51 protein-coding genes (1 of these 51 running past the window's edge) are annotated in these 57,671 nt (G+C 39.5%); 30 read left to right on the top strand and 21 right to left on the bottom strand.

Annotated elements, in window-relative coordinates; genetic code table 11:
• Positions 1-18, bottom strand: the 5' end (the start) of a protein-coding gene (locus J671_RS15495) for a p-hydroxycinnamoyl CoA hydratase/lyase (protein ID WP_002040868.1). Its footprint begins 822 nt before the window's first position; the window shows 18 of its 840 coding nt (coding positions 1-18); it begins with the start codon at positions 16-18; its stop codon lies beyond the left edge, outside the window.
• 247 nt (positions 19-265) lie between these two features.
• On the opposite strand from J671_RS15495, the gene mhpT reads away from it, so the two are divergent.
• From mhpT to J671_RS15480, 3 genes are all read left to right on the top strand, one after another.
• Complete coding sequence (gene mhpT, locus J671_RS15490) at positions 266-1,498, top strand: 3-(3-hydroxy-phenyl)propionate transporter MhpT (protein ID WP_000411717.1); 1,233 nt, start codon at positions 266-268, stop codon at positions 1,496-1,498.
• Between the two features lie 70 nt (positions 1,499-1,568).
• Positions 1,569-2,027 carry a MarR family winged helix-turn-helix transcriptional regulator gene (locus J671_RS15485; protein ID WP_004888086.1) on the top strand — a complete coding sequence of 153 codons (459 nt, stop codon included), beginning with the start codon at positions 1,569-1,571 and terminating at the stop codon, positions 2,025-2,027.
• Between the two features lie 106 nt (positions 2,028-2,133).
• Positions 2,134-2,826, top strand: a complete 693-nt coding sequence (locus J671_RS15480) for a GntR family transcriptional regulator (protein WP_079377001.1) — start codon at positions 2,134-2,136, stop codon at positions 2,824-2,826.
• 43 nt (positions 2,827-2,869) lie between these two features.
• Here the strand turns inward: J671_RS15480 and J671_RS15475 are convergent, their stop codons facing one another.
• A complete protein-coding gene (locus J671_RS15475) occupies positions 2,870-3,814 on the bottom strand; it encodes a PDR/VanB family oxidoreductase (protein ID WP_004888083.1) in 945 nt (314 codons plus the stop codon).
• Positions 3,815-3,826: 12 nt separating this feature from the next.
• Positions 3,827-4,903, bottom strand: a complete 1,077-nt coding sequence (locus tag J671_RS15470) for an aromatic ring-hydroxylating oxygenase subunit alpha (protein WP_004888080.1) — start codon at positions 4,901-4,903, stop codon at positions 3,827-3,829.
• Between the two features lie 492 nt (positions 4,904-5,395).
• On the opposite strand from J671_RS15470, the gene J671_RS15465 reads away from it, so the two are divergent.
• The 3 genes from J671_RS15465 (at position 5,396) to J671_RS15455 (ending at position 10,505) form a co-directional block, all read left to right on the top strand.
• Positions 5,396-6,742 carry an MFS transporter gene (locus J671_RS15465; RefSeq protein WP_004888078.1) on the top strand — a complete coding sequence of 449 codons (1,347 nt, stop codon included), beginning with the start codon at positions 5,396-5,398 and terminating at the stop codon, positions 6,740-6,742.
• Positions 6,743-6,773: 31 nt separating this feature from the next.
• Positions 6,774-8,054, top strand: a complete 1,281-nt coding sequence (locus tag J671_RS15460; protein WP_004888076.1) for an OprD family outer membrane porin — start codon at positions 6,774-6,776, stop codon at positions 8,052-8,054.
• Positions 8,055-8,306: 252 nt separating this feature from the next.
• Positions 8,307-10,505: an OsmC domain/YcaO domain-containing protein gene (locus tag J671_RS15455; RefSeq protein WP_004888074.1), complete on the top strand. Its 2,199-nt coding sequence runs from the start codon at positions 8,307-8,309 to the stop codon at positions 10,503-10,505.
• A 64-nt stretch (positions 10,506-10,569) separates the two neighbouring features.
• On the opposite strand, the gene J671_RS15450 is transcribed toward J671_RS15455, so the two are convergent.
• From J671_RS15450 to J671_RS15435, 4 genes are all read right to left on the bottom strand, one after another.
• Positions 10,570-12,240 (bottom strand): GMC family oxidoreductase, encoded by a 1,671-nt coding sequence (locus J671_RS15450; protein WP_004888072.1) that lies wholly within the window; start codon positions 12,238-12,240, stop codon positions 10,570-10,572.
• Between the two features lie 28 nt (positions 12,241-12,268).
• Positions 12,269-13,162: an alpha/beta hydrolase gene (locus tag J671_RS15445; protein ID WP_004888070.1), complete on the bottom strand. Its 894-nt coding sequence runs from the start codon at positions 13,160-13,162 to the stop codon at positions 12,269-12,271.
• 72 nt (positions 13,163-13,234) lie between these two features.
• Complete coding sequence (locus J671_RS15440) at positions 13,235-14,089, bottom strand: SDR family NAD(P)-dependent oxidoreductase (RefSeq protein WP_004888069.1); 855 nt, start codon at positions 14,087-14,089, stop codon at positions 13,235-13,237.
• Between the two features lie 44 nt (positions 14,090-14,133).
• The gene (locus J671_RS15435; protein WP_004888067.1) at positions 14,134-15,621 is read right to left on the bottom strand and encodes a flavin-containing monooxygenase; all 1,488 of its coding nucleotides are present in this window, start codon (positions 15,619-15,621) and stop codon (positions 14,134-14,136) included.
• 136 nt (positions 15,622-15,757) lie between these two features.
• On the opposite strand from J671_RS15435, the gene J671_RS15430 reads away from it, so the two are divergent.
• Positions 15,758-16,771, top strand: coding sequence for an AraC family transcriptional regulator (locus J671_RS15430; RefSeq protein WP_004888064.1), 1,014 nt, complete (start codon positions 15,758-15,760; stop codon positions 16,769-16,771).
• Positions 16,772-16,782: 11 nt separating this feature from the next.
• On the opposite strand, the gene J671_RS15425 is transcribed toward J671_RS15430, so the two are convergent.
• The 4 genes from J671_RS15425 to J671_RS15410 all read right to left on the bottom strand — a co-directional run bounded on the left by J671_RS15425 (position 16,783) and on the right by J671_RS15410 (position 21,169).
• Positions 16,783-17,658, bottom strand: a complete 876-nt coding sequence (locus tag J671_RS15425; protein WP_004888062.1) for a class I SAM-dependent methyltransferase — start codon at positions 17,656-17,658, stop codon at positions 16,783-16,785.
• A 111-nt stretch (positions 17,659-17,769) separates the two neighbouring features.
• Positions 17,770-19,293, bottom strand: coding sequence for a flavin-containing monooxygenase (locus tag J671_RS15420; protein WP_004888060.1), 1,524 nt, complete (start codon positions 19,291-19,293; stop codon positions 17,770-17,772).
• Between the two features lie 23 nt (positions 19,294-19,316).
• On the bottom strand, positions 19,317-20,150 hold the full coding sequence (locus J671_RS15415; RefSeq protein ID WP_002156874.1) for an SDR family NAD(P)-dependent oxidoreductase: 834 nt from the start codon (positions 20,148-20,150) through the stop codon (positions 19,317-19,319).
• Between the two features lie 59 nt (positions 20,151-20,209).
• A complete protein-coding gene (locus J671_RS15410; RefSeq protein WP_004888059.1) occupies positions 20,210-21,169 on the bottom strand; it encodes a metal-dependent hydrolase in 960 nt (319 codons plus the stop codon).
• 524 nt (positions 21,170-21,693) lie between these two features.
• On the opposite strand from J671_RS15410, the gene J671_RS15405 reads away from it, so the two are divergent.
• Positions 21,694-22,317, top strand: coding sequence for a TetR/AcrR family transcriptional regulator (locus J671_RS15405; RefSeq protein WP_002156858.1), 624 nt, complete (start codon positions 21,694-21,696; stop codon positions 22,315-22,317).
• 61 nt (positions 22,318-22,378) lie between these two features.
• Here the strand turns inward: J671_RS15405 and J671_RS15400 are convergent, their stop codons facing one another.
• On the bottom strand, positions 22,379-23,101 hold the full coding sequence (locus J671_RS15400; protein ID WP_000459994.1) for a pirin family protein: 723 nt from the start codon (positions 23,099-23,101) through the stop codon (positions 22,379-22,381).
• A gap of 511 nt (positions 23,102-23,612) precedes the next feature.
• Here J671_RS15400 and J671_RS15395 point away from each other — a divergent pair.
• From J671_RS15395 to J671_RS15370, 6 genes are all read left to right on the top strand, one after another.
• Positions 23,613-24,575 (top strand): metal-dependent hydrolase, encoded by a 963-nt coding sequence (locus J671_RS15395; protein ID WP_004709868.1) that lies wholly within the window; start codon positions 23,613-23,615, stop codon positions 24,573-24,575.
• Positions 24,576-24,640: 65 nt separating this feature from the next.
• Positions 24,641-25,471 carry an SDR family NAD(P)-dependent oxidoreductase gene (locus tag J671_RS15390; RefSeq protein ID WP_004709866.1) on the top strand — a complete coding sequence of 277 codons (831 nt, stop codon included), beginning with the start codon at positions 24,641-24,643 and terminating at the stop codon, positions 25,469-25,471.
• 23 nt (positions 25,472-25,494) lie between these two features.
• Complete coding sequence (locus tag J671_RS15385) at positions 25,495-27,045, top strand: flavin-containing monooxygenase (protein ID WP_031982776.1); 1,551 nt, start codon at positions 25,495-25,497, stop codon at positions 27,043-27,045.
• Between the two features lie 350 nt (positions 27,046-27,395).
• Positions 27,396-27,623 (top strand): hypothetical protein, encoded by a 228-nt coding sequence (locus tag J671_RS15380; RefSeq protein ID WP_004709863.1) that lies wholly within the window; start codon positions 27,396-27,398, stop codon positions 27,621-27,623.
• A 322-nt stretch (positions 27,624-27,945) separates the two neighbouring features.
• The gene (locus tag J671_RS15375; RefSeq protein ID WP_004888055.1) at positions 27,946-29,265 is read left to right on the top strand and encodes an NCS2 family permease; all 1,320 of its coding nucleotides are present in this window, start codon (positions 27,946-27,948) and stop codon (positions 29,263-29,265) included.
• Positions 29,266-29,376: 111 nt separating this feature from the next.
• Entirely contained in the window at positions 29,377-30,375 is a 999-nt protein-coding gene (locus J671_RS15370; RefSeq protein ID WP_002156878.1) for an adenosine deaminase, read from the top strand.
• Positions 30,376-30,419: 44 nt separating this feature from the next.
• Here J671_RS15370 and J671_RS15365 read toward each other — a convergent pair whose 3' ends face one another.
• Positions 30,420-30,977: a cytochrome b gene (locus J671_RS15365; protein WP_004888054.1), complete on the bottom strand. Its 558-nt coding sequence runs from the start codon at positions 30,975-30,977 to the stop codon at positions 30,420-30,422.
• 240 nt (positions 30,978-31,217) lie between these two features.
• On the opposite strand from J671_RS15365, the gene J671_RS15360 reads away from it, so the two are divergent.
• Positions 31,218-31,595, top strand: coding sequence for a hypothetical protein (locus tag J671_RS15360; RefSeq protein WP_002156817.1), 378 nt, complete (start codon positions 31,218-31,220; stop codon positions 31,593-31,595).
• A gap of 66 nt (positions 31,596-31,661) precedes the next feature.
• Entirely contained in the window at positions 31,662-32,228 is a 567-nt protein-coding gene (rnhB, locus tag J671_RS15355) for a ribonuclease HII (RefSeq protein ID WP_000495832.1), read from the top strand.
• 69 nt (positions 32,229-32,297) lie between these two features.
• Here the strand turns inward: rnhB and csrA are convergent, their stop codons facing one another.
• The 3 genes from csrA to alaS all read right to left on the bottom strand — a co-directional run bounded on the left by csrA (position 32,298) and on the right by alaS (position 36,781).
• Complete coding sequence (gene csrA, locus J671_RS15350; protein WP_000906487.1) at positions 32,298-32,552, bottom strand: carbon storage regulator CsrA; 255 nt, start codon at positions 32,550-32,552, stop codon at positions 32,298-32,300.
• 246 nt (positions 32,553-32,798) lie between these two features.
• On the bottom strand, positions 32,799-34,079 hold the full coding sequence (locus tag J671_RS15345) for an aspartate kinase (protein ID WP_001185176.1): 1,281 nt from the start codon (positions 34,077-34,079) through the stop codon (positions 32,799-32,801).
• 65 nt (positions 34,080-34,144) lie between these two features.
• Complete coding sequence (gene alaS, locus J671_RS15340) at positions 34,145-36,781, bottom strand: alanine--tRNA ligase (RefSeq protein ID WP_004709855.1); 2,637 nt, start codon at positions 36,779-36,781, stop codon at positions 34,145-34,147.
• 269 nt (positions 36,782-37,050) lie between these two features.
• Between alaS and J671_RS15335 the strand changes: the two genes are divergently transcribed.
• From J671_RS15335 to J671_RS15320, 5 genes are all read left to right on the top strand, one after another.
• Entirely contained in the window at positions 37,051-38,070 is a 1,020-nt protein-coding gene (locus tag J671_RS15335; RefSeq protein ID WP_031982774.1) for a type I glyceraldehyde-3-phosphate dehydrogenase, read from the top strand.
• A 311-nt stretch (positions 38,071-38,381) separates the two neighbouring features.
• Positions 38,382-39,548, top strand: a complete 1,167-nt coding sequence (locus J671_RS15330) for an ATP phosphoribosyltransferase regulatory subunit (RefSeq protein ID WP_004888036.1) — start codon at positions 38,382-38,384, stop codon at positions 39,546-39,548.
• A 63-nt stretch (positions 39,549-39,611) separates the two neighbouring features.
• Positions 39,612-40,931 carry an adenylosuccinate synthase gene (locus J671_RS15325; RefSeq protein WP_002156866.1) on the top strand — a complete coding sequence of 440 codons (1,320 nt, stop codon included), beginning with the start codon at positions 39,612-39,614 and terminating at the stop codon, positions 40,929-40,931.
• Positions 40,932-41,057: 126 nt separating this feature from the next.
• Entirely contained in the window at positions 41,058-41,375 is a 318-nt protein-coding gene (locus tag J671_RS0104620) for a hypothetical protein (protein WP_002156849.1), read from the top strand.
• Positions 41,376-41,491: 116 nt separating this feature from the next.
• Complete coding sequence (locus tag J671_RS15320; protein ID WP_017393664.1) at positions 41,492-42,274, top strand: M48 family metallopeptidase; 783 nt, start codon at positions 41,492-41,494, stop codon at positions 42,272-42,274.
• 58 nt (positions 42,275-42,332) lie between these two features.
• Here the strand turns inward: J671_RS15320 and J671_RS15315 are convergent, their stop codons facing one another.
• Both J671_RS15315 and crp read right to left on the bottom strand, forming a co-directional pair.
• Positions 42,333-43,382 (bottom strand): NADP(H)-dependent aldo-keto reductase, encoded by a 1,050-nt coding sequence (locus J671_RS15315; RefSeq protein WP_004888034.1) that lies wholly within the window; start codon positions 43,380-43,382, stop codon positions 42,333-42,335.
• Positions 43,383-43,542: 160 nt separating this feature from the next.
• Positions 43,543-44,250, bottom strand: a complete 708-nt coding sequence (gene crp, locus J671_RS15310; protein WP_031982773.1) for a cAMP-activated global transcriptional regulator CRP — start codon at positions 44,248-44,250, stop codon at positions 43,543-43,545.
• A gap of 440 nt (positions 44,251-44,690) precedes the next feature.
• On the opposite strand from crp, the gene J671_RS15305 reads away from it, so the two are divergent.
• Positions 44,691-45,113 carry an OsmC family protein gene (locus J671_RS15305; protein ID WP_001195082.1) on the top strand — a complete coding sequence of 141 codons (423 nt, stop codon included), beginning with the start codon at positions 44,691-44,693 and terminating at the stop codon, positions 45,111-45,113.
• A gap of 90 nt (positions 45,114-45,203) precedes the next feature.
• Positions 45,204-45,629 (top strand): GNAT family N-acetyltransferase, encoded by a 426-nt coding sequence (locus J671_RS15300; RefSeq protein ID WP_004888033.1) that lies wholly within the window; start codon positions 45,204-45,206, stop codon positions 45,627-45,629.
• On the opposite strand, the gene J671_RS15295 is transcribed toward J671_RS15300, so the two are convergent.
• Complete coding sequence (locus J671_RS15295) at positions 45,626-46,432, bottom strand: peptidoglycan DD-metalloendopeptidase family protein (protein WP_004888031.1); 807 nt, start codon at positions 46,430-46,432, stop codon at positions 45,626-45,628. The genes J671_RS15300 and J671_RS15295 overlap by 4 nt on opposite strands.
• Positions 46,433-46,731: 299 nt before the next feature.
• Here J671_RS15295 and clpB point away from each other — a divergent pair, with 299 nt between their 5' ends.
• Positions 46,732-49,311, top strand: coding sequence for an ATP-dependent chaperone ClpB (clpB, locus tag J671_RS15290; RefSeq protein WP_002156879.1), 2,580 nt, complete (start codon positions 46,732-46,734; stop codon positions 49,309-49,311).
• A gap of 56 nt (positions 49,312-49,367) precedes the next feature.
• Here clpB and J671_RS15285 read toward each other — a convergent pair whose 3' ends face one another.
• Positions 49,368-49,856 (bottom strand): CinA family protein, encoded by a 489-nt coding sequence (locus tag J671_RS15285; RefSeq protein WP_031982772.1) that lies wholly within the window; start codon positions 49,854-49,856, stop codon positions 49,368-49,370.
• 268 nt (positions 49,857-50,124) lie between these two features.
• Between J671_RS15285 and J671_RS15280 the strand changes: the two genes are divergently transcribed.
• Complete coding sequence (locus J671_RS15280; protein WP_004888026.1) at positions 50,125-50,541, top strand: hypothetical protein; 417 nt, start codon at positions 50,125-50,127, stop codon at positions 50,539-50,541.
• Between the two features lie 24 nt (positions 50,542-50,565).
• Here J671_RS15280 and rlmKL read toward each other — a convergent pair whose 3' ends face one another.
• Positions 50,566-52,770: a bifunctional 23S rRNA (guanine(2069)-N(7))-methyltransferase RlmK/23S rRNA (guanine(2445)-N(2))-methyltransferase RlmL gene (gene rlmKL, locus J671_RS15275; RefSeq protein ID WP_031982770.1), complete on the bottom strand. Its 2,205-nt coding sequence runs from the start codon at positions 52,768-52,770 to the stop codon at positions 50,566-50,568.
• A 228-nt stretch (positions 52,771-52,998) separates the two neighbouring features.
• Here rlmKL and J671_RS15270 point away from each other — a divergent pair, with 228 nt between their 5' ends.
• From J671_RS15270 to J671_RS15250, 5 genes are all read left to right on the top strand, one after another.
• Positions 52,999-53,343, top strand: coding sequence for a hypothetical protein (locus J671_RS15270; protein WP_004709834.1), 345 nt, complete (start codon positions 52,999-53,001; stop codon positions 53,341-53,343).
• 123 nt (positions 53,344-53,466) lie between these two features.
• Positions 53,467-54,483: an aspartate carbamoyltransferase catalytic subunit gene (locus tag J671_RS15265; protein ID WP_004888022.1), complete on the top strand. Its 1,017-nt coding sequence runs from the start codon at positions 53,467-53,469 to the stop codon at positions 54,481-54,483.
• A 12-nt stretch (positions 54,484-54,495) separates the two neighbouring features.
• Positions 54,496-55,731: a dihydroorotase gene (locus tag J671_RS15260; RefSeq protein ID WP_004709832.1), complete on the top strand. Its 1,236-nt coding sequence runs from the start codon at positions 54,496-54,498 to the stop codon at positions 55,729-55,731.
• 213 nt (positions 55,732-55,944) lie between these two features.
• A complete protein-coding gene (locus J671_RS15255) occupies positions 55,945-57,387 on the top strand; it encodes an OmpA family protein (RefSeq protein ID WP_031982769.1) in 1,443 nt (480 codons plus the stop codon).
• 27 nt (positions 57,388-57,414) lie between these two features.
• The coding region (locus J671_RS15250) for an IS5/IS1182 family transposase (RefSeq protein ID WP_005101361.1) at positions 57,415-57,671 on the top strand (257 nt) is incomplete at its 3' end.

Genomic DNA, 57,671 nt, shown 5'->3' with positions numbered 1-57,671 from the left:
TTCATAACTCATCTTCATACTCCTTGAATGATTTTTTGCTGTTCTGGGATTTAATCTAATATCAGTTAAACTTACATTCAAGTCTTTTTTGGAAAATTTCATAAATATTTTATAATTTGTTGTATTTTAAATATTAATTATTTTAAAAATTAATTTTAAATAAAAATGTGTTGATTTTTTAATAAGTTTAACTGATATTTTTGGTGTGTTTAAAAATAATACACAAAGGGCTAAATGGAACGACTAGTCAATAAAGGACAACACAATGGAAAAAATATCAGGACAGCCTTCAAGGGCAAAAATCACATTGCTACTGTGCTTTGCCATAGCAATTTTTGAAGGCTTTGATCTTCAATCAATGGGGGTAGCCGCTCCACGAATGCGGGCTGAGTTTATGTTGGATAATGCCCAGATGGCGTGGGCATTTAGTGCTGCAATTTTGGGAACACTCCCAGGCGCAATATTAGGTGGTCGGTTTGCCGATATTGTCGGGCGTAAGAAAATTCTGATTTTTAGTATCTTACTTTTTGGAATTATGTCTTTGCTAACCGCCTATGCGGCCAATTTTAGTCTGTTACTACTCATTCGTTTTTGTACTGGTTTAGGAATGGGTGGGGCACTACCCATGATGATTACGCTTGCCTCTGAAGCCGTACCTGACCAGCACAAAGGTACTGCGGTTAGTGTGATGTATAGTGGCATTCCTTTTGGTGGCTTACTCACTTCCGTCGTTGCTATGTCGTTGGCAGGCGATGCAGAGTGGCGTCATATTTTCTATATCGGAGGGATTGCACCTATTTTACTAATCCCACTGATTATGCGCTTTTTACCTGAGTCAAATGATTATCTGCAACGTAAAGTTCAAGCACAGCAAACCACGCCATTCTTTGAAGTTTTATTTGCCAAAGAACGTCGTATGTCGACCATTCAGCTTTGGATAAGTTTTTTCTGCACATTGGTGGTGTTGTACTTTTTGTTGAACTGGTTGCCGTTGCTGATGGGTGCGCAAGGCTTATCGAAACTACAGGCGAACTATGTACAGATGGGCTACAACGTTGGTGGAATTTTAGGTTCGGTTCTGATGGGTGTATTGCTTGATAAATTACGCATGAGTTTTGTGATTAAGCTGATTTATCTCGGCATTTTATTTTCGCTGTGTTGTTTAGCAATTTCTCCGACCGTGGCTTTACTTGCACTTTCGGCAGTGGGTTGTGGTTTATTCATTGTGGGTGGACAATCGGCATTGTATGGTTTGGCTGCCATGTATTATCCAACCGAAATGCGTGGAACCGGAGTTGGCGCAGCGGTTGCAATCGGGCGTATTGGTTCATTTGCAGGGCCTTTAATGGCTGGTTTTTTACTCTCACTTGGACAAAGCTCGACCATTGTGATTGGTTCAAGTATTCCAGTGATTTTAATTGCAGCGATCTCTGCATTACTTCTTGTCAAAAAACCTAAACAGCCTGTACATTTAGTACAAAGCTCAGGTGCTCGCTAAGTTTTAACGAAAGTATGGGGTTAGAACCTCATACTTTCACTACAGATTTTCTTATGATGATTGAAAGGTTATGGTACGTTCGAATTTAGTTCAAAAAAAAGTAGAAGATGAGCCTAAGTTAAGTTACATGATTGCTCGTGTTGACCGAATTATTAGTAAACATTTAACAGAACATTTAAAAGAGCTTGAAATTACCTTACCGCAATTTACCGCACTTTCTGTTTTAGCTTCAAAAAGTAATGTATCCAATGCCAAACTTGCTGAGCGTTCTTTCATAAAGCCGCAATCTGCCAATAAAATTTTGCAAGATTTACTGGTGAATGGCTGGATTGAGAAAAAGCCGGATCCGACACATGGCCGACGTATTTTAATTACCTTGACCGAAAGCGGGATTGAAAAGTTAAACAAATGCAATGAAGTGGTTTTAAAAGTCGAAGAAAAAATGCTTGAAGGTATTGATATTAACCTGGCTTATTTAATTCGTAATAATCTCGATATTATGGTCAATAATCTTAAAAATTTTAAATAAGTGTATTTGTTTAGGTTGAGATAAATTGCTAAGTACTGATTCACACAGAAAATTGATTTCATTTTGCAAATGAACTTGCTAGCATCGAAGTGACGTTTTTGATGATGTGTGGCAACGAATGTCTTCAGGACAACAAGTTTTACTAAAACTAAGAAAAATGATTATTTCAGGGGAACTTGAAGGCGGTGCCAGAATTGCCGAGATTCCTACTGCCGAGTTACTTGGTGTTTCGCGCCAGCCTGTTCGTATAGCCTTTCGGTTGCTCGAACAAGAAGGTCTCCTCATTAAAAACCCAACTCGTGGTTACACGGTTCGTGAAATTTCCGGAAAACTGGTGCATGACGCACTTGAAGTGCGAGGGGTACTGGAAGGATTGGCTGCGAAAACTTTGGCAGAACAAGGTTTAAGCGAAGAGCAGAAAAAGACGTTGCAACATTGCATTCAGGAAACTGAAAAACTCTTTAATGAAAAGGACGAGTTTGGTGATGCTGAACTAGAACGTTATCATCATTTTAATGTCATCTTTCATGACACGATTATTGAAGGCGCGCAAAACGTTGCGCTCATCCAAGCGTTGGCTAAAAACAATCAATTGCCGATGGCTTCTGCTCAAGCCATTACTTATGACCAGAACCAAGCTTTGTCAGAATATCGCCGTTTGCACTATGCACATTTGCAGCATTGTTCGATTTTCGATGCATTGGTAAATCGTCAGGCAGGGCGTGCTGAAACATTAATGCGTGAACACAGTAGTGTGGTAATTTTAGGTGAAACCCTAAGAAATATTCTCAGCGCTTAAGGTAAAAGAAGTTCCTTTATTTTTGAATAAAGGAACTGAGGTATTAAAGCTCAATCACAAGATGTTTAGTTTTTGCACGAGAACAGCAGGGCGTAAACTGATCATTTAAAGCATGTTCTTCATCGGTCATAAATAGATCCCGATGATCTGGCGTACCTTCTACAACGCGAGTAATACATGTGCCGCAAATACCTTGCTCACATGAAACAGGAATATCAAAACCATTCGCAATTAATGCTTCTGTTGCAGTCTGCTCTGGTAATACTTCAATTTGGCGGCCCGTACCTTTCACTTCGATAGTAAAAGCTTCATCGTTAGATGCATCTACCTTTTGCGCGACAAAATGCTCTTGATGTAACTGTTCGCTATGCCAACCCGCTTGCTCGGCAGAATTCATGACAAACTGCATAAATCCTGTAGGCCCACACACATATAAGTGTTTATCAGGTGAAGCTTGGCCCAAAACCTCTGCCATATTACATTCGGTGTTAGGTTGGTCTTGAATATGAAAATGGACTTGGTCACTAAAGTGCTCGGTTAAATTGCCATAAAAGGCAATCATTTCATGACTACGAACAAAGTAGTGCAATTCGAAAGGAGTATTGGCCGACTTAAGCCGATACGCCATCGACAAAATAGGGGTAATACCAATACCACCCGCAAATAAAACCGCTTGTTTGGTTTGAGGGTGAATTTCAAATAAATTACGAGGTTCACCAATTTTTAAATGATCGCCTTCACGATATTCGGTGTGAATGCAACGTGAGCCACCGCGTGAATTGGCATCATGTAAAACACCAATCACATAACGATGCTTTTCACTACAGCAATTTGAAAGTGAATATTGACGAGTGAGGCCATTTTTCAGATGCACATCAATATGTGCACCTGCTTCAAAACTCGGCAGCTCCGTACCATTTGCTGCAACCAATTCAAACGCACGAATAGTCGGGGTGAGCTGGTGAATTTTTTGAATAATAACGTCCATGTCCATGCTCCTTTAAATAATCCGAATGTTTGGAAACTTCTGTGTGAATGTTTCAGGAGGTGTTTTATTTTCTTCGGCAAGTAGTCGGTCAATGACCTTACGGGACTGGACACCGCCTGCATCGATATTGAGCATCAGTAATTTGCGATGTGGATTATTTAAAATGTTTTGTTGCTGTTGCTCCAACATTTCTAAATCTTCAGTAAAGATTTTGCCTTGGCCTTCACGAATTTGATCGGTGAGTTCAGCATTATCTGGCTGGAAGTTGCGTGCCATTCCCCAGAAATACCAATGTGATGTTTCAGTTTCCGGCGTAATAAAATCGACCACGATTGAGGAAACTTTTTTGTCACTTGGTGCGTGATAACCACCCTGTCCAGCATGTGCGACACCTACTTCAATGTGAACATTACTTGGCGCAAAGAAGTGGCAACGTTGCCAACGGTCAACAGGTACATCATCTGCCAAATGATTGCCGCGAAGGGCCATTTGCCAAAATGGAGGTGCGATCACATTTTCCATATAGCGTTCGGTTATGACATGGTCACCGTCAACTTTAGTCACAGGCAGGGCTTCATCAATTTCTTTTTGCCCAATACTGCTTGAGTGAACATAGGTTTCGTGGGTTAAATCCATTAGGTTGTCGATCATTAGGCGATAGTCGCACTGAATGTGAAACAGGCCTCCGCCATAGCTCCATTCGGGATGATCTGCCCATTCTAAAGTTGGCAGTTTTGCTTCATCTGCTAAAGCTTTTTCACCTGGCCATACCCAAATAAAGCCGAACTTTTCAACAACTGCATATGCTTTATTACATGGGAAACCGTTTACACGTTGAGCTGGCATTGAAACGGTCTTTCCGTCACAGCCCATAACTAAGCCATGGTAACCACAGACGAGGTTGCCATCTTCGACATATCCCAGTGAGAGTGGGGCACCACGATGCGGACAAAAATCTTCAACAGCTGCAACTTGGTTTTCTTTAGCACGATAAAAAACGATTTTTTCACCACAGATGGTGCGACCTAATGGTTTATCTTGGATTTCTTCTGGACGGCAAGCTACATACCATGCATTTTTAATAAACATTTGTGACGACTCCTTATCACTTATTGGATCCAATTTATAGTAAATAAAAATATTGGTCAATTGATAAACAGGATCTTTTTTTACATTACTTTCCTTGATTGTTTATATCTTTAATATTAATTCAGATTTTTTTTATTTTTTAAAAGTTTTGGTCATTGAAGTTTAATTTGGATCCATATTTATTGGGTTAAAAGAGGGATAAGGAGAAATCCTTTGAGTTGTAAAATTGAAAATAGATAAATTTTTATGGATCCACATTTGTAATTTTAAATAAATTATACTTATATTTTTCAGCTATTTAATTTGATGGTTATTAAATTTTAAAAATATTGTTGATTTTTTGGATCCAAATATTCAGTATAGAAAAAGAGCAGGATGCTCCAAAAAACAAATATTCCTCTAGGTCATGATGGATACGGATATGCATAACCACCCAATCGCTCATATTAGCAATGTCGTGTGTATCTCTTATCCACATTGGGAGATGCATAAATGGAAAGAGATGTTCTAAGTGAGATCAATCAAAATAATATGAGCCGTTATCAATGGTTCATCATTTTGATCTGTATTTGTCTCAATATTATTGATGGCTTTGACGTGATGGTAATGGCATTTACTGCTCCATCAGTGTCAGCAGAATGGTCACTTTCAGGGGCACAAATTGGCTTATTGCTGAGTTCAGGTCTTTTTGGGATGGCTGCCGGTTCAATTTTTCTTGCGCCTTTAGCCGATAAAATCGGTCGCCGTTTACTTATCTTGGTTTGTTTAGTGATTGCAGGTCTTAGCATGTTGTGCTGTGCTTTGGTGCAAAGTCATGGCATGTTGGCAGCACTTCGGTTTATTACCGGAATTGGGGTAGGCGGGATTCTTGCGAGTAGTAATGTCTTGGCAAGTGAGTATGCCAATGCACGCTGGCGCAGTCTCGCAGTGAGCTTAATGTCTACAGGTTATGGCATTGGTGCGACACTAGGCGGAGTACTCTCACTGGCCTTGATTGAGCATTTAGGTTGGCGTTCAATCTTTTTGGCAGGGGGGATCACAACCATAGTGATGTTGCTGATTAGTGCCTGGTTATTACCTGAATCTTTAGATTATTTGTTGGCAAAAAGACCAAAACAGGCATTAGAACGTATTAACGCAACAGTAAATCGTATGGGGTTAACTGCTTTAAAAGCTTTACCTTATTACGGCCAGAATAATCAAAAAAATACAGGTGATATTGGTAAATTATTTTCAGGGCAGCAGGGGTTGCAGACACTTTGTCTTTGGTTTGCATTCTTTTTAGTGATGTTTGGCTTTTACTTTGTCATGAGCTGGACACCAAAAATTCTGATTTCAATGGGAATGTCGCCTGAACAAGGTGTAAGTACCGGCATTTTAATTAGTATTGGCGGTATTTTCGGGGCGGCCATTATTGGTTTATTGGCATCGCGCATGAAAGTCTTTTATGCCTTAAGTCTGTTTTTAGGGCTAACCTCGGCATGTGTTTTCCTATTTGTTGCTGTCTCATCTCAAGTCAGCATTGCACTCATAGTCGGTTTATTACTTGGCACCCTCATTAACGGTTGTGTGGCAGGTTTATATTCTATTTCTCCAACAATTTATGATGCTGAAATCCGTAGTCGCGGCGTGGGTTATGCCATTGGTTTTGGTCGGATTGGGGCAATTTTATCGCCAACGGTCGCAGGCATTTTCTTAGATAAAGGTATTGCACCTGCAACGCTGTATGCCTATTACGGTGTGGTGTTTATTTTGGCTATTTTCCTGATTTTGAGTTTGGGTAGCGCTTTTTACCGCAGTCAAAAAGAGCAAAACTTCTCACTTAAAACAGCACCTTAATCCACTAAAAATTAAATAGTTGAGTTAAAAAATGAAAAAGACACCATTATGGGTGGGGGTATGCTTGTGCCCATTATTTAGTCAAGTTGTGCATGCCGAGTTTATAGCAGACAGTAAAGCTGAGCTGACACTGCGTAATTTTTACTTTGACCGAGACTATAAAAAAGACCCATATCCGTATACCGCAGCTAGAGATTGGGCACAGGGTTTAATTTTTAAAGGACAGTCGGGTTATACCGAAGGGACAGTTGGGTTCGGTGTTGATGTACTTGCAATGGCGGGGTTTAACCTAATGGGAAATCGGGCAGATGACTATGCACGTAGTGGCTTACTCCCAGTGAATACCGATAACTCACGTGATGATTATTATGGAAAAATAGGCATTACAGCGAAGGCTAAATTTAGAAAAAATGAGCTTTTTGTGGGCGATTTGGTTCCACAATTGCCAACCATATTTTCATCACCAGCGCGTTTGTTCCCTCAGACTTATCGCGGTATTCGCTTTGTTTCAAATGAAATTCCAAATCTTCAACTCGAAGGTTTTTATGTCGACGAAGTGCGGCAGCGCGATTCCATTCGTTATACCGATGTTGGAACAGACAATATCAACCATCGATTTGACAAAGCTGCCACCACTGACTCGTTTTATACTTTAGGTGGAAGTTATCAGTTAAAAGACTATCGTTTACGGGCTTACCATGCTGAACTCAAAGATATTTATCAGCAACAATTTTTGGGTTTTAACGGAAAGCAGCCTTTAAATGACCAGCTTAATTTTTTAAGTGACGTGCGGTTTTTTAATAGTGAGGAAACTGGAAGTAAAAAAATAGGAGAGGTTGATAACCGTCATATTAGCGGCCTATTTGGTTTGAACTATCAAAATCATACGGTTTCTTTGGGTTATATGCAGTCATTTGGTTCGACTGGTTTGCCATTTTTGTCGGGAACAGAAAGTCCAGTTGTGCTTGATTTTATGAGTTCGGACTACTCAAATAAAGATGAAAAAGTCTATTCGATTCGTTATGAATATGACTTTAAAAATGCGCGGATGGGGGATGTTTCATTGAATGGACTGCGCTTTATGACCCGTTATGCCAAAGGTGAAGATATTGATTTGCTGCAATATGGTGATCAGCGTTTTAAAGAAGAGTCGATGGAGTTTGATTTGGGCTATAAAATTCCTGAAGGTAAATTAAAAGGCTTAGGAGTGCGGGCCCGCTTTTCTCACTACCGTAATGATATGCCAACGAATATGACCTTCCACTCGGCAAATGAAACGCGTTTGAATGTTGATTACACCTTTAAATTTTAATGGTTAATATTTAACTAAATTCAAGACAAGTTAAAACATTGTGACCATCAATGTTTTAACTTTAGTTATCAACTTCACAAAATCACTCTATAATACCGCCAATCTTATTAAAGCCCATTGAGTTGTTCATTAAACACATGGCTTTAATCTCTCATTTTTTTAAGTCAATTTCTTCGCTGTGATTCGGCTTATTTTTCAATATTTAGAATTTTATGTGTCTGTGCTGACACATAAAAATATTTAGGTGCCAGCATGGAAATCAAGGTTAATTATCTCGACAATCTTCGACAGGAAGCTAAGTTCGATGACTTTACGGTAATTGCCGATCAACCAATTCGCTACAAGGGTGACGGTTCGGCACCGGGCCCATTTGACTACTTTTTAGCATCGTCAGCATTGTGTGCAGCGTACTTTGTAAAAGTGTATTGTGCAGCTCGAGATATCCCAACCGATAATATTCGTTTATCGCAAAATAATATTGTTGATCCTGAAAACCGCTATAAGCAAACCTTTAAAATTCAAATTGAATTACCAGCCGATATTTCAGAAAAAGATCGCCAAGGGATTTTACGTTCGATTGACCGCTGTACTGTTAAAAAAGTCATTCAAACGGTTCCTGAATTTATTATTGAAGAAGTTGAAAGCATTGATGCAGATGCACAAGCATTGTTATTGCCAAGTTTAACTTCAGAAAACCATACCTATATTCAAGGTAAAGATCTACCATTAGAAGAAACCATTGCCAATATGTCTGCTATTTTGGCAAATTTGGGCATGAAGATAGAAATCGCGTCTTGGCGTAATATTGTCCCAAATGTATGGTCGTTACACATTCGTGATGCACAGTCTCCGATGTGCTTTACCAATGGTAAAGGTGCCACTAAAGAAAGTGCTTTGGCATCTGCATTGGGCGAGTTTATTGAGCGTTTAAACTGTAACTTCTTCTATAACGACCAGTTCTGGGGTGAAGATATTGCCAATGCTGAATTTGTGCATTATCCAGATGAAAAATGGTTTAAACCGGGTCCAAATGGTGAATTACCTAAAGAAATCTTAGATGAATATTGTCTTGAGATTTACAACCCAGATGATGAGTTACTTGGCACGCATTTATATGATACCAACTCAGGCAATATAGAGCGTGGCATTTGCTCGCTACCTTTTGTGCGCCAGTCTGACGGTGAAGTTGTATATTTCCCATCAAATTTAATTGAAAACTTGTACTTAAGTAACGGTATGAGTGCAGGCAACACTTTGGCAGAAGCTCAAGTTCAATGTTTGTCTGAAATTTTTGAACGTGCTGTAAAACGTGAAATTTTAGAAGGTGAAATTGCACTTCCAGATGTTCCTGAAGACGTATTAGCAAAATACCCAAGTATTGTGGCTGGTATTAAAGGCTTAGAAGAGCAAGGTTTTCCTGTATTAGTTAAAGATGCATCATTAGGCGGTCAGTTCCCTGTAATGTGTGTAACTTTAATGAACCCGCGTACGGGTGGGGTGTTTGCATCTTTCGGTGCGCATCCAAGTTTTGAAGTTGCGTTGGAACGTAGTCTGACCGAATTACTTCAAGGCCGTAGTTTTGAAGGCTTAAATGATTTACCTCAACCGACTTTCCAAAGTAATGCAGTGACTGAGCCGAATAACTTTGTTGAGCACTTTATTGACTCAAGCGGTTTAGTTTCTTGGCGCTTCTTTAGCTCTAAATCTGACTATGACTTTGTTGAATGGGATTTTTCTGGCGAAGGCGAAGAGTCGAATGCAGAAGAAGCTGCAACTTTGTTCGGTATTCTCGAAGAGATGGGTAAAGAAGTGTATATGGCAGTCTATGAGCACTTAGGTGCGACCGCTTGCCGTATTTTAGTTCCTGATTATTCAGAAATTTATCTTGTTGAAGATCTGATTTGGGACAATACCAATAAGGCACTTGCATTCCGTGAAGATATTTTAAATTTGCATCGTTTGGATGATGAACAGCTTGAGGCGTTGGTTGAGCGCTTAGAGGAATGTGAGCTAGACGATTACACTGAAATTACCACACTCATTGGCATCGAATTTGATGACAATACAGTTTGGGGACAGCTCACAATTTTAGAACTGAAATTGCTCATTTATGTTGCATTACAACAATTTGAAGAAGCAAAAGAGCTTGTCGAAACTTACTTGCAATATAACACCAACACCGTTGAGCGTGGTTTGTTCTATCAATGTATGAACGTGGTACTTGAAGTAATATTAGATGAAGAACTAGAGCTTGAAGACTACCTGACTAACTTCCGCCGTATGTTTGGTGACACACGAATGGATGCGGTATTAGGTTCTGTCGACGGTAGCGTTCGTTTCTATGGTTTAACGCCAACAAGCATGAAACTAGAAGGGCTTGATCGCCATTTACGTCTAATTGAGAGTTATAAAAAATTGCATGCAGCTCGTGCTAAAGCGGTAGCGATGTAATTTAAGAAACTAAATAAAAAAGCCTATTTTTAAATAGGCTTTTTTTATAAAACAACTTGCTAGTTTAGGCAGAGGCTTTCGTGATCTCTATGGTTTCTTCCGTTATTGGATAGTCTGGTTGTTCATCCAAAGTGTGTTTAGCCGGAATATAAGACATTGCACGTTCTGCTAGAGCAGTAATGGTTAAACTTGGGTTTACACCTAAATTGGCACCCAACATAGAGCCATCTACAACATATAAATTTTTATAGTTAAACACACGATTTTTGCCATCGACTACACCTTGTTCTGGGCTAGATGCAATCGCGCAGCCTCCCATACAGTGAGCAGTAAAAGGCACATTAAATAAAATTTCGGTAATGGTCGTTATTGGATGACCATTAAACATTTTGGCGACTTTTTCAGTAAAGGTATTGGCTTGTGGAATATAAACAGGAAGCTTTTTTCCTTCACTCGACAAAACCTTGCCAAAAGGCCAGAACCAATTGCGTTTTAAACGCATGTTAATTGAAGCATCGGCAGTTTGCATTACTAAGAAAATTAAGGTTTGACGTGCAAAACCAACAGGGTTGCTCATACGTAAGAATATAAGTGGATGGCTAATGAGTACCCATAACCAATAAAAAATACGTGTCCAACCTGGTTTACCTTTTGCCATATACGTACACATGAGACCCATAGCATCGGAACCACTTTGGTAGCGTGTCGCTTCAATATGAGTATCATGGTCAATATAGATGCTTGAACCAATTGCAACGCCCTTACTCATATCGACATCTTTATCAAAGAAACGGACTCCTAAGATAGACTCCGCATTGGTACGTACCCGATTACCCAAATCATCAGAAATATTTGGTAGAGAACCAGATTGTTTTAAGCGGAATAGCATTTCTTGGGTGCCCAAAGAAGATGCCGAGAAAATTACGTTACGAACCCGCCAAGTACGACGTTGTTTGTTAAACCATGAGCTTGAGCATTCAGTCGTGACTTCATAACCATCACTACCATCGACTTTGCCATTGAGTGGTTTAACATCAACCACTTTGGTTTCTTCATAAACCTTGGCGCCATTTTTTTCGGCAAAGTACAAATAATTTTTATCTAGAGTATTTTTTGCATTGTGTTTACAACCTGTCATACAGCCACCACATGCTGTACAGGTGCCACGATCTGGTCCTTCACCGTTAAAATAAGGGTCTGGATAAGTCTTTCCACCTTCTTCGCCTTCGGGAGGAAAAAAGGTTGCAACACGAGTCGGTTTAAAGGTATGGCCTACACCTACCGCTTCACCCATTTTCTTTAACATGTGATCGGCAGGGCCAAGTATTTTATTGTCAGTCACTCCAAGCATACGTTCTGCTTCGGCATAGTGCTGCGGCATTTCATTTTTCCAGTCCGCAGCATCTGCCCAAGTGCCTTCATCCCAAATGTGTTCGGGTGGAACGAGCAGGGTATTGGCATAGGTAATTGAGCCACCGCCTACGGCATTACCGCAAATAATAGTGACATGGCGAAAAAAACGCATATTGAAATAACCAAAAAGTTTCATACCCGGACGCCAGATCCAGCGGCGTGTGTTCCAGTTATTTTTAGCAAAATCTTCAGCTTTCCAACGACGCCCCATTTCCATTACAGCAACTGAGTAGCCTTTTTCGGTGAGACGGCAGGCAGAAACACTACCGCCAAAGCCTGAACCAATGATGAGATAATCATAGTCATAATTGTTTGATGCCATGCCAAAGGCTCCTGTCTAGTGATATTTTTTATATTGACTGCATGTGTTTATCAATGAATTGTCCAATGCGCTTAATTGAGTCATCGGATTCTTTTAGTATACCTGCATGGAATTGAAAAACGTGCCCAACTTTGTCATAAATCTTAAATGTGGTCGGAATACCGCATTTCTCGGCTTGTTCTGCAAGACGTTTCGCATCATCTAATAAAACTTCTTCGGTACCAACATGGATCAGAACCGGTGGTAATCCGGTTAAGTCAGCATAAAGTGGGGAGCAGGTCGGATCGGTTGCCGATTTTTGGCCGCAATAGTTTTTTGCACACCAAACTAACCAGTCTTCTGAGAGCATTGCATCTTGAACAGCATGAGTTTTCAGCGTGCTTCCTGAAAGACTTAAGTCAACCCAAGGTGAAAGTAAAACTAATGCCGCTGGTAAAGGTAAACCTGCGTTCCTTAGCGCAATAACTGTACTTAAGCTCAGGCCGCCACCAGCGGAGTCACCAGCAATCACAAGTTTTTTGGGATCTTGTCCTTGAGCAAGTAAAGCCTTATAGACTGCAATGCTATCTTCAATAGCAGCAGGGCTTGGATGTTCTGGGGCTAAACGATATTCAGCTAACCAGACTTGTGCCTGAGCTGCATGTCCGATCTGAGCTGCAAGCTTCGTGTGACTTTTTGAGCTACCCACTACATAGCCACCGCCATGCAAATACAAAATGCCGAGCCCTGATTTGGTCGTTTTAGGCTGAATATGAACTGTCGGTACTTGAGCAATATTTTGCTTTTTAGTTTGATAACCACGTGGCCCAAGCACAATAGCACTGGCCGCATCGCTACAAAAACGTTGTAATTTCACTGGCGTTTTAGGAGATAAAGCTGGGCGTAGTGTGGTACGAATGGTCCATGCGAGAAGTTGCTTCATGATAAGCACTCATACTAAGCAGGTGAGATTAGTCAGCATCTCTGAAAATCAAGAGTATGCTGACCACTATTTTTATTTTGCTGACTTATTAAGTAGTCGAGTTTGCCAAGCAGTCGCGGTTGCAAAGATCTTTTGGTAGCCTTGCGGAAGAATACGCTGAATTACATCAACGGCTTTTGCATCGGCTCCAATAAGTAAACGGCGACGGTTCTTACGAACAGCCTCCAAAATTTGCTGAGCTGCATCATCAGCAGGAGTGCGAAGTAATTTATCGAAAGCGTCTTGGCTTTTTAGCGGGTCCATTCCTAAAGACTGGACGCTATTGTTCATACGTGCAGCTTTGGCAATATTGGTACGAATACCACCCGGATGCACACAAGTCGCGCTCACACCAGCATTTTGCATATCAAGTTCTTGGCGCAATGATTCAGTAAAACCACGAACGGCAAATTTACTGGCGTTATAAGCACTTTGGGTCGGTTGAGCTGTTAAGCCAAACATACTGGAAATATTAATAATATGCCCATCACCACTTTGCTTTAAGTAAGGCAAAAATTCTTTGGTGCCATAAACCACGCCCCAAAAATTAATACCAATGAGCCATTCAAGATCTTCATAGCTCACACCTTCCGCTGTACTACCAATCGCGACACCAGCATTATTAAAAATCAGGTTAACTTGGCCATGTTCATCTACAACTGCTTTTGCCCAAGTTGCAACGTCATCACGTTTAGCGACATCAACTTTTTGAGTGGTGACTTTGACAGAGTAGGGCGCTAACAGCTCGACTGTTTTGGCTAACCCAGCTTCACTAATATCAGAAAGTGCCAGGTGACAGCCTTGTTTAGCGAGTGCTATGGCAATTGCTTGTCCAATACCTGAACCCGCACCTGTCACAGCTGCGACTTTATTTTTAAAAGACTTCATAAAATTCTCCGTTTATTTTTCTCATTTCCTATGGCGAAGCTTATTTAAGAAATAGCCGACACCTGAGTGTAGTTTTCAATGTCAAAGCGACGAGTGCGTTGACGATATTCAAGAGTGAAACCCGGCCAGTTATTGGTATTTTTACCATCAGCAGTTTGGTACCAACTGGTACAGCCTTGCGCCCACACCGTTTTTTTCATTTTCTCTTGAATATCTTGATTAAATTCGTGTTGAATTTCGGCACGAATGTTGGTGAACAGCAGGTTATTTTTCAAAGTAGTGCGCAGCGCATCTAAAATATAATTTACTTGGCTTTCAATCATATAAACAATTGAGTTATGCCCGAGGTTGGTATTTGGCCCATACAGCATAAAGAAGTTAGGGAATCCGTTTACTGTCAGGCCTAAATAAGCTTCAGCACCATCTTTCCATGTTTCTTTTAAGGTGCGACCATCAAGTCCAGTAATTTGCATTGGCGCCATAAATTCAGTCGCCGTAAAACCTGTACCGTAAATAATGGCATCAACTTCACGTAGATTTCCTTCCGTGTCTAAAATGCCATGTTCGGTAATTTCTTGAATGCCTGTATCAATCACATCAACATGAGGTTGAGTCAGTGTTTCATACCAGTGGTTAGAAATTAAAATACGTTTACAACCAATTGGATAATCTGGCATTAAGCGGTGACGTAACTTTCCATCTTTAACAACTTTTCGAATGTGGCGCTGAAATAAATATTCCACCAAAGGCATTTCATTGAGTGAAGTTGTAAAAGCAAGTAGGCGAATTTCATGATGACCATATTGCAAGGCACGGTCTAGACTTTGCAAGATCGGCAGTTTACGGAAAGCTTTTTTCTCTAAAGGTTGATAAACCCGATCTGGTTTAGGAATGACATACGGTGCCGAGCGTTGATAAACGTCTAGGTGAGCCACTTGTTTTGCAATTTCAGGTACAAACTGAATCGCACTTGCGCCTGTACCAATGACTGCAACACGTTTGCCAGTTAAGTCATAGTCATGGTCCCAGCGTGCTGAGTGAAATGCCTTACCTTTGAAATTTTCAATGTCTTTAAGTTTTGGATAGGCAGGACGGTTGAGCTGGCCTACCGCGCCCACTAAAAATTCTGCTTCAAACTGTTCACCAGCCGTACTTTGGATATGCCATACGCCTTGCAAAGCATCAAATTCGGCGCTGGCTATTTCAGTATTAAATTTGATGTGCGGACGAAGATCATATTTATCGGCACAGTGACGCAAATATTGATAAATCTCTTGAGATGTCCCGTAGCGATTTTTCCAACCAAGTTCCTGTTCAAAAGAAAAAGAATAAAGATGCGACGGCACATCACATGCAGCACCCGGATAAGTATTGTCACGCCAGACACCACCTACATCGGCAGCTTTTTCAAATAGAGTAAATTGTTCAAAACCTGCTTGTTTGAGACGAATGGCAAGTCCTAGACCACCAAAGCCAGTGCCAATAATGGCGATGCGTACATTTTTATTTGAATTAGACGACGAATTAAACATAGGCTGCTCTAAAATCCTTAAAAACAGTGAGCGAAAAAATCGCAATTTCCTGTATGCAGAATAGACGTTTATTAACTTGATTTAGAGGATGGATGAGGACAAAATATTGTGATTCGAGGACATTCTGAGCGATACAGTGAAGTATGCATGGGCATTTGAACGCAGTGTACATAGTGTTCGGTTAATGGCTGATTTCGCGATGGAATCAGGCATTTCTTATCAGACGATTTTAAAAGGGACTGGACTTAGCCAACAACAATTACTTGATCCTAATATGGTGGTGACAGGCCATCAGGAATTACAGTTGATTCATAACTTGGTTGAGCAACTAGGAGACAGACCGACATTAGGCTTAGAAGTGGGCACACGCTATCATTTCACCACATTTGGGCCATTAGGCATGGCTCTGATGAGTAGCGCCAGCATTCGCGAAGCACTAGATTTGGCTTTAACCTATTTCACGTTAACTTTTGCTTTTACTCGCTTTGAGGTATCGGATACACCAGAAGGAATCCGTATCGAAATTGATGAGCAAGATATTCCCTTATCAGTTCGTCAATTCATTATTGAACGAGATGCGGCTGCGCTCATTACGGTACAGCGAGATTTGGTGCAGGATAATTTTTGCCAATATTTGGCTTTTTCTTTTCAACCTAAAGGCGATGTAGAGCCTTATCGGAATTTATTTGGGGTTATGCCGGAATTTGGCGCAGCCAAAAGTTTTGTGATTCTTGATCCGCAAAAAGTAGACCAGAAGCTACTTATGGCAAATGATCTAGTTTTACATACAGCCGAAGAACAATGTCGTCAAATATTAGAAAAACGCCAATCACAAAATAAATTTACAAACTTAGTGCAACAACAGCTAATGAGTACGCGTGGGGAAATGCCATCTATGGAAATAGTCGCTGATCGGCTGCATTTAAATACAAGAACCCTGCGCCGCCATTTGGCATTAGAGGGAATGACTTTTATCCAAATTCGTGAAGAGGTTAGACAGGTTTTAGCAGAGCAATATTTGGCGTTACCAAAAGCTTCGGTTGAGCAAATTGCCGAATGGTTAGGTTATGCAGAGCCTGCCAGCTTTATTCATGCTTATAAAAGATGGCATGGGAAAACACCTCATGCCATGCGGTTAAATAACCGATAACCCAAGTATCTTTATTTTTTTAAACGCAAATGCAATAAGCGCGTCGCTGATGTATGGCGTATATTGTCGGCACGCTTATAAAAATAACGTTCAGTAATAGCTTCACCAGACAAATCTTCAACCACTTCAAAGCCCATGTTTTTAACAGCATTGTGTAAATCTGAAGGTTTAAATTGGCCTAATAAAGGTTCTTTCAGTAAATGGGTAAACTGTGCAACACCGATACTCCCGAGTCGCTCAATGCCGTTTAGCTCCTGAAAATCGGTTGAATAGTCGAGTACTACTTCGCTACCGTTTGCAGCAAACTCAGCAATACTTTTTAAAGTTTGCAGTGTAGTATCCGGTTTTAAATAATGAGTAGTACCCAACCAAGAAAAGAAAGCCGGAGCTTTTCGTACATAGTGACTCCGGGCAAGCGCCTCAGAGATAGATTCTTTTTCAAAGTTAATAGCAACAAATTCAACAGTAGTAGGAATATTTCCTAGTTTTTTGAGTTTGGATTGTTTCGCAGCTTGAGTATCAGGATGGTCGACCTCAAAAATTTTTAAAGTTGGGTAATGTTGTGACTCACGTAATACAAAAGAGTCTAAACCCGCTCCAACCAAAACATATTGTTCAATATTGTGTTGAACAGCCTGATTAAGTAAGTCTTCAGCATAACGTGATCGGCACACAACCTGCCCACTCAATAAACCTAAGGTGCGGTTTAAAAGGGGAGAATTCATTAATTTAACAATGAGCGGAGTAGATAAAAGCTTTTTCCAACCCTTACTGGTCATTTCAAAAGCATAGGGGTCTGAAAATACAGGGTTTGTCGTATTTTTAAAGTGATTTGCGCGTAAGGCAGCGGCGGCTTCGGCAGTACGGCTTGATTGACCTTCTTTCATTTTTAACCTGTTCTTTTATTTCTTGAAGATATAATGAAAAAGGCAGTGTATTTTATCAAAAACAAAAATACACTGCCTATTACTTACAACTGATTTGGTCAAAATTACAAATTAATGTGTTTTTGACGTTTGATATATGACGTCATAATCTTTCAAATCTAGTTTTTTCAAGCGTTGTTTCAGCTTTTTCAATGACCACGGCCATGCTGCAAAGTTGCGACCGTTAGCATCAAGGTAATAACTCTTACAGCCACCACTATTAAATACAGTGGTTTGCAGATGCTTTTGTACCAAGTCGTTGTGCTTTTTAATCACATCAGACTTAACGTTTAGTTTGCTAATCCCTTTGTTTTTAATTTTTAGCAAGCCATCTACAATATAGTCGAGCTGTGCTTCTGCCAAGCCAATAAACGAGTCATAAACCAGTACGTTTGGTCCCAAAACTAAGAATGCATTTGGTACATTTTCAATGTTGGTTCCTAAGTAAGCTTCTGGTGAAGTGTTTTTCCATAAATCATTTAAACGTTGTCCTTTTTCATTAAACACACGTTTACCGATTGGCGGGTGAGATACTTCAAACCCGGTGCCCCAAATAATCACATCAACTTCGTGGCGTTCACCATTGGCAGCAATCACCGTATTTCCTTCAACCTTCACTAAACCATGTGGAATAAGCGTGGTATTCGGTGCTTGTAGTGCAGGGTAGTAATTGTTAGCAAACAAAATACGTTTACAACCAATATCAAAATTAGGCGTTACGTTTTTACGTAACTCAGGGTCTGCAATTTGAAGTTTAAGTAATTGCTTGCCGAGTACATTTACTGGTTTTAGCGCAAGTGGGTTACGTAAACCAAAGTTAATTGCATTCAACGTTAGCGCTACACTTTTACGCCAGCTTGCCTGAATCGCTGGATATTTGGCAATGACGGATTTACTCAACTCGCCCAAGTCGGTATCTGGTTTTGGCAGTACCCAAGGTGCTGTACGTTGGAACACAAATAGCTCTTTTGCTTTGGGTTGAATTTGTGGCACAAACTGAATAGCAGATGCACCAGTACCAATTACAGCAATGCGTTTTCCAGTTAAGTCATAGTCATGGTTCCATTTTGCCGAATGGAACATTTCACCAGTAAAGGTATCTAAACCTTCAAGACGTGGAATTTGTGCTTCGGTAATTGGACCTGTTGCAAAAATAACAGTTCGCGATAGATATTGACCACTAGTTGTATCAAGTACCCATAAATGGCGTGTTTCGTCCCAAGCAGCATTGAGCAGTTCGTTGTTAAACTCAATTTTAGACGTGATATTAAACTCGTTACTTACATCTTCTAAGTAACTTAAAATTTCCGGTTGGCGTGCAAATAAGTGACTCCATTTTGCACTTGGGGCAAACGAGTATGAATACAGAGCTGAAGGTACATCGCAGCCACAGCCCGGATACGTGTTTTCACGCCAAGTACCACCTACACGTGCTGCTTTTTCAATAATTTTGTAGTTGGTATAGCCCACTTGGTCGAGACGAATTGCTGCGGCAATACCGGAAATTCCGGCACCCACAATAAAGGTATCGTAAATATGGCTAGGCGAATTGACAGCTTTTTTTGCTGATGTATTTGTTTTCATTTGAGCAGTCATATGGGTACTACCTATAAAATTTCTTATTTAAATAATTTGTACGATGTACCAAGGAATTTGGTATACAAGCTTGGAGATGCACGTTTCATGAGCCAGAACAACTTCGCGTCGATTTGAGGAATGGTATAAAGCTCATCCTGATCAAGACGGTTAAGTGTGAGTTTGGCGACATCGTCACTTGTGGTGAGTGCGTAGTTCATGAGTGCATGGTCTGCAAGCTTGGAATAGCGGCCCGGAATACGACCATTTTTAATGATATTGGTGGGTACCAAAGTCGGGCAGAGCACATTGACTTTAATGTTAAATTTACGAAGTTCAGCCGAAAGTGTTTCAGACAGCGCACGAACACCCGCTTTCGTTACGTTATAAGCAGTCATTTCTGGAGCAGCCGTGTACGATGCCGCCGAAGCCACATTAATAATCGCGCCATAACCTAGTTTTTTGAACTTTGGCACAAATGCATGACAACCATGAATAACGCCCCAAAGGTTAATATTCATGACCCAGTTCCAGTCTTCTAGACTGAGTTCGTCAAACTTACCGCCTAATCCCACACCTGCATTATTAATGACAAGGGTCACAGGGTGACCAAGTAAAATTTCAGCAGTTTCAGCTAGGTGGTTCACTTGTTCTGCATTACCCACATCGCAGCGCATGGCAAAAGCTTTTGCGCCTTCTTGTTCAAGAAGCTTTACCGTTTCTTCTGCGGCTTCTAAATTAATATCTGCACACACTACGCTACCACCACGTTTTGCCAGTTCAAGTGCAAAACTCCGCCCAATTCCACTGCCTGCGCCAGTCACAACGGCATAAGCTTTTTGGCTTGGTTTAACTTTCTTTTTACCAAATAAAATCATGATTCATCCCGAAATAGATTTAAGGAAAACCAGCCATTGAGTGACTGGTTGCAAGCCAGTTAAGACAAGCGTACAGGCGGAGTAAATTCCTTCACAAAGTAAGGCGCAATTGCACCTCCTTCCTTCAGTAATTTGTCTTTGTAGTACTCTAGATATTCAGTGGTATCATGATCATTTGGGTGGAAGTCAGGGCGTAAGTAATCGAAAATCTGGCCAATCGTGCTACCGAATACGCCATCTTTTGGACCAAAGATAAGTCCGACACCACGGCGAGCGTCTTTCCAGAATTTTCTAGTCAGCATTTCCTGTGGTTTTCTTAAAACAGGAATAAACAAGGTAGTTGCTGGGATTAGACCTAAAATAGTAAAGAAAGCTAAGAAGAAGCCAGAAGCTCGTAGTGGGTAGCTACCATTGAGTAATTGATAAACATCATAGGCAATATCTTTATGCTCAGATTCTTCAAGCATATGCCACATCCATAGCGCACGGCTTTTGGCATCGTCTGAATAGTAGAAATTCTTCTCATGTTTCATCATGTATTCGGCAAGTACAGCCGTAAAATGCTCAATACCAGCCATCATTGATAATTTAAGCGGTTGCGGAAATTTCAAAAACACATATTTAAAGAAGTTCTCGCCCAAGAAACGGTATAAATCGACCGGATATTCAACATCTTTAAGTGCATCGTTATATTCATTATGCAACTTAGAGTGAATCGCTTCTTGACCAATAAGGGAAGTAACACGCTGTTTTAACACTGGGTCTTGAATAAATTCACGGTGGTGACGGGCAGTCTCGATCACCAAATCTTCACCATAGGTTAGAAATACTGAAAGCGTAGCAAAAAACAAGGTGGCAAATTGATTGTTCATATAGAATTCAACATCAATCTCTTTACCATCAAACCCGATATTTAAATGACGGATTGGAATAGATCCTTTACTGGCAAAATCTGGTAACTCGATTTCACGGTAAAATTTGAGTTTGTTTAGTGATTTTTTAACTGTGGTCGAGATCATGGCGACACCTTCAGATCAATCAGTGATAGTGCAGCTACGTCGAAAACCAAAAGCTTTGATTTCCAACAGGGCACTGTAAATTCCATTTTCAAAAAGCATTTTGTCTGCTTACTGACTACGGTGATGTTGCTCCGTTATTTGTTTGATTATTTGACTGAATAACGGAAAAAGAGGGGAACTTGATAAAATGAATCAACCTCTTTTTGGATTTTTTCATGTTAATCTGAGTTTATGTTCGGATTCAATTCGGGTAACTTTTTAAGTTTTATAAGCTCCCATCTAATGCATGAATAGAATAAAAAAATAGTTTTTTAATTTATTAATATATTGATTTTTATTTAAATAATTTAAATTTATTTAAAAATAATTACCTAATAATAAAAGAGCTCATAAGTATGTTTAGCCATGCTCCTATAAAAATTACTCTATGAAATTTGACAACTATTCGGATTTTGTTTTTTTATTAGGGTGGGGCTAAATTACATGCTAACCTGAGCTTATGTTCGGATTATTAATAAGAAAATATGTCTACGCGAAAACCCCGTCAGGCACGAGCCAAAGTCACGGTCGATACCATTATTGAAGCAGGTTTTATTGCCGTAGCTTTGCATGGACCAAGTGGTACCACCACACGTCATATTGCGGAAATTGCAGGGGTGAGTGTGGGGTCTCTCTATGAGTATTTTAAAAATAAAGAAGAAATTTATGATGCGATGAATCACTACTTTGTGAGTGAAATTCTCGACATGATTAAAGAGCTAACCCCTACAATTTTAGAGTTGGAATTAGAGCCTGTCATTGAAATGATTTTTTATACGTTCAGTGATTTATTAAAGAAAAATAATGACCGTTACTTAACCGTTTTACGTTACGCAGGTGAGTTGCAATACGACAAATATATTCCAAAAATTGAACAGGCTTTAATGGAAGTCATCATGAAATATATGATGCATAATCCTAAATATTTAAAAATTAATAATTTACCTGTAATTACCTATATTTGTATTAATAGCGGTATTTTTAACGTAGCAAGGCATCTTATTTTACCTAACCCATTTATTAGTTTTGATGAAATGGTGCAAGGGTTAACAACTATGATCATGAGTTATATCAACACTGAAATGGCACGCTCGGAAGACCATTCATAATTTTTCTTTTTAATAAACATAAAAAAACACCTGCGTATATTTCGCAGGTGTTTTTTGTTGATTATGGCATGGTTGGAATTTCTTCCGGACGCATATCAAAAATCAGAATTTCGGCGTTGTCACCATTAGTAAATGATAACTTGCCTCCATCACGAATTCGTGCAGCATCACCTGTATTAAAGGTTTTACCGTTTACATCAATACGGCCTTTTGCCACATGTAGGTAAACATAACGACCTTCTGGAATTGCAAATTCTGCTGTTTCTTCACCATCAAAAAGACCTGAATAAATATTAATATCTTGTTTGATGGATAAAGTTTTTTCGCCACCTTTTGGTGAAATCATCAAGTGCAATTTACCGCGTTTGTCTTCCTCGGAAATATGCAATTGTTGATAGCCTGGTGTTGTGTTCACTTCATTTGGAACCACCCAAATTTGCAAGAAGTGCACGTTTTCTTGAGCAGAGTGATTAAATTCACTATGTGCAACCCCACGGCCTGCGCTCATTAACTGAATATCACCAGGCACAATAACCGAACCTGTACCCATTGAATCTTTATGTTCTAACGCACCTTCAAGCACATAAGAAATAATTTCCATGTTACGGTGAGGGTGAGTACCAAAGCCTTTTGATGGAGCAACCGTATCGTCATTAATCACAAGCAAATCTGAAAAGCCGACTTGTTTCGGGTCCCAATAATTTGCAAATGAAAACGTGTGTTTTGACTGTAACCAGCCATGATGTGCTGCACCACGCTCATGAGATAAACGCATATCAAACATGATTTATTCTCCTCATCCAATTTTTTTCTCTGAATGCAGTTTATCGTTTTCATTTATGCAATAAAGCTCTAAAAACAGAAAGCTTAGTGTGATTTTTGGAACGCTGAAATTTTGATATGAGATGCGAGGAAGGGTAGGCATAATATTTCATTTTTTATCTTTTAAAGCCATATTTTTATCATTTTAGGACAAATGTATTTTATTTAAATAATTATGAATAAGAGTAGGTTATATAAGTTGTTTGAAATAATCAAAAAATATTTAAGTTGGCAAAAAGTTTCAAAGTAGGTTGGCTTTTTTTGTCCTTGTTCGAGTGGTACATCAAGCGCACTATTTAATCTGATTTGGTGAACTTAACAACACTTAGGTTCATAAAACATGGCAAGGCAGATGTATTCGAGCAAATTTTTGTTCTAGAGCAGTTAAAGATTGCAAGAAATAATCTAAAGACAACTTTACCTGTTTGATTCGACGCTGCCTTGTATTTAACAAATTTTATAGGGTGTCAAAAATGGTCGCTCAAGCTATCCGAAATATTATTTCTCCTAAATCAGTTATAGCTCAGTATCAAAAGATAGATTTCTCAAATAAAGGAACTATCCCAATTCGCCATTTAAATATCGGATTTGATGGTAAAGAAATTGATATCGAGTTTTACGTCAACAACCAGTTTGCAACATTGTTCTTTGCAACGCTTTCGGTTTTCTTGACCTATGGTGAAGATTTGGTGATTGAAACAGCTCGTCACCACCGTGAATTTATTCAAGACCCGATTTTAAAACAGCGAGTTACTTCCCTTATTGGTCAAGAAGCCATCCATTCAAAATTGCATAATGAGTTCAATGATGCAATTAAAGAGCTGGAATATCCGGTCGATTTTTATCGTTTCTTAGGTGAAAACTTCTTTAAATATGTGTTTTTAAAATTCCCACAGCCGTTAAAGCTTTCACTTATGGCGGGGATTGAGCACTTTACGGCAGTACTTGCCGAATACATGATGAAGCATGAAAAGAATTTCTATTATACCGACGATGCCAAAAGCCGTGCTTTATGGATGTGGCATATGCTTGAAGAATCTGAGCATAAAGATATTGCTTATGATGTCTATCAGGTTTTAAACGGTAATTATCCGTTACGTGCAACCGGCTTTTTAATGGCTTTCATCACTATTTTAGGACTTATTCCAACAGCAACTTTATTTGTACCCGTACTACGTAAACCACAAGAAATGCTAACTAAGAAATTCTGGAAAGATGCACGTCGTGGCGTCAACTTAATTTTTAGTCCAAAAGATGGTGTATTTGGTAGCACTATTGGCCAGATTTTTGATTACTTACGTCCTAACTTCCACCCAAATGATCATGACACGACCGAATACCTTGAGTACTACAAAAACAAATTACTTAACGAGGGCGGTGCTATAGCGCCTTACTTTGTGAAGGAATTTACACCACCAGTTCGTGCAGTTTCATAAGCGTATTAGTCATGGCAGTAATACGAAAATTACTGCCGTCTACCTAAAGTTTTTTAGGATTTACTATGATTTTATTTGGTAAGAAAGACCAGCCTAGCCGAAACGCATATGCGGTCGTAACTGGGGCAGGCAGTGGAATTGGTCGTAGCTTTGCAGTTGAACTAGCGAAGCGCGGTGGCAACGTAGTATGTGCAGATATTAATTTAGAAGCTGCAAAAGAAACTGTAAAGTTAATTGAACAGCTTGGACAAAAAGCATTTGCAGTCCAGTGTGATGTTGGGCAAGCAGAACAAGTACAGGCTTTGGCTGATCAAGCAGAACAGTTACTTGATCATCCAGTAACACTCATCATTAATAATGCCGGCGTAGGGCTAGGCGGCAAATTTGATGAAATGAGTTTGGAAGACTGGAAATGGTGTATGCATGTAAACCTATGGGGTGTTATTCATGGTTGTCATGCATTTGTGCCAAAGCTCAAAAAACTAGGTTACGGTGCAATTATTAATGTAGCTTCTGCGGCGTCTTATACCGCAGCACCAGAAATGAGTGTCTACAATGTAACGAAAGCCGGTGTATTGGCATTATCAGAAACCCTTTCAGCCGAGCTACGCAAATTCAATATTAAGGTCAATGTGCTGTGCCCAACTTTGGTACCTACCAATATCATTAAAAATGGTCGGATTCCGGGCCGTTATTCCAAGCTTGCAGACCATGCACTCATGAACTATGCCATGACAACCAGTGACGCAGTTGCGGCTTTAACATTGAATCGATTAGATCGAGGGCAGCTGTATACCACGCCACAGATCGACGCCAAATTATTCTGGCTTATGAAAAGAACGTCTCCAACCCTATATGCAAAGTTCCTTGGGCTTTCGTATCAGCTATTTAAATAAAATTTTGTATAGGCAGAAAAATTATGGTCACTAAACCTAGAACAAATACACGCACACGTAAAACCCAAGAAGTTGCACATGTTTATGACACTTTTATTGTCGGTGCAGGTATTTCTGGCTTAGCTGCAGCAATTAAGCTAAACGAAGCAGGCTTAACCAATTTTAAAATTATTGAAAAAGCCAGCCGCGTCGGTGGCACTTGGCGTGAAAATACCTATCCGGGCTGTGGTTGTGATGTACCGTCGTCACTTTATTCTTACTCCTTTGCCCCAAGTGCAAAATGGAGCCATTTATTTGCACGCCAACCGGAAATTTTAAGTTATTTAGAAGATGTTAGTCGTGAGTTTGATATTGAGTCCTTAATCGAATTCAATACCGAATTATTAAAAGCAGAGTGGGATAACCAAAAAAATATCTGGAAGCTAGAGACAAGCTCTGGTTTGTATATCGCTAAAACAGTTTTATTTGCTACAGGTCCAATTACCGAAGCACAAATTCCACGTCTTGAAGGTTTAGATACCTTTACTGGTGAAATGTTCCATTCGGCAAAATGGAACCATGACTATGACTTAACTGGAAAACGCATTGCTGTAATTGGTACTGGTGCATCTGCTATTCAGTTTGTGCCACAAATTCAACCTAAAGCCAAAGAGTTGTTTGTATTCCAACGTACAGCACCTTGGGTACTACCGAAGCCCGATACGGACTTGGGCGAGTTGAGTAAATCTGTCATTGCCAAATATCCAGCTATTCAAGCGACTTGGCGACAGACTGTGGCGGGGACTTTAAATGTCATTAATTTTTGCCTACGCAACCCAAAAGCTTTAAAGCCTGTCAATTTTGCTGCAAAACAATTGTTAAAGCTGCAAATCAAAGATCCAGTCTTGCGTAAAAACGTAACGCCTAATTTCGATATTGGCTGTAAGCGTATTTTGTTTGCCAATAACTATTATCCAGCGTTACAGGCACCTAACACTACGCTTATTCCACATGGTCTAGTTAAAGTCGAAGGCAATACGGTGATTGCAGCTAATGGTGAACGCCACGAAGTTGATGTGATTATTTGGGGTACTGGATTTGAAGTGTCTCATCCCCCTATTGGTAAACGTGTACATAACGAAAAAGGGGAATGTTTGGCTGAGCTTTGGAAAGACTCCTCACCAGAAGCTTATTTAGGAACCAATATTGAAAATGTACCTAATGCATTTCTTATGCTTGGGCCAAATGTTTTGGTCTATGACTCATTTATTGGTCTTGCCGAAGCACAACTGCAATATATTATAGATGGTTTGCTACAAATGAAGGCAAAAGGTATTGCTAAGCTTTCAGTGAAATCAGAAGTGATTAAAAAGCACAACGACTTGGTACAAAAACATCTACAAACCACAGTATTCAATAGCGGGGGATGTAAAAGTTACTATCTCGATGCAAATGGTCGCAACTTCGCGGCATGGCCATGGTCGTTAAAAAAGCTTAAACAGCGTTTACATCATTTAAAGTTAGAAGAATATGATGTGGTTTATGAAGCTGATTTGATAAAAGCAAAACCTAAAGCTGAAGAAGTTGCTGGTTAATGACTTTATAAAAGCCCATTTTAATTTATTGAAATGGGCTTTTTATTATTGAACGGATTGAACAATAATTTAATGAAGTTAAATTGAAAAATAAATTTAAATATACTTAAAAATAAAAGTAGGTGAATAAGGCTATATAAGTTTTTGTTAAAAAAATATAGTTATTTTTAAAAATGAATTTTTAAGTGAAAAGTATTATTTTTACTCTTTTTTAAAATTGCAAATTAGAAAACATTTTTTATATCAATAGATTGAGTGATTAATAATTATTGTAAATAAATGTGAAAATATTCACAAACTGGTTATTTTTTGTTAAGATCATTAACATTAAAAACATAGAGATAATAATAATGATCAATAAAGTATTAATAGTGTTGTGTGTGAGTATCGTGTTTGTACTAGGGTACTGGGCGTATTTAGATACCCAAAATAAAAGACATCAAGAGCTCATGAGGATTATTCAGGAAGCTGAAAAAAATTTGCAAACAATTGAGCGAAATCCTAATCGTATTAGTCATAGCAATTTAGCTTCATATAATTTGCAAAAATATATCAGCGATAAAAAAGTGTTTTTCTAAGCAAAGTAGTCATTATTATTTGATTTAAAAACTGTGCCATTGATCATATCTTTTCATAAATTTTGATCATGTTGCTTTTGAATCTGTTAAACTTATTGAACGTATAGTAAAAAAGCTGCATAGGGGTTATGCAGCTTTTTTGTGTTTCAAGAGGGGCTGTGGCTATTTTCTGTGTATGACAGCAGAAATCGAATGAGTGGCATATTTGTTGCTTCGTCTATTGAAGATTTTTGTCTAGAGATCTGATCAGAAAAACAAGATTGCTCAGATACCTACATAGAAGTACATATTCCACAGCTCAGATTTTGCATAGAGGCTACTTATGGCGGCGCCCAATTCTTCGGCAGGCTGGTTAGAGCGTTTATTTAAGTTAAGCGACAATAAAACCACGTTTCGAACAGAAGTTCTTGCTGGTGTAACTACGTTTTTAACGATGTGTTACATCATCATTGTCAATCCACTCATTTTATCTGAAACCGGCATGGATCATGGCGCCGTATTCGTTGCGACCTGTTTGGCAGCAGCAATCGGTTGTTTAGTGATGGGTATTATTGCCAATTATCCAATCGCCTTAGCACCGGGCATGGGGCTTAATGCTTATTTTACCTATTCGGTATGTATGGGTATGGGGGTGCCATGGCAGACAGCTTTAGCTGCTGTTTTTGTTTCAGGCGTTGTATTTCTTGCAATCAGCTTCTTTAAAGTTCGTGAAGCGATTGTTAATGCAATTCCAATGTCGCTTAAATTTGCGATAGGTGGTGGTATTGGCTTATTCCTGGCGCTTATTGCGCTAAAAAATGCCGGAATTATTGTTGCAAATAAAGCAACATTAGTGGGTTTGGGCGATATTAAACAACCTACTGTACTACTGGCTTTATTTGGCTTTTTACTTATTGTTGTTTTACATCAGCTTAAAGTCCGTGGTGCCATCATTATTAGTATTTTGGTGGTGACAGCAATTGCGACTGCTTTAGGTTTAAATGAATTTAAAGGTGTAGTAGGGCAGATTCCTTCAATTGCACCAACATTTATGCAAATGGACTTTAAAGGTCTGTTTACTGCAAGTATGGTGGGTGTGATCTTTGTATTCTTTATTGTTGACTTGTTTGACAGTACGGGTACTTTGGTAGGTGTTTCACACCGTGCGGGCCTTTTAAAAGATGGTAAATTGCCACGTTTGAAAAAAGCACTATTTGCTGACTCTACTGCAATTGTTGCTGGCGCAGCATTGGGTACATCATCAACTACGCCATATATTGAATCGGCTTCAGGTGTAGCAGCAGGTGGACGTACAGGTTTAACTGCAGTAGTGGTCGCTTTCTTATTTATTTGCTGTTTATTCTTGGCACCTCTTGCTCAATCTGTGCCAGGTTTTGCAACAGCTCCAGCTTTGTTGTTCATTGGTGTACTCATGATCCAAGGGATCACGCACATTGATTGGGATGATATTACAGAAGCTGTTCCAGCCTTTTTAACGATTGTATTTATGCCATTTGCGTACTCAATTGCAGATGGTATTGCTATGGGCTTCATCAGCTATGCATTAGTTAAATTATTCACAGGTAAGGCAAAAACTGTTCCATACATGGTATGGATTATTGCTGCTCTTTGGGTATTTAAATTTATCGCTTTTGGCGGTTAATATGATTTTTCATAATTTCCTTCTAGAACTATTTTATTGATAGAGATATAAGAAGGAAATTATAGAAGGGTGTGCTTACCACACCCTTTTTTCTTTAGATGTGGAGTTAATATGAATCAAGTCGAGCTGATTCAGGCCTTACCAAAAGCCGAGTTGCATGTGCATATTGAAGGGACGTTTGAACCTGAATTAATGTTTGCTATTGCACAGCGTAATCAGATTCAGATTCCTTACAAATCTGTTGAAGAAGTAAAGCAAGCTTATAACTTTCATAATCTTCAATCATTTTTAGATATTTACTATGCTGGTGCAAATGTTCTTGTTCATGAGCAAGATTTTTATGATTTAGCATGGGCATATTTTGAGAAATGTGCAGAAGATCGTGTCGTTCATACAGAAATGTTCTTCGACCCGCAAACTCATACCGACCGTGGTATTGCGTTTGCAACGGTGATCAATGGGCTTAAACGTGCATGTGCTGACGCAAAAACCAAATTTGGTATTAGCTCTCAGCTTATTATGTGTTTCTTGCGCCATTTAAGCGAAGAAGCTGCATTTGAAACGCTTGAGCAAGCTTTACCGTTTAAAGAAGACATTATTGCTGTTGGACTTGATTCAAGTGAAGTAGGCCATCCACCAGCTAAGTTTGAACGTGTTTTTGCTAAGGCACGTGAGGAAGGTTTCTTAATCGTGGCTCACGCAGGCGAAGAAGGCCCACCTGAATATGTATGGGAAGCTTTAGACTTGCTCAAAGTAAACCGTATTGATCACGGCGTGCGTTCTGAAGAAGACGAACAATTAATGGCTCGTCTAATTAATGAAAAAATGCCATTAACGGTTTGTCCTTTAAGTAACTTAAAGCTATGTGTCGTTAAGGATATGAAAGATCACAACATCCGCCGTCTTTTACAAAAAGGCGTACATGTGACTGTTAACTCGGATGATCCTTCATATTTTGGCGGTTATATGAATGATAACTTTATTGCTATTCAGCAGGCCTTAGATTTAAGTAATGATGAGTTGAAGCAACTCGCAATTAACTCTTTTGAAGCCTCTTTCATCTCAGATGAAGAGAAACAAAAGTGGATTTCAGAAATTCAGAAAATCTAAATAAAAAAACCGCCTGTGATAGGCGGTTTTTTTTAACATAGAATTTATTTAGGTTGTTTAGTCATACTATTTAAAACATTATCTTTATCCACAAAGTGATGTTTTAAAGCTGCCAGAACATGTCCAACAATAAGTAAACCTGCAAACCATGAAATATAGATATGCAATGGTTTAACAATCGCTAATATCTCAGGGTTATCTTGTACTAAACGTGGAATTTCAAATAAATATAAAACAGGGGCAGGATGACCAGCACTCCAGCTAAATAAACATCCTGTCACAGGTAAAGCCACTAAAATCACATAAAGCAATAAATGTCCGATGTGAGCTAGGGTTTTCATAGTGGGTGACATGGTGTCAGGCAGCTGTGGGGCTGGGTGGGTGTAACGCCAGAAAAGGCGAATAACTACTAGAAAAATAATGGTTGTGGCAATGTTTTTATGTAGTGTAATGACATCACCTTTAAAGCTACCATCAGCATCGTAACTTAAAAAGTTTCCACTATAAAAGCCAATCACCCAAGCGGTAATGAAAATGATTGCCATGACCCAATGCAGAATCTGTGCAGTACGGTTGTAGTATTGAGAGGATGAGGCAGGCATAAAAGACCCTATTTTTTTGTCATTTTAGTGCTAGATTTTATGAGAAAGGGTTGATTTTGAGAAATGTTGTTCTCGTAACGGAGCGTGCTATAAACAGAACGCTTTAATTGAAGAAACATAGTCAACTTGAGTTGGAAAATAACAGAGTTAGATTGCACAAATGCATCAATTTATTTGTTTCTTCTAAGCACAAGTTTAGGCAAAATACGCGCTGCTTACGTTCGATCAAAGGAAAAAATGATGAAAAAATTGATGCTTGCTATGGCACCAGTTGTTTTAGCTTTAACGGCATGTGCGACCACGCCTGGTGCAGGTTCTACAGAAACAGCAACTCAACAGTTAGGCATGACTGCATTAAAAGTGGCTGTAAACGCGAAATGTATTACAGAAATTAATAATGTTGCTGCATGGAAAACAGCAACCAAGCTTATGACTGCTGAACAACGTGATAGTATTCAAACTAATGTTTGTGGTTGCGTAAGTGAAAAGGCACCAAACAGTGTTACAGCAGTTGATTTGGCTACTGCTGCACTTGACCCTGCGGCACGTGCAACAGTTGTAAATCAGGTTGTCTCTAATACTGTAAACGCTTGTGTAGCAGAAGCTTTGCAAAAGTAATTAATAATTTGAGTTTCAAAGAAGGCTGACTCATATTGATCGGCCTCTTTTTTTATTGGAGTATACATGTTTGTTGCAGGCGTAGATGAGGCGGGGCGAGGCCCACTAGTGGGTTCAGTTGTTGCTGCAGCTGTTATTTTAGATCCGAACAATCCAATTTTAGGTTTGAATGATTCTAAAAAATTAACTGAAAAGAAACGTGAAAAGTTGTTTATCGAAATTCAGGAAAAAGCTTTGGCATGGTCAATAGCAGAAGCTACCCATGCAGAGATTGATGAGCTGAATATCTTGCAAGCAACTTTTTTGGCTATGCAACGTGCCGTGGATGGTCTAAAAACACAGCCTCAAAAAGTCATTGTAGATGGCAACCAAATTCCAAAAGGCATCATTATTCCTTGTGAAGCGATTGTCGGAGGGGATGCGAGCCATGCCGAGATTAGTGCAGCGAGTATCTTGGCAAAAGTCACACGTGATCGACAAATGGCAGAATTAGATCAGCAATATCCATTATTTGGTTTTGCCAAACATAAGGGTTATCCAACTAAAGCGCATTTTGAAGCGATTGCAGCTCACGGGGTAATCGATCAGCATCGTCGTAGTTATGCACCTGTAAAACGTGCATTAGGGCTATAAATTTATATACTCCCAAAAAATTTAAAGCGACTATAAAGTCGCTTTAATTAGGGAGAGAATAACTTCATACTAACGATTGAAGTTTTTCTGTGCATAATTATCATCTTCATATGAAACTTGATAATCTTGATCAAGATGTTGAAGGTGTTCATGCATTGCACGTTCATGTTGAATACGTTGATAAATTTCTTCGCGATGAACAGAAACCTCTTTTGGCGCATTCACACCAATTCGAACCTGGTTTCCTTTGACGCCAAGCACAGTAACACTGACTTGATCCCCAATCATTAATGTTTCCCCGACACGGCGGGTCAGAATCAGCATGTTTATCTCCTTGCTAAACGCTTAAAACTGCAATATTGGTACCCAAATAAAAAGCTCAACCTCAGTTTTCAGTCAGATTCTAACAGAAATATGAGAACAAAGTCATATTTTGATAATCTCTGCCAAAAAACTTTCCGTTTAATATAACAGAGCCGCTATAAAAAAAACTATAGCGGCTCTGTGTTTTCTTTGATTATTGTCGGACAAGTAAACATTTTTTAATGAATTCTTGACCGGTTGGTAAAATTAAGCGCGGGCGCTGCTTTCACCGTGTTCGCGATCTAAACCAAAAGCGGTATGTAGGCAACGAACTGCAAGTTCAAGATATTTCTCATCAATGATGACAGACACCTTAATTTCAGATGTTGAGATCATAAGGATATTAATACCTTCGTCTGCGAGGGCAGTAAACATCTTGCTTGCTACACCAGCGTGTGAGCGCATACCCACACCAACAATTGAAACTTTTACAATATCGTCACGTGTTGAAACTTCGCGTGCACCAATATTTTTGGCAGTTTCATTTAAGATTTTTTCAGCTTTCGCTAAATCAACACGGTTTACAGTAAACGTAAAATCTGTTGTGCCATCTTCTTCAACATTTTGGACTATCATGTCCACTTCAATGTTGGCATCACTTACTGGTGATAAAATTTTAGAAGCAATACCTGGTTCATCAGGTACACCTAAAATCGTTAATTTTGCTTCGTCACGGTTAAAAGCAATACCTGCAATGATTGGCTGTTCCATAGTGTCTTCTGCCTCAGTAGTAATGAGTGTACCTACATTTTCTTTAAATTCGTCGTCAAATGCGCCGTCGTCATCATTATCAAAGCTTGATAATACGCGTAAAGGAACTTGATATTTTCCGGCAAATTCTACTGAGCGAATTTGTAAAACTTTTGAACCTAATGATGCCATTTCTAGCATTTCTTCAAAAGAAATACGATCAATTTTCTTCGCTTTAGGAGCAACACGAGGATCTGTAGTGTAAACACCATCAACGTCAGTATAGATTTGGCATTCATCTGCTTTAAGTGCAGCAGCAATCGCAACACCAGAAGTATCTGAACCACCACGTCCTAGAGTAGTTGTGTTTCCATTAGCGTCAAAGCCTTGGAAGCCTGCAACTACAATAACACGGCCTGCATCTAGGTCATTGGTCATGACATCTGTGTCAATCGACTCAATACGCGCCTTGGTAAATGCACTGTCAGTTTTAATACCGACTTGACGTCCGGTATAGGATTTAGCTTCCACACCAATCGAATTAAGTGCCATAGCTAACATGGAAATCGTCACCTGTTCACCGGTTGAAACCATTTGGTCTAACTCGCGTGGGTCAGGTGTTTCGGTAATGGCTTTAGCGAGGGCAAGTAAGCGGTTTGTTTCACCACTCATTGCAGATACGACCACAACAACCTTGTGACCGTGATCATGCCAACGCTTCACACGACGAGCAACATTTAAAATGCGCTCGGGGGTACCCATAGAAGTACCGCCATATTTTTGAACGATTAATGCCATAGTTGTTCCATATAAGCCATGACCCTGAGAGGCTTTTCAGGGTCAGTTACACAAAAAGTGAAGTCTTATTTTTGTTCAAGCCATGCAGGCAATGCTGCGATCACTTGTCCAAACTTCTCGTTAAGTGGCGCGCCACCTTGTGCTAAGTCAGGTTTACCACCACCTTTACCACCTAGTTCAGTTGCTAGATGTTTGATGATGTCACCTGCTTTTAGATTTGCAGTGTATTGTGACGCGACTGATGCAAGCAGGCTGACTTTGTCACCCTCTACACCTGCTAACACAATCACTGCGTTCTCTAATTTTGATTTTACACTGTCATGTAAGTTGCGAAGCGCTTTGGCATCAACCCCTTGAACAGTAGTAATAAGCGTTTGACGACCAGCAATGGTTTGAACTTGGTCAATCAAATCAGCCGCTTGGAAGTTTGCCAATTTCTGGTTGAGCTGTTCAATCTGCTTTTGTAATGCAGAAACCAATTCTACATTGGCTTGTACACGCTCAACTGTTTGGTCTTTCTGTGCTTTTAGTAAGCTATTAATGTGCTGAATATCATGATCAGCTTTTTGTACCACTTCTAATGCTTTAGTGCCAGTCACTGCTTCAATACGACGTACACCAGCAGCTACACCACCTTCAGAAGTGATTTTGAATAAACCAATATCACCTGTACGTTTTACGTGAATACCGCCACAAAGTTCGATTGAGAAGTTTTTCTCATCAATAACTGAACCCATAGAAAGTACACGAACTTCATCGCCGTATTTTTCACCGAACAGCATCATTGCGCCTTTTGCTTTTGCTGCTTCAATGTCGAGAAGCTCAGTCGTCACTGGAGTATTGGCAATGATTTCAGCATTTACGAGACGTTCAACTTGTTGTAATTGTTCAAATGAAACAGGTTGGTCATTTGCAAAGTCAAAACGTAAGATATCACTTGCAACTAAAGAACCTTTTTGTTGTACATGAGAACCTAAAATTTGACGAAGGGCAGCATGTAACAAGTGGGTTGCTGAGTGGTTACGCGCAGTAGCTTCACGAATGTCTGCTTTAACAATCGCTTCTACATTTTGATTTGCTTTGAGGTTACCAACAGTCACAATACCTTGATGAACAAAGGCACCACCAGACTTTTTAGTGTCTTGAACTTCAAAAATACCTGTTTCATTTTTGAAGATACCAGTATCACCAATCTGACCACCACTTTCAGCATAGAAAGGAGTTTGGTTTAAAACGATAAGTGCTTCGTCGCCTTCAGAAACTTCGTCAACTTGTACGCCATCTTTATAGATCGCTACAATCTGACCTTGACCAGTTGTGTTGATATAACCGTCAAACTGAGTTTCGCCTTCGACTTTTACAATGCTGTTATAGTCAACTGCAAACTTACCAGCATCACGTGCACGTTGACGCTGTGCAGCCATTTCAACTTCAAAACCGGCTTCATCAATAATAAAGCCACGTTCACGTGCAATATCAGCCGTTAAGTCTGTCGGGAAGCCATAAGTGTCGTAAAGTTTAAATACAGTCGCACCCGGAATAGTTTTATCTTTTAACTGAGCAAGTTCACCTTCGAGAAGTTTTAAGCCTTGCTCAAGTGTTTTAGCAAACTGTTCTTCTTCACGAATTAAAGTTGCTTCAATCACATCACGACGAGCTTCTAACTCAGGGTAAGCCTGACCCATCACTTCAATTAATGGTTGCAACATTTTGTAGAAGAACGTACCTGTTGCACCAAGCTTGTTACCATGACGAACAGCACGGCGAATAATACGACGTAATACATAACCACGACCTTCATTGCTTGGGTTTACACCATCAGCAATTAAGAAGCAGCAAGAACGCGCATGGTCTGCAACGACACGTAAAGAAGGCTGACCTTCATCTTCAATACCAATAATGTTTGCAGCAGCTTTTAATAAGTGTTGGAACAGGTCAATGTCATAGTTTGAATTAACATGTTGCAATACTGCAGAAATACGCTCTAAGCCCATACCTGTATCTACAGATGGCGCTGGAAGAGGGTGAAGTACGCCATCAGCAGTACGGTTAAACTGCATGAAAACGTTATTCCAGATTTCAATGAAACGGTCGCCATCTTCTTCAGGAGAACCAGGTAAGCCACCCCAAATGTGGTCACCGTGGTCAAAGAAAATTTCAGAACATGGACCACAAGGACCTGTATCACCCATTGCCCAGAAGTTATCTGATGCGTATTTTTCGCCTTTGTTATCACCAATACGGATAATACGCTCTGGAGCTAAACCAATTTCTTTATTCCAGATGTCATAAGCTTCGTCATCTGTATGATAAACCGTTACATATAAGCGATCTTTCGGTAAAGCTAGCCATTGTTCGCTGGTTAAAAACTCCCAAGCAAACTTAAGTGCATCACGTTTGAAATAGTCACCAAATGAGAAGTTACCTAACATTTCAAAGAATGTATGGTGACGAGCTGTATAGCCGACGTTATCTAAATCGTTGTGTTTACCGCCTGCACGTACACATTTTTGTGATGTTGTTGCACGTACATAATCACGTTTTTCAAGACCTAAAAAACAGTCTTTAAACTGGTTCATCCCAGCATTTGTAAATAATAAAGTTGGGTCGTTGGCAGGAACAAGAGAACTCGATGCAACACGTGTATGCCCTTGCGTTTCAAAGTAGCGCAAAAATGCTTCACGAATTTCAGCAGATGTCATTAAACGAGTACTCACAACCAAGTCACTCCATATTTTCGAATTTGGCTAAAAGCATCACCACAAGTTTATTTATTCACAAATCTTGCATGTGATACGGGGCTTATTTTTAAAAAACGCTAAATTGTAACGGAAAAACCCCACCGAACCAACGATTTTAGAGGGAATATCTTACAAAACTGTGATTTGGCTAAAAATCTATATTCAATTGGCCTTCACGTGTTTTACTATATGCCTTCTTTCGTTTCTGGTTTTGTAGATAAGGATAGGTCATGCAACGTATCGCCATTAATGGGTTTGGCCGGATTGGACGTAATGTTTTACGTGCATGGTTTGAAAGCCCGAAACAATTTCATTTTGAAATCGTGGCGATTAACGATATAGCAGATGTACAGACACTAGTGCATTTATTTAAATATGATTCAACTCATGGTCGTTTTAATGGCAAAGTTGACATAGCGATTGAAAATGAAAAGATTTATTTAAATATTCAATCTAACCAAAGAAATTTGAAAGTTGAAGTTTTACAGCAAAAACAGCCAGAACTTTTACCGTGGGCAAGCTTGCAAATTGATGTTGTACTCGAATGTACAGGCTTGTTCCGTTCTCATGCTGATGCACCCCGCCACTTAGAAGCTGGGGCAAAAAGAGTCATTATTGGGGCTGCACCTTTTGACCATGTCGATGCTGCAATTGTCTATGGCGTTAACCATGCCGATGTGAAAGCGTCTGATCAAATCATATCAAGTGTGTCATGTACGACACAGGCTTTAGTGCCGTTAGTAAAAATCATTGATGACGCATTTGGGATTGAAACTGCGCTCATGACAGAAATTCATGCCGTAACAGCAGATCAGTCTGTGCTTGACCATGCGCACCGTGATTTACGTCGTGCCAGAGCTTCTGGTCAAAATATTATTCCAACTACGTCTAGTGCACTGGGTGCATTAAAACGTGTAATGCCTAAAATGGAAGACCGTATTGATGGTTATTCAATTCGAGTTCCCACCATTAATGTGGCTGCCATTGATTTAACTTTTATCGCACAATCACCAATTACTGTTCATCATATTAATAAATTGTTGATTAAGGCGTCTCAAACAGATTATGCGGAAATTATGGCAGTGACTGATGAGCCACTCGTTTCAAGTGATTTTAATCATTCGCCTTATTCACTTATTGTTGATTTAACTCAAACTATGGTTGTTGGGCATCAAGCTAAAGTATTTGCTTGGTACGATAATGAATGGGGCTATGCAAATCGATTATTAGACTTGTGTGATTCTTTCTAAATTTGAAATAACTTAGGAAAGCTGTTCAGCAGTTAAGGTTGGTTAACTGGAAACAAGGTGATAGTTCAGATATTGGCCCATTCTTTGGTCGAACAAGCTCTATTAATAACTAAAGTGAATAAGAGTAAAGTATTGAATAATATTGTTAATTGTTAATCTCTTCTTTTTGACTTTAGAGTTTATTAAGAAAGATTTATGCAAATTGTCAGGTGCATGGCACAAAGTATCATGCTACACTAAGAGAAATCGGGTGTGTTCCCGATTTTTTTATGTGGGGTCGTTCCACGTTGATCAGATTTTAGGCTTGAAATATGACCATTTCAGAGACATGGTTGCTGCCTGACGGGGTAGCAGATGTATTGCCGGAACAGGCGCAAGTCATTGAAAAACTTCGCCGTGAAGCTATAGATTTCCTCTCAGTAAGAGGTTATCAACTGGTATATACACCATTTATCGAATACATCGAATCGTTGTCTTCATTATCAGAATCAAATCAAGACCTGGATTTAGTAACTTTTAAGGTGATTGATCAGCTTTCAGGCCGTTTACTCGGTATCCGTGCTGATATGACGCCTCAAGTTGCACGTATTGATGCACATGTAAGACCTGTTGAAGGGGTTGCACGTTACTGTTATGCAGGGACTGTATTACATACAAAACCACAAAATTTCAATGCGACTCGCGCACCTTTACAATTAGGTGCAGAGCTATATGGCCACGATAGTATTGAAGCTGATGTTGAAATGGTCGATGTAATGCTTGGGCTCATTGAAAATGCTTATACATTGCAAGGTGCACATTTAGACCTAGGGCATGTAGGCTTATTTCGTAGCTTAGTAAAATATGCCGGACTTTCTAAAAATGAAGAGCATGAGTTATCTGATCTTTATCAAAGAAAAGCATTACCTGAGTTAGCTGAATTTACTCAAAATTTAAATATGGGTTCAGACTTCTATGCACTTGGTCGCTATGCAAGTGATTTAGAAGCATTACAAACTCATTTAAGTACAGATATTTTAAAAGATGTTGAATTTGATGCTGCATTAAATGCGCTCAAAACTACACTTGAACAAATTAAAAACCGTTGGCCAGCACTGAATGTTGGGATTGATGTTGTCGAACTTCGCAGTTACCACTATCACACTGGTTTGATGTATGCAGTTTATGCACCGAACCGTGCTGCACCTTTAGCGCAAGGTGGCCGTTACGATGGTATTGGTGAACACTTCGGTCGTGCACGTCCTGCTACTGGTTTCAGTTGTGATTTATATGCCTTAGGTGCAAATCAGTTTGCCGAAATTGAAACTGTAGTAGCGCCTAAAGGTACTGATGCAGATTTACTTAAGGCAATTGCAAATGCACGTTTACAAGGCTTACGTGTAGTCCAATTGTTAGGTAATGATAATTTAGGTTCTATTCCTTATGCGACGCATCAGCTTGTATCGCAAAACGGTCAATGGAATATTGAAAAGATTTAAACGCCAGCAGTAAGTTTTTACTGATGGTTTCCAATTTTAACAGCATGATGTAATGAGGCTATTATGGGCAAAAATGTTGTGGTACTTGGTACCCAATGGGGCGACGAAGGTAAAGGTAAAATCGTCGACCTGCTCACAGATCAAGCGGCTGCGGTAGTACGTTATCAAGGCGGACATAACGCAGGTCATACTCTTGTCGTAGGTGGTAAAAAGACTGTATTACACCTCATTCCATCAGGTATTTTACGTGAAAACGTATTGTGCTTAATTGGTAATGGTGTGGTGCTTTCACCAGCAGCATTAATTGAAGAAATGGGAATTTTGGAAGCTGAGGGTGTTCCAGTTAAGGAACGTCTACGTATTTCTCCAAACTGTCCTCTTATTTTACCTAACCACATTGCTCTTGATCAGGCTCGTGAGAAGAAACGTGGTAACGCTAAAATCGGTACTACAGGTCGTGGTATTGGCCCTGCTTACGAAGATAAAGTAGCTCGCCGTGCAGTGCGTGTTGCTGACCTTGTTCGTGGTGGTGCAGCGTTAGAAGAAAAACTCCAAGAAATGCTTGAGTTACATAACTTCCAATTAACCCAGTTCTACGGTGTAGAAGCAGTTAAATTTGAAGACGTGTTGGCTCTTTGCAACGAATGGCGTGAAGTGCTTGCTCCGTTAGTGATTGACGTGACTAAAGTATTACATGACTACCGCAAAGAAGGTAAGCCTGTAATGTTTGAAGGCGCTCAAGGCTCACTTTTAGACATCGACCACGGTACTTACCCGTATGTGACTAGCTCAAATACAACTGCTGGTGGCGTAAGCTCTGGTTCTGGTATGGGGCCTTTACATCTTGATTATGTATTAGGTATCACTAAAGCTTATACAACACGTGTAGGTGCAGGTCCATTCCCAACAGAATTAGTTTACGATGCAGCAACTGATTCTGGTGACCCAATTGGTAAACACTTGGGTACAGTAGGTCATGAATTTGGTGCTTCTACTGGTCGTCAACGTCGTTGTGGTTGGTTTGATGCTGAAATCTTACGCCGTTCTGTAGATGTTAACTCACTTTCAGGTATTTGCTTGACTAAACTTGACGTTTTAGACGGTTTAGAAGAAGTGAAAATCTGTGTAGGTTATGAAAATACTGATTCAGGTTGTGTAGGTTCTTCTGATGCGGTTTCTTTTGAATGTTTGAAACCAATTTATGAAACTATGCCAGGTTGGAGCGAGTCAACTGTTGGTTTAACGAGCATTGACCAATTACCTGCAAATGCTTTGGCTTATGTAAAACGTATTGAACAATTAATCGAATGTCCGATTGATATCGTTTCAACTGGTCCAGACCGTGCAGAAACAATTGTTTTACGTCACCCATTCTCTGCTTAATTTGCAAAGATGATAAAAGCCTCCTGAAAAAGGGGGCTTTTTTATATCCGACTAAAGTGCAGTTTCTGTTTTGTCTAATTCAGATTAAAACAGAAATATAAGTGATGTCATGGATGATGAACTAAAATGAAATTGCAACCCACTATTTCAAAAACCATTTTTTATTCTTTTTTGTTTGCGATCGGTGGTTCGCCAACGTTAGCTATGCTAGTCATTTATGGCCAAAATTATAACCCTGACTTCTTCATGACAGCATTTATGAGTCTTTCTGTTTTGATTGCTTGTGTCTTAATCCCGGTCGTTTTTATACAAAACAGTTATCTCTTATGGAAAAGGACAAGTCCCTCTCTTGAAGAGAAAGTTAAGCCTTTAAGCCATGTCTATCTTGTCCTAAATATAATATGTTTACTGTTCTGGATTTATTTGATGACTTTATCTGCTTGATCGTTACATAAATACTATGATCGTGAAGAAATGAGAGATTCAAAGCTTATGTGCTATTTCTTATAATAAGTGCAAAAGAATAAACAGTTTTTTTAAGATTTAGGTGACCCATGTTGATGAATAAGAAACTTTTTTTAAGCTTGTGTGCTGCAGGTGTTGTAACAATCTCTGGTTGCGCAACAATGGCTGACATGGCTGGTGCAGATACAGCAACATTAAATGCGCAGTCTGCACAAGGTTTTACTAAAATGGTGCAGGAAGCACGTGCTAAAGGGACTTTAGATACAAGTTCAAGTACCTATAGCCGTATTAATGCTGTTTTCAACCGTTTAAAACCTTATGCTGATCAAGTAAATCAAACAGGGCAGCCATTTAGCTGGCAGTTGGCTGTACTGAAATCAGATACTGTTAACGCCTACGTTGCACCAGGTGGTAAGGTCGTGTTCTACACAGGTATTGTGAATAAGCTCAACCTAACGGATGCTGAAATTGCAGCTGTTATGGGCCACGAAATGACGCACGCTTTAGAAGAGCATGCTAAAAGTAAAATTGGCGCACAGGCTTTAACTGATTTGGCATTAAATATTGGCTTAAGCTATGCAGGTGGCGGTAACGTTAACCAATTAGGTGCGGCTGCTGCACAACTAGGTTCGCAAGTAGGGGTGGGCTTACCATATTCGCGTAGTTTAGAGAGCCGTGCTGACCAAGGGGGCTTAATGTTAATGGCACGTGCAGGTTATAACCCAAATGCTGCTATTACCCTCTGGGAAAAAATGAACAAACTTGAAGGTGCTGGTGGTTCATCTTTCTTGTCTACTCACCCATCTAACGCTCAGCGTATTAATGATATGCGTAAAAACTTACCTGCAGCATTAGCTATTTATAATGGCCGTAGATAAGTTTTAAAACTTTAATATAAGTATAAAAACGGATGCTTAAGCATCCGTTTTTTTGTTTTTAAGGGGCAGGATTAGGCTGTTGTACATGAATAGCTTCTATGCCTTGTAAAATTTCTGGTGAAAGCTCAATTTCAAAAGCCTGAATATTCTCTTTGAGCTGATCTAAGCTAGTCGCACCAATAATTGTACTCGTCACAAAGAATTGCTGTTTAATAAAGGCTAGAGCCAATTGAGTCAGGCTTAAACCATGCTTTTCAGCGAGCTGTGCATATTGTTCCGTTGCCCATTCACTTTGTGGATTGCTATAGCGACTAAAGCGTGGAAATAGAGTAACGCGAGCATTCGCAGGACGTGCCCCATTTCTAAACTTACCAGTTAAGTAACCAAAAGCAAGAGGAGAGTATGCAAGTAATCCTACACCTTCATATTTAGCAATCTCAGACATACCGATTTCATAAGTACGATTAAGCAGGCTATAGGGGTTTTGCACACTCACAAATTTACTTACACCTAAATTTTCAGCAAGCTGTAAAAACTTCATAGTGCCCCAAGGCGTTTCATTAGATAAGCCGATATAACGAATACGTCCTCGATTAATCTCTTTTTGAAGAGCAAGTAATGTCTCTTCTAAAGGCGTAGTGTTGTAATTATTGTGGGCCTGCTGATTACCATAAGCGAGCGTGCCAAAAAAGTTGGTATGACGTTCTGGCCAGTGTAATTGGTAGAGATCAATATAGTCTGTTTGGAGGCGTTTAAGAGAACCATCAATCGCTTGTGAAATATGTTCACTATTAAACTTGGTATGACCTTCTCGAATATGAGTTCCACCAAAGCCAGGACCTGCAATTTTTGAAGCAAGGAATACTTTGTCACGTTGACCATGTTGTGCAAACCAATTGCCTAAAATGGTTTCAGTCGCACCATATGTTTCTGGTTTAGGGGGTACGGAATACATCTCTGCTGTATCCCAAAAATATAAACCGTGCTCTAAAGCGTAATTGAGTTGTTCGAAAGCTTCTTGTTGAGTGTTTTGCTCACCAAATGTCATAGTACCTAAGCAAATTTCTGGAAGGTTAATGCCAGTGTGACCAAGTGGTTTGAATTGCATACTGCGAAATCCTTGAGAAATTTTAAGTTAGCCTAACGGAAAATATGTATTCAACTTAAATCATAAAAATAGAATAGTTTGTAAGCTTTATGTATTAACTCATTGTTGCATATAAAAAAAGCAAACCGAAGTTTGCTCTTTATTAAATCATTACGAATAATTATTCTTCGTCATCATAGTCTTCGTCAGTGACAGGAGTTTCTTCTAATGATGCATCAAAAAAAAGAATAGCCTTACCATCTGTCTGGATCATACCTTGATCTTCTAAGGTCTTTAATACACGGCCAACCATTTCTCGTGAACAACCGACAATACGTCCAATTTCTTGACGGGTAATACGAATTTGACGACCATTCGGCAAGATCATTGCCTCTGGTTGTGAAGATAAGTCGATTAAGCAACGCGCAATACGACCAGACACATCAATGAAGGCAAGGTCAGTCATTTTACGAGTTGTATTTTTTAAACGACGAACAAGTTGCGCGAAAACGGCATAGCTGAGATCTGGATACTGTTTGCTCAGTTCATGGAAGTTGTCATATGAAATTTCTGCAATTTCACAGACATCACGGGTACGAACTTCAGCTGTACGTTGAGGGTTCGGTTCGAAAAGCCCCATTTCCCCAAAGAAGTCACCAGGATTCAAATATGCCACAACAATTTCACGCTCATCATCTTCACGTAAAATAATTGAAACTGAGCCTTTTAAAATTAAATATAAAGATTTTGACTCTGTTCCGGCATCAACAATTGTGGTTCGTTTTGGATATCTGTTGATGTGAGCACGCTTTAACAATGCTTTAACGGATTCAGGTAGTTGCCCCGGAGATAAAGCATCTGTGCTGAGTTGTGAAAAATTTGAAGTCATGCTTGATATGTTCCGAATAGGGTAAACAATTCACACAAGCTCGAGATGAGCTATTACACAGAAGAGATGAAATTCCTTATCAACTCATTTTATGTTAGTGTACAAAACAAGGGCCTGTTGACATTTCACAGATGGTTGCGACATAAGACGATTTTTCTAGACGTTACGAAGCAAGAACTATGGAATTTAGTCATTCTAAATAAATAGAGCTTAACAACGAAACGCACAAAAAAATCTGGTCTTGCGCTGCACCTAAGATGCTTAAATCGCACCTCAGATTTTGGCTGAAATTTAACAAACTTTTTTACAAAACGGGACAAAGGATTGCCCTTGTCTGTGTTTTGCGTTTTTATTTGGATTAATTTTTAGCTATTACGCAATCCATAGATGAAATGTCAACAGACCCTGCTTAAATTTATAATTTTTTTTGGGTAGTTGCAATGCAAACAAGTGTACATTGGCTAGAGAATGTTGCTTTTGAAGCGAAATCAGAGAGTGGTCATAGTGTAGTGATGGATGGCTCACCTGAGTATGGTGGCGAAAACCGTGGACCACGTCCTATGGAATTGATATTAATGGGACTTGGTGGGTGTGCTTCGTTTGATATTGTGACTATTTTAAAAAAATCTCGTCAAGATGTGACGAATGTCGTATGTCAGCTTAAAGCTGAGCGAGCAGATGCAATTCCAGCTGTTTTCACCAAGATCCATTTACACTTTGTAGTGACAGGTAAAGCCGTAAAAGAAAAACAGGTTGCAAAAGCAGTAGAGCTATCAGCTGAAAAATATTGTTCAGCAAGTAAAATGCTTTCTGATGGTGGCGTAGAAATTACCCACGATTTTGAGATTATTGAAGCTGCATAATTTTATATGAATAGCTGAAAAGAAAAGCTAACAGTCATGTTGGCTTTTTTTATGATAAGAACAATTCAAAAAATAAAAGGAGAATGTTGGGTGAATATCCGTTTAGCTCAATCAAAAGATACCGAATTTATATGTCACTTACTGAAACAAATGGGATATTCACAGCCATTAAGATTGATTGAGGAACAATTCCAAAGATTAAGTAAAGATTCTAACGCAATTACATTGGTCGCAGCTGACGATTTAAATGTATATGGAGTTTTATCACTTTATTTTATTCCGCAAATTGCCTTAAAAGGGGACTTTGCCAAAATATGTTATTTGTATGTTGACGAGAATATGCGTAGTAAAGGAGTGGGGCATTTGCTTGTACAAGAAGCAGAACGGTTGGCAAGGGAACGTGGTTGTGACCGGATGGAACTGCACTCAGGATTGCAAAGGCCTTTAGCGCATCAATTTTACCTAAGAGAAGGTTATGTCGAGGCGCCAAAGTACTTTCGTAAAGCTTTAAATTAATGAGCTGGGTTTAGAAAAAGTTGAGGGTCTACCCGAGCATTGTTAAGGCTCATTCCCCAATGTAAATGTGGCCCTGTTACACGGCCTGTTTTACCGACTAAGCCGAGTACTTCACCTTGATGGATACGCTGGCCCTTTTCTACTTTTATCTCGCTTAAATGGCAAAACATGCTAATTAAACCTTGGCCGTGATCAATTAATACAGTTTGTCCATTAAAGAAATAGTGTCCTGTTTGAACGACTACACCATCTGCTGGAGCAACTACTTTTTGACCTATTGGTGCTGGAATATCCAGACCTGAATGAGGTGCACGTTCTTCACCATTGAAGAAACGTTTTCTTCCAAAAGAGTTGGTAAATTTTCCCGAAGTTGGACGTATAAATTTAGGCAAGCTTTGCCATGAACTTGTTGTGAAAGAACTATAAACCTCATTTTGTTCTTTCGCTTCTTGAGCATAGCGGTCTAATTGACTTTGGTTGGGGTTCACATAGTCTTGATTGGTAACTTTAATCCTTTGCTCAGCATAAGGATAAGACTTAACTTCTATTTGAATAGGCGCTTTATTGGTATCAAGCTGAATGCTGCCGAGTGGTGTAGATAATGGAATACCTACTACAGCATAACGTTGATGGCCTTCTTGACTGATTAAAACGGGTTTGTGTTGAAAAGTGACTTGAGTAATATCGGTCGATAATGAAACGACTGCAATTCCACCGGATCTTCTTGAGTCTTGGGGTAACTCTGCTATTGCTAGAGTCGAGCTAAAAAGACAAGTTGTTAATATAATATGTTTTAAACGCATTTTAATTTCAAAAACAGGATGGAATTAGCCTAATAAATTAATTCCTATTTTTGGAATTCTCAATGAAGACTTTGTGAAAAGAGTGGAACAGACGAAACCAAATATAAATATTTAAGCGATTTAATAAAATGTAGCTGAAGTGTACTTGAAATATATACAAAACAAACCCATATTATAATCGAGTTTTACTCATAGTATTTTTTATAAGATCATGAAAAATATATAAAAAATTATTTGAAATCCGAAAAAGTGTTCCCATCTATTACACAAGTACGAATTTGTTGTGAGGAATAACAAGAATGCGATTTGAAAAATTTACGAACCGCTTGCAGCAAGCCCTCTCAGATGCTCAATCCTTAGCAATGGGTAAAGACCATACGGCTATAGCAGGTATTCATATTTTGAGTACTTTATTGGAAGAGCCGTCTAATATTAGTTTGTTGCAACAAGCAGGTGCACGGTTACCTGAACTTAAACAAAAGCTAGAGCAGGCTTTAAAAGATGCTCCGACTATTGCTAACCCGACGGGTGATGTCAATTTAAACCCTGAAGCAGTTAAAGCACTTAATTTGGCAGATCGATATGCGCAAAAAGCTGGCGATGAATTTTTGTCGACTGACTGGGTTTTATTGGGCTTAGCAGAAACTGGCGAAACAAAAAATATTTTAAGTGCCGTAGGTGTAACTCCCGACAGCTTACGCAAAGTAATTGAACATATTCGAGGTAGTGACAAAGTCATGAGTAATAATCACGAAGACCAACGTGACTCACTTAATAAATATACAATTGATTTAACTGAGCGGGCTTTATCGGGGAAACTTGATCCGGTCATTGGACGTGATGATGAAATTCGACGCACTATTCAGGTCTTGTCACGTCGTACAAAAAACAACCCTGTACTCATCGGTGAGCCGGGTGTTGGTAAAACCGCTATTGTTGAAGGCTTAGCACAGCGTATTGTCAATGGTGAAGTGCCAGAAGGCTTAAAGAATAAACGTGTTTTATCACTAGATTTAGGCTCATTACTTGCAGGTGCTAAGTATCGTGGTGAGTTTGAAGAACGTTTAAAAGCTGTTTTAAAAGATTTGGCGAAACACGAAGGCGAAATCATCTTATTCATTGACGAGTTACATACACTCGTTGGTGCTGGTAAAGGTGACGGCGCGATGGATGCAGGGAATATGTTAAAACCTGCGTTGGCTCGTGGTGAGTTGCGCTGTGTGGGTGCAACAACCTTAGATGAATATCGTCAATACATTGAAAAAGATGCCGCTTTAGAACGTCGTTTCCAGAAAGTTCTGGTGGATGAACCAAGCGTTGAAGATACCATTGCGATTTTACGTGGTCTAAAAGAAAAGTATGCTACTCACCATGGTGTACAAATTTTAGACTCAGCGATTATTGCAGCAGCGAAAATGTCTCATCGTTATATTACAGACCGTCAATTACCAGACAAGGCGATTGACCTGATTGATGAGGCAGCTTCTCGTATCAAAATGGAGATTGACTCTAAACCTGAAGCACTTGATAAACTTGATCGCCGTTTAATCCAGTTGAAAATGCAGTTGGAAGCGGTGAAAAAAGATGAAGATGCAGGCAGTAAGGCCGAAGTTACTCATCTTGAAAAACAGATCGCTGAAGTTCAGAAAGAATATAACGATCTCGAAGAAGTGTGGAAATCTGAAAAAACTTTGGTAGAAGGCACTAAACAAGCTCAGGTTGAACTTGATAAAGCACGTATTGCTTTTGAGAAAGCTCAGCGTGAAGGTGATTTAGCCGAAGCAGCACGTTTACAATATGGCGTTATTCCAGAGCTTCAAAAACAGCTTGAGCAAGATGAAGTTGCTGAAGAAAACGAAGAGCCAAAACTCATTCGTACTAAAGTAACTGAAAATGAAATTGCCGAAGTCGTTAGTGCTGCAACGGGTATTCCGGTTGCTAAAATGATGCAAGGCGAGCGTGAAAAACTCCTTCATATGGAAGAGTTCTTGCATGACCGTGTTGTAGGACAAGATGAAGCAGTTGTTGCGGTATCGAATGCAGTACGTCGTTCGCGTGCCGGTTTGTCTGACCCGAATCGTCCTAGCGGATCATTCTTGTTCTTAGGACCAACGGGTGTTGGTAAAACTGAGTTAACTAAAGCTTTAGCTAACTTCTTGTTTGATAGTGATGATGCCATGATTCGTATCGATATGAGTGAATTCATGGAGAAACATTCTGTCAGCCGTTTAGTTGGTGCGCCTCCGGGCTATGTGGGTTACGAAGAGGGCGGTGTTTTAACCGAAGCTGTTCGCCGTAAACCATATAGCGTGGTGTTGTTTGATGAGGTTGAAAAAGCGCATCCAGATGTTTTCAATATCTTGCTCCAAGTGTTGGATGACGGGCGCTTAACCGACTCACAAGGTCGAGTAGTGGACTTTAAAAACACGGTTATTGTGATGACATCAAACTTGGGTTCACAAGATGTACGTGAGCTTGGCGAAGGTGCCACTGATGATGAAGTGCGTACAGTCGTGATGAATGCGGTAAGTCAGCATTTCCGTCCGGAATTTATTAACCGGATTGATGAGCTTGTAATTTTCCATTCACTCAAGAAAGCGCAGATTCGTGGTATTGCGGATATTCAGTTAGATCGTTTACGTTCACGTCTTGTTGATCGTGATATGAGCTTAACTGTAGATGACAGTGCATTTGACTTATTGATTGATGCTGGTTTCGATCCTGTATACGGAGCACGTCCATTAAAACGTGCAATTCAACAACAGGTTGAAAACACTTTGGCTCAAAAAATCTTGTCAGGTGAGTTTGTTGCAGGTGATACCATTTTAGTTAAAGGTGAGCATGGTCACTTGGTCTTTGATAAAATGAAACTCAGCTAAGTTTGTTCTGCTAAAACCGAAAAGAGAATATGGAAACATATTCTCTTTTTTTATATTTAACTTTTATGCTGATTGGAAGATATAAGCGCAATAATTGAGTCTGCCACTTTTTGCGTGAGAGTTTTAAGTTTTTGTTCGGCATGTCCTGATAAAAAATAATGGTAATGATAAATACGTCCTAGATAAGAAATACAAATAAAAAAAGTACCTACAGGTTTTTCCGTGGTTTCACTTCCGCCATGTTTGAGTAAACCTGTACAACTTACAATAATATCGGCTTTTTGAAATAGAGTTTGACCAAGCCTGCACATTTCTTCAGTTACTTGTGGTGATTCTGCTGTGTAGGTTTCGATTAACTTTGGTTCAACTTTTAAAACACTGATTTTAATACTGGGGTCATAACTCACTAATCCGCCCAGTAAAATATCAGCGCCACTATTTTTATGAATCGAAAACTGACTGGTTAAGTAACCTGAACTGGCACTTTCAATAAATGCAACTTTAAGTTGAAGATCTTCTAATAATTGACAGCATTGCTGAAGCATTATTCCACCTCGTATGGTGTTTATTTATGAATAAATCTAAATGCAAATACATTATAAAATCACAGTAAGTGATCTGGAGTTATGGTGCAAGTCTGAGATAACAATCTATAAAACTACTTGAATATTCACGAAAGGCCTGTGAAGAATTTCAGATTTTAAAATGATCAATGCTAATTATCGGGAAGTTTCTTTATAACATTGCGACAAGGTTAAAAAGTTGCTAGTTTGATTTCATATAACGAACAATAACAATTTTAGGAAGTAGGTAATGAATAATAAGCAAGGGTATATGCTGGGAGTTTTGAGCGGTGTGTTTGTATTATTATCAAATGCCTGGGCAGCACAACCAATGACAGAAAGTGCGCTAGCCACTCAAACAGGTGCGGTAACCACATCTTTACCCGTCATTATTGCTAAGGCTCAAGATGATGCACAAAAACCTGAAATAGAGCAGCACCAAGCTCGCAAAGAATTAGGAGATAATTATTTACAAGAAGTTCGCTGGAACTCATTAAGATCGAGTGTGTTATCACCTTATCAAGAACAAAAACAAAATCAGGTGATAGATATTAAAGAAAAGAAAAAATTAGAAATGGTGGCGCTACCAGACCGAGCGGACCGTTTTACACGTTATGAGTTTGAACCGAAAAATGTACATGGCGAAGTTATCATTACCGTAAAGTAATGATAACTTCTCGCCAAATTTATATCAGTTCAATCCTAAATGCTGAATTTTCCATGCACGGTGGATTTTTTGATTACGTTTAAAATCGGGTCCAATTGTTTCAGACGTAATTTCTTCAACGTCGTATAGCGCTTCAATTTCTTCATCCATTTCAAAGCCGCGGTAGTTATTTGAGAAGTAAAGCGTACCTTCACTTGTTAAACGGTTCATAGCACGTTTAATAAGAGACACATGGTCGCGTTGTACGTCGAAAGTACCGTAGAACTTTTTAGAGTTAGAGAAAGTAGGTGGGTCAATAAAGATAAGATCGTATTGTTCGTGACCTTCTTTTAGCCATTCAAAACAGTCACTTGCAAAGAACATGTGTTGTTCATCTGCATGATCTACAGTTAAACCATTTAAAACGAAGTTTTCTTTAGACCAGCTCAAGTACGTGTTCGATAAGTCGACACTTGTAGTACTTGCAGCACCGCCTAAAGCCGCATGTAAGCTGGCTGTAGAGGTATAACTATATAAGTTAAGGAAGTGTTTACCACGAGCTTCTTGAGCAATACGTAAACGCATTTGACGATGGTCAAGAAATAAACCTGTATCAAGATAGTCAGTCAGGTTTACTAAAATCTTAGCTTTACCTTCTTGAACGATAAAACGTTTTGAAGCTGTGCTTTGTTTCGTATATTGGTTAGTACCTGTTTGGCGAGCACGCGTTTTAATAAAAATAGCGTCGCGGTTTAAACCGGTAACAGCACGAATTACAGCAAGTGCTAAATTAAAACGTTTTTTTGCTTTTTCAGGATCGATTGTTTTTGGTGGTGCATATTCCTGAACATGTAAACGGTCACCATATAAATCGACAGCGACATTAAAGTCAGGTAAGTCGGCATCGTATAATCGTAAGCAGTAAATATTTTCTTTAGTGGCCCATTTTTTCAAGGCAGTCATATTTTTTTGCAAACGGTTCGCAAAGTCTTGAGCTTCTTCCATTTCAACAGGTTGAGCTTGCCAAGTTGCTAAAAATGGCTGTGTTACTTTTTCTGGTTTGATTGCACCAAAACGAATGTAAATTGGTAACTTACCATTCATTAAACGTAAAGTTTCAGGTGCTTCAAAAGCTAAAACATCTGCTTGTTCAATTTGAGCTGCAATAATGGCTGCATATTGATTTGGGAAATGTTTTTGTAAAAGTGCCGATAACCCTAAGTAAAGAGAACGGTTTGATGCTTTATCACCTAAACGTTCGCCATATGGAGGGTTAGTCACAATAAAAGCTGTTTTCTTTTCAGCAGCAAAATCTGGCCAGTCAGCTAAAGTACGTTCTTCAATTTGAATTTGGCTTAATAGCTTTTCAAAGCCTGCTGCAATAATGTTTTCACGAGTTGCTTTTACAGCTTCCCAGTCAGCATCAAACGCATAGAACTTAGGTAGTGGTTGCTCAAGCGCTTTTTCATGACGTTCTGCTGCTTCAGCTTTGAGTGAAAGCCAAAGTTCACGGTCATGACCATGCCAACCATTAAAGCCAAAACGGCGAACAAGACCAGGTGCGCGGTCAGTTAAAATCATTAATGCTTCAATGATAAAAGTACCTGAACCACACATTGGGTCGAAGACAAGCTCTGGATTACGTTCTTTGAGCTTAGCTTTTTGTAAAATTGCTGCAGCAAGGTTTTCTTTAATCGGTGCATCCGTCATATAACGACGGTAGCCACGTTTATGTAATGAGTCACCAGATAAATCTAGGCAATAAGTATGTTCAGTCTTGCCAGCAAGTACATATAACGTAATTTCTGGTTGTTTAGTATCAATACTTGGACGACGGCCGACAGCTTCCATAAAGGAATCGACTACACCGTCTTTTGCTCTAAGCGTTGCAAATTGGGTATTAACTTTAATTTCACGTTCTGCATGTAAGCGAATAGCAAAGTTACTTTGTGGTGCAAAAATAAGTGACCAGTCAAAGCTCATTGCACCTTCGTAAAGCTCTTCCGCTACATCACGTGCATCATGTGTATGTTCAAGTTCATACGTATGGATTGGAAGTAAAACACGAGAGGCAAGACGGGACCACATGCAAATGCGATAAGCATGTTCAAGTGTCCCTTCAATGATTAAACGTCCAGCTTTACGTTCTGTCACTTTGGTGCCAAGCTGTTCTATTTCTTCTTGTAAGAGGCTTTCTAAACCATCAGCACAAGTAATCCAATAGTGGTTTAAACGTAAAGAGGTATTCATAAACTCGATTGACCAAAACATATAAATATTAACGATGCAAAGTTTAACTTATTTTGATGTGTAAAGGTTTTTAAATTATTGCAACCTATCACTTGGCAACCAATAAACTGATTTTTAAAGCTTAAATCCTATAAACTGGTATGTATTTTGCTAAACCTCTATGAGTAAAGCTTATTTATTAAATGGTTTTTAACCAATTTTATGATTTGAAAGCATAGGGGAATATAAATGAAAGATATGATGGGGAATGGTTTTGTAGCCAATGCGGAAGCTTTTTCAGTGTCCACACAAATATATGTGCGTATGCGTAGGATCACAGGGCGGGTCATAGATGCATTGTATGTGGTCCAAAATAAAGATTACGCAAAGTATGTAATAGCGCTGGCTTTGGAAACAGATGACGATGAATTAAAACGTTATGTTGAACGATTAAACTCATTGACTGACTCCATACCAGAGCTTCCTCAAAAACAAATCGCGGAAAATGTTCAGTTAAACGAAGAAAAAGAAATCACGGCTGAAGACATTTATCGGGCACAAGTTCCGCACCATTATATTGGTGCTTTAAGGTAATATCGGCATGGCCCTAAATTTTCTGGTCAATTTAGGGTCTTATTCTGTAAAGTTCTTCTGCGAAAAAGCTGGAATTCAGCTACACTATGCACGTTTTCGCGATTCGACCCATAGGAATCCATTATGCATATTGCAGCATTGCATCAACCGAGCCAGGTTCAGCTCAATCAAGACGGAAATTTAAAACATTTTTTAACGATTGAGGGCCTTTCAAAAGAAAACCTCACTAAGATTTTAGATACCGCTCAAAGCTTTTTAGACGATAATAATAATTTAATTAACCGCCCGCTTTTAGAAGGACGGACGGTGATGAATCTCTTCTTTGAAAACTCCACACGTACCCGTACTACTTTTGAAGCAGCAGCAAAACGTTTGTCTGCCAATGTATTAAACATTGATATAGCACGTTCAAGCACGTCAAAAGGTGAGACTTTACGAGATACACTTTGGAACCTCGAAGCAATGGCTGCCGATATTTTTGTAGTTCGCCATTCATCTTCGGGTGCTGCACATTTCATTGCTAAAGATGTATGTCCAAAAGTCGCAATTATTAATGCCGGAGATGGACGTCATGCCCATCCAACGCAAGCGATGCTCGATATGCTCACAATTCGCCGTGAGACGAAAAAACCATTTGAAGATTTGAGTGTTGCGATTATTGGTGACATTAAACATTCTCGTGTGGCACGTTCAGATGTGGCTGCACTTCAAACTCTTGGATGTAAAGACATTCGTGTAATTGCACCAAATACATTATTACCAGTTGGCTTTTCAGAATACGGTGACTATGTTCGTTTGTTCAATAACATGGATGAAGGCGTCACTGGTTGTGATGTGATTATTGCGCTACGTATTCAAAATGAGCGTATTGATTCACCAGCGTTATCTTCGCAATCTGAATTTTATAGAATGTATGGCTTAAACAAAGAGCGCCTAAGTTTAGCTAAACCGGATTGTATTGTTATGCATCCGGGACCAATGAACCGCGGTGTAGAAATTGATTCGAGTATTGCCGATGGTGACCAGTCTGTGATTTTAAAACAGGTTACTAACGGTATTGCAGTTCGTATGGCTGTACTGGCGTTGTCTATGCAAGGGCAACTTCAAGAACAAGGTTTAATTGAAGCGATTGCGTTGTAAGGAATGGATCACATGAGTATTGTAAAAATTGAAAATGTACGTGTGTTAGACCCAATCCAAAAAACAGACAGCGTACAAACTGTATATATTCAAGACGGTAAGCTCGTTGCTCCAGTCGAACAAGTTGAACAAACCATTGATGGGCAAGGCAAATGGTTAATGCCGACCATGGTTGATTTGTGTGCACGTTTACGTGAACCGGGTCAACAGCAGCATGGTACGCTTAAGTCTGAGGGAAAAGCTGCACGTGCCAATGGTATTTTGCACGTGATTACCCCACCAGACTCAAAGCCAATTGTACAAGACAATGGTGCCCTCATTCATGGCTTGATTGAAAAGGCTTGGCATGACGGCGGGATTCATCTGCATATTATTGGTGCCCAGACTCAAGGCCTAAATGGTAAGCAACCAGCAAATATGGCAGGTCTTAAAAAGGGTGGGTGTACTGCTGTTTCAAATGCAAATGCTGCTTTTGAAAATGATGATGTTGTTGTCCGCACGCTTGAGTATGCTGCGGGTCTTGGTCTAACAGTCGTGTTCTATGCTGAAGAGCCGCAACTTGCTAAAGATGGCTGTGCTCATGAAGGCTTTATCGCATCGCGTCAAGGTTTGCCAATGATTCCTGCAATTGCTGAAACTGTAGCGATTGCAAAATATCTACTTATGATTGAAGCGACAGGTGTCAAAGCTCACTTTGGCTTGTTGTCTTGCGGTGCATCGGTTGAATTAATTCGTGCAGCAAAAGCGAAAGGTTTACCTGTTACTGCCGACGTCGCAATGCACCAGTTACATTTAACTGAACAATTAACGGATGGCTTTAACTCACTTGCACATGTTCGTCCACCATTACGTTCTGAGCAAGATAAAGAGCTTTTACGCCAAGGTTTAAAACAAGGTGTAATTGATGCAATTTGTACGCATCACGAACCATTAAGCAGTTCAGCGAAAATGGCTCCATTTGCTGAAACCCAACCGGGTATTACTGCATTTGATACTTATGTAGCTCTAGGTATCCAACTCATTAATGAAGGCTTATTTGAGCCACTTGAGTGGGTTACTAAAGTAACAAGTGCTCCTGCACAGGTAGCAAACATGACTGCGCGTTGGCAAGCTGAAGCTGGGTGGGTGTTGGTAGATCCTGAACTAAGCTGGACGTTAACTAAAGACACTATCTTGTCTCAAGGAAAAAACACGCCATTACTGGGTCAAAACCTTACTGGTAAAGTAGTACAGACTTTTGCTGTATAGTTTTTAATAGTTAAAAGCTTATTCAAAATATAAACAGGCAGATCATAATGATTTGCCTGTTTTGTAAATACTAGATGGAAAATTGTATATAAATTATTTAAAAGACAACAAAAGATTTCGAGCGCATTAGAATAAAAAACTATCAGCAAAGAGAAGTATTTGAATAATCAAAAAATTGCTGGTTACGACGTATAAGATTCGGGAGAATAAACAATGTCGATAAACCCTATAGAACTGCTTAAAGAAAAAGTATCATCAACAATATTGAATAATCAGGATGGATTCCTAGGCGAAAAAACTAACGCGCTCTCTAAGTTTTATCCAATTCTACTTTCATTATTAGCTGCTAAACCTGATCTTATTGGACAGTTAAAAAACAGTTTAGCTCCATCATTATCCGATCTTTTTTCTCATAATGACCAAATTAAAAATACGGTACTAACACACCTAAGTGGCACTGCACCATCTGCCGAGATTGAAAGTACACTCAATAGTGCGATCAAACCCAGTCTTAATACGATTTCTGAAGTCGCTGGAAGCGATCAACAAAGCATTGTGAACTATTTACGTCAACATGCGGAAACGATTCGTTCATATTTACCAGGGTGGGCAGTCGGCTTATTAGCTCCATTGGGTATTGGTGCGGGTTTATCATCAGTAACAACATCAACTGCACCTCCGCTTGCAGCGGCAACGGAAACGACTGGTAAATCTCGTGGTTTTTTACCGATTATTGCGCTTATTATTCTTGGTTTATTAATTGCTTGGTTATGGCGCTCTTGCCAGCATAAAGAAGCTACACCTGTACCCGAGACTACTCCTGCAAGTGGTGTAGCGGCCGCAGCAGCTGCACCGGCTACTTTAACTTTAAGTACGGACGATAAAGGGGCAGTAAGTCAATGTCAGGCAGGCATTGGTGATCAGGGCTTCTTGGCAACTTTACAAACGCAAGTTAAAAAAGTTCTTTCAGGGACTAAAGACTGTAATGTTGATACCAGTCAAACTTATGCTGCTGCATTTACCGATAAAGATGCGTTAGCAGGTGTGCTCGGTGCCTTAAAAGGAGTTCCAAACGCGTCTTTAGAATGGGTTGGTGACAAAATCACTTTGAAAGCAGGTGATGCCGCAGCTTTAGAAGCTTTAACTGCAAAAGTAAAAGCACTCGTTCCTCATACTGAAGTTGTTTCAGCTGCACCACAAACAGCTGAGCAATCTGTAAGTAATAGCTTAACTGCTTCACAAACTGCTTTAGGCTCAATTGACCCGAACAATGTAGATGTAAATGCTTTGGTTAAAGCGCTTAACCTACAAATTATTAACTTCGCGAGTGGTTCAAGTGAAATTCCTGCAGATAACAAAGCCATTCTTGACCAAGCTGCAACACTGTTAAATAAAGTGACTAGTGTGAAATTAAACGTAGGCGGTCACACTGACTCAACAGGTAATGCTGCTGCCAATAAAGCCCTTTCTCAACGCCGTGCTCAAGCCGTTGTAGATTACTTGGTTTCTAAAGGCGTAGATGCATCTAAACTTGTTGCCCAAGGCCATGGTTCAGAAAACCCTGTTGCAGAAAACACAACTGAAGAAGGACGCTTTAAAAACCGTCGTATTGAGTTTTCAGTAGCTCAAGGCTTTGTTGCACAAAGCTATTCTTGAAGGCTTCTTCAGTAATATAATTTCCAGATGAAGAAGCCTACACCTAAAATCTATCGTACAACCAATTGGTCCTCGTATAACCAAGCTTTAATCAAGCGAGGAAATATTTCAATCTGGTTTGATCCTAAGACGCAATGGTATGCACAACCACAAGGCAAGCAAGGACGAAATCAAACTTATTCCGATACAGCGATTCAATGCTGTTTAATGATCAAATCTCTATTCCGTCTTTCTTTACGTATGGTTACTGGCTTTGTTCAAAGCCTGATTAAACTCTGTGGCTT

The sequence above is a fragment of the Acinetobacter sp. 1130196 genome (assembly GCF_000588095.1).
Taxonomy (GTDB): Bacteria; Pseudomonadota; Gammaproteobacteria; order Pseudomonadales; family Moraxellaceae; genus Acinetobacter; species Acinetobacter nosocomialis.
The sequence above is the reverse complement of the archived record's forward strand: the minus strand, read 5'-3'. Positions and strand labels throughout refer to the sequence as shown.

Bases quoted from the DNA above. Each gene is read 5' to 3' on its own strand.
- J671_RS15305 (WP_001195082.1), top strand. From the start codon at position 44,691: ATGCAAACAAGTGTACATTGGCTAGAGAATGTTGCTTTTGAAGCGAAA.
- J671_RS15270 (WP_004709834.1), top strand. From the start codon at position 52,999: ATGAAAGATATGATGGGGAATGGTTTTGTAGCCAATGCGGAAGCTTTT.
- mhpT (WP_000411717.1), top strand. From the start codon at position 266: ATGGAAAAAATATCAGGACAGCCTTCAAGGGCAAAAATCACATTGCTA.
- J671_RS15315 (WP_004888034.1), bottom strand. From the start codon at position 43,382: ATGCAATTCAAACCACTTGGTCACACTGGCATTAACCTTCCAGAAATT.
- rlmKL (WP_031982770.1), bottom strand. From the start codon at position 52,770: ATGAATACCTCTTTACGTTTAAACCACTATTGGATTACTTGTGCTGAT.
- J671_RS15435 (WP_004888067.1), bottom strand. From the start codon at position 15,621: ATGTTTAATTCGTCGTCTAATTCAAATAAAAATGTACGCATCGCCATT.
- J671_RS15285 (WP_031982772.1), bottom strand. From the start codon at position 49,856: ATGCTTCAGCAATGCTGTCAATTATTAGAAGATCTTCAACTTAAAGTT.
- J671_RS15395 (WP_004709868.1), top strand. From the start codon at position 23,613: ATGGTCGCTCAAGCTATCCGAAATATTATTTCTCCTAAATCAGTTATA.
- J671_RS0104620 (WP_002156849.1), top strand. From the start codon at position 41,058: ATGAAATTGCAACCCACTATTTCAAAAACCATTTTTTATTCTTTTTTG.
- J671_RS15400 (WP_000459994.1), bottom strand. From the start codon at position 23,101: ATGTTTGATATGCGTTTATCTCATGAGCGTGGTGCAGCACATCATGGC.
- J671_RS15470 (WP_004888080.1), bottom strand. From the start codon at position 4,903: ATGTTTATTAAAAATGCATGGTATGTAGCTTGCCGTCCAGAAGAAATC.
- J671_RS15265 (WP_004888022.1), top strand. From the start codon at position 53,467: ATGCATATTGCAGCATTGCATCAACCGAGCCAGGTTCAGCTCAATCAA.
- J671_RS15365 (WP_004888054.1), bottom strand. From the start codon at position 30,977: ATGCCTGCCTCATCCTCTCAATACTACAACCGTACTGCACAGATTCTG.
- J671_RS15295 (WP_004888031.1), bottom strand. From the start codon at position 46,432: ATGCGTTTAAAACATATTATATTAACAACTTGTCTTTTTAGCTCGACT.
- J671_RS15455 (WP_004888074.1), top strand. From the start codon at position 8,307: ATGGAAATCAAGGTTAATTATCTCGACAATCTTCGACAGGAAGCTAAG.
- alaS (WP_004709855.1), bottom strand. From the start codon at position 36,781: ATGACATCTGCTGAAATTCGTGAAGCATTTTTGCGCTACTTTGAAACG.
- J671_RS15280 (WP_004888026.1), top strand. From the start codon at position 50,125: ATGAATAATAAGCAAGGGTATATGCTGGGAGTTTTGAGCGGTGTGTTT.
- csrA (WP_000906487.1), bottom strand. From the start codon at position 32,552: ATGCTGATTCTGACCCGCCGTGTCGGGGAAACATTAATGATTGGGGAT.
- J671_RS15410 (WP_004888059.1), bottom strand. From the start codon at position 21,169: ATGATCTCGACCACAGTTAAAAAATCACTAAACAAACTCAAATTTTAC.
- J671_RS15380 (WP_004709863.1), top strand. From the start codon at position 27,396: ATGATCAATAAAGTATTAATAGTGTTGTGTGTGAGTATCGTGTTTGTA.
- J671_RS15465 (WP_004888078.1), top strand. From the start codon at position 5,396: ATGGAAAGAGATGTTCTAAGTGAGATCAATCAAAATAATATGAGCCGT.
- J671_RS15375 (WP_004888055.1), top strand. From the start codon at position 27,946: ATGGCGGCGCCCAATTCTTCGGCAGGCTGGTTAGAGCGTTTATTTAAG.
- crp (WP_031982773.1), bottom strand. From the start codon at position 44,250: ATGACTTCAAATTTTTCACAACTCAGCACAGATGCTTTATCTCCGGGG.
- J671_RS15420 (WP_004888060.1), bottom strand. From the start codon at position 19,293: ATGACTGCTCAAATGAAAACAAATACATCAGCAAAAAAAGCTGTCAAT.
- J671_RS15360 (WP_002156817.1), top strand. From the start codon at position 31,218: ATGAAAAAATTGATGCTTGCTATGGCACCAGTTGTTTTAGCTTTAACG.
- J671_RS15370 (WP_002156878.1), top strand. From the start codon at position 29,377: ATGAATCAAGTCGAGCTGATTCAGGCCTTACCAAAAGCCGAGTTGCAT.
- J671_RS15440 (WP_004888069.1), bottom strand. From the start codon at position 14,089: ATGAAGTCTTTTAAAAATAAAGTCGCAGCTGTGACAGGTGCGGGTTCA.
- J671_RS15255 (WP_031982769.1), top strand. From the start codon at position 55,945: ATGTCGATAAACCCTATAGAACTGCTTAAAGAAAAAGTATCATCAACA.
- J671_RS15330 (WP_004888036.1), top strand. From the start codon at position 38,382: ATGACCATTTCAGAGACATGGTTGCTGCCTGACGGGGTAGCAGATGTA.
- J671_RS15405 (WP_002156858.1), top strand. From the start codon at position 21,694: ATGTCTACGCGAAAACCCCGTCAGGCACGAGCCAAAGTCACGGTCGAT.
- J671_RS15425 (WP_004888062.1), bottom strand. From the start codon at position 17,658: ATGAAAGAAGGTCAATCAAGCCGTACTGCCGAAGCCGCCGCTGCCTTA.
- J671_RS15460 (WP_004888076.1), top strand. From the start codon at position 6,774: ATGAAAAAGACACCATTATGGGTGGGGGTATGCTTGTGCCCATTATTT.
- J671_RS15335 (WP_031982774.1), top strand. From the start codon at position 37,051: ATGCAACGTATCGCCATTAATGGGTTTGGCCGGATTGGACGTAATGTT.
- J671_RS15385 (WP_031982776.1), top strand. From the start codon at position 25,495: ATGGTCACTAAACCTAGAACAAATACACGCACACGTAAAACCCAAGAA.
- clpB (WP_002156879.1), top strand. From the start codon at position 46,732: ATGCGATTTGAAAAATTTACGAACCGCTTGCAGCAAGCCCTCTCAGAT.
- rnhB (WP_000495832.1), top strand. From the start codon at position 31,662: ATGTTTGTTGCAGGCGTAGATGAGGCGGGGCGAGGCCCACTAGTGGGT.
- J671_RS15445 (WP_004888070.1), bottom strand. From the start codon at position 13,162: ATGAAGCAACTTCTCGCATGGACCATTCGTACCACACTACGCCCAGCT.
- J671_RS15260 (WP_004709832.1), top strand. From the start codon at position 54,496: ATGAGTATTGTAAAAATTGAAAATGTACGTGTGTTAGACCCAATCCAA.
- J671_RS15320 (WP_017393664.1), top strand. From the start codon at position 41,492: ATGAATAAGAAACTTTTTTTAAGCTTGTGTGCTGCAGGTGTTGTAACA.
- J671_RS15475 (WP_004888083.1), bottom strand. From the start codon at position 3,814: ATGGACGTTATTATTCAAAAAATTCACCAGCTCACCCCGACTATTCGT.
- J671_RS15325 (WP_002156866.1), top strand. From the start codon at position 39,612: ATGGGCAAAAATGTTGTGGTACTTGGTACCCAATGGGGCGACGAAGGT.
- J671_RS15345 (WP_001185176.1), bottom strand. From the start codon at position 34,079: ATGGCATTAATCGTTCAAAAATATGGCGGTACTTCTATGGGTACCCCC.
- J671_RS15485 (WP_004888086.1), top strand. From the start codon at position 1,569: ATGGTACGTTCGAATTTAGTTCAAAAAAAAGTAGAAGATGAGCCTAAG.
- J671_RS15450 (WP_004888072.1), bottom strand. From the start codon at position 12,240: ATGGCATCAAACAATTATGACTATGATTATCTCATCATTGGTTCAGGC.
- J671_RS15415 (WP_002156874.1), bottom strand. From the start codon at position 20,150: ATGATTTTATTTGGTAAAAAGAAAGTTAAACCAAGCCAAAAAGCTTAT.
- J671_RS15390 (WP_004709866.1), top strand. From the start codon at position 24,641: ATGATTTTATTTGGTAAGAAAGACCAGCCTAGCCGAAACGCATATGCG.